The sequence below is a fragment of the Chloroflexus islandicus genome (assembly GCF_001650695.1).
In the GTDB taxonomy this organism is placed as follows: Bacteria; Chloroflexota; Chloroflexia; order Chloroflexales; family Chloroflexaceae; genus Chloroflexus; species Chloroflexus islandicus.
The window spans coordinates 1-51,217 of the sequence record NZ_LWQS01000057.1; the positions used below are offsets into that span (position 1 = coordinate 1).

General features: G+C 59.4%; 43 protein-coding genes. 26 read left to right on the plus strand and 17 right to left on the minus strand.

Annotated features, from left to right (window positions below):
• Positions 1 to 1,371 precede the first annotated feature (1,371 nt).
• Positions 1,372 to 2,592: a phenylacetate--CoA ligase family protein gene (locus A6A03_RS10935; RefSeq protein WP_066787838.1), complete on the plus strand. Its 1,221-nt coding sequence runs from the start codon at positions 1,372 to 1,374 to the stop codon at positions 2,590 to 2,592.
• A 116-nt stretch (positions 2,593 to 2,708) separates the two neighbouring features.
• Positions 2,709 to 5,633, plus strand: a complete 2,925-nt coding sequence (uvrA, locus tag A6A03_RS10940; RefSeq protein ID WP_066787841.1) for an excinuclease ABC subunit UvrA — start codon at positions 2,709 to 2,711, stop codon at positions 5,631 to 5,633.
• Between the two features lie 40 nt (positions 5,634 to 5,673).
• On the opposite strand, the gene A6A03_RS10945 is transcribed toward uvrA, so the two are convergent.
• The 11 genes from A6A03_RS10945 to A6A03_RS10995 form a co-directional block, all read right to left on the minus strand.
• A complete protein-coding gene (locus A6A03_RS10945) occupies positions 5,674 to 6,612 on the minus strand; it encodes a pentapeptide repeat-containing protein (RefSeq protein WP_066787844.1) in 939 nt (312 codons plus the stop codon).
• Positions 6,613 to 6,630: 18 nt separating this feature from the next.
• Positions 6,631 to 7,308: a 4-vinyl reductase gene (locus A6A03_RS10950; RefSeq protein ID WP_066787847.1), complete on the minus strand. Its 678-nt coding sequence runs from the start codon at positions 7,306 to 7,308 to the stop codon at positions 6,631 to 6,633.
• Positions 7,309 to 7,477: 169 nt separating this feature from the next.
• On the minus strand, positions 7,478 to 8,632 hold the full coding sequence (locus A6A03_RS10955; protein ID WP_245668955.1) for a polyamine ABC transporter substrate-binding protein: 1,155 nt from the start codon (positions 8,630 to 8,632) through the stop codon (positions 7,478 to 7,480).
• 26 nt (positions 8,633 to 8,658) lie between these two features.
• Positions 8,659 to 9,525 (minus strand): ABC transporter permease, encoded by an 867-nt coding sequence (locus A6A03_RS10960; RefSeq protein ID WP_066787850.1) that lies wholly within the window; start codon positions 9,523 to 9,525, stop codon positions 8,659 to 8,661.
• Complete coding sequence (locus A6A03_RS10965) at positions 9,522 to 10,391, minus strand: ABC transporter permease (protein ID WP_066787853.1); 870 nt, start codon at positions 10,389 to 10,391, stop codon at positions 9,522 to 9,524. Before A6A03_RS10965 ends, A6A03_RS10960 begins: the two co-directional genes overlap by 4 nt.
• A 9-nt stretch (positions 10,392 to 10,400) precedes the next feature.
• Positions 10,401 to 11,498, minus strand: a complete 1,098-nt coding sequence (locus A6A03_RS10970; protein WP_066787856.1) for an ABC transporter ATP-binding protein — start codon at positions 11,496 to 11,498, stop codon at positions 10,401 to 10,403.
• A 324-nt stretch (positions 11,499 to 11,822) separates the two neighbouring features.
• Positions 11,823 to 12,473 carry a DUF4276 family protein gene (locus tag A6A03_RS10975; RefSeq protein WP_066787859.1) on the minus strand — a complete coding sequence of 217 codons (651 nt, stop codon included), beginning with the start codon at positions 12,471 to 12,473 and terminating at the stop codon, positions 11,823 to 11,825.
• Positions 12,470 to 13,591, minus strand: a complete 1,122-nt coding sequence (locus A6A03_RS10980) for an AAA family ATPase (protein WP_245668956.1) — start codon at positions 13,589 to 13,591, stop codon at positions 12,470 to 12,472. Before A6A03_RS10980 ends, A6A03_RS10975 begins: the two co-directional genes overlap by 4 nt.
• A 64-nt stretch (positions 13,592 to 13,655) precedes the next feature.
• Positions 13,656 to 14,837 (minus strand): M24 family metallopeptidase, encoded by a 1,182-nt coding sequence (locus tag A6A03_RS10985; RefSeq protein ID WP_066787862.1) that lies wholly within the window; start codon positions 14,835 to 14,837, stop codon positions 13,656 to 13,658.
• 1,257 nt (positions 14,838 to 16,094) lie between these two features.
• A complete protein-coding gene (locus A6A03_RS10990) occupies positions 16,095 to 16,364 on the minus strand; it encodes a hypothetical protein (protein WP_066787866.1) in 270 nt (89 codons plus the stop codon).
• Positions 16,365 to 16,449: 85 nt separating this feature from the next.
• A complete protein-coding gene (locus A6A03_RS10995) occupies positions 16,450 to 18,795 on the minus strand; it encodes a DNA translocase FtsK (RefSeq protein WP_066787869.1) in 2,346 nt (781 codons plus the stop codon).
• Between the two features lie 244 nt (positions 18,796 to 19,039).
• Here A6A03_RS10995 and greA point away from each other — a divergent pair, with 244 nt between their 5' ends.
• The 6 genes from greA to A6A03_RS11025 all read left to right on the plus strand — a co-directional run bounded on the left by greA (position 19,040) and on the right by A6A03_RS11025 (position 24,171).
• Positions 19,040 to 19,513 (plus strand): transcription elongation factor GreA, encoded by a 474-nt coding sequence (gene greA / locus A6A03_RS11000; protein WP_066787872.1) that lies wholly within the window; start codon positions 19,040 to 19,042, stop codon positions 19,511 to 19,513.
• Positions 19,514 to 19,638: 125 nt separating this feature from the next.
• Positions 19,639 to 21,111: a lysine--tRNA ligase gene (lysS, locus tag A6A03_RS11005; RefSeq protein WP_066787876.1), complete on the plus strand. Its 1,473-nt coding sequence runs from the start codon at positions 19,639 to 19,641 to the stop codon at positions 21,109 to 21,111.
• Between the two features lie 42 nt (positions 21,112 to 21,153).
• On the plus strand, positions 21,154 to 21,369 hold the full coding sequence (locus A6A03_RS11010) for a hypothetical protein (protein ID WP_066787879.1): 216 nt from the start codon (positions 21,154 to 21,156) through the stop codon (positions 21,367 to 21,369).
• A gap of 90 nt (positions 21,370 to 21,459) precedes the next feature.
• Positions 21,460 to 21,900: a type II toxin-antitoxin system death-on-curing family toxin gene (locus A6A03_RS11015; protein ID WP_245668957.1), complete on the plus strand. Its 441-nt coding sequence runs from the start codon at positions 21,460 to 21,462 to the stop codon at positions 21,898 to 21,900.
• Positions 21,881 to 22,849, plus strand: a complete 969-nt coding sequence (locus A6A03_RS11020; RefSeq protein WP_066787885.1) for an NAD-dependent epimerase/dehydratase family protein — start codon at positions 21,881 to 21,883, stop codon at positions 22,847 to 22,849. The genes A6A03_RS11015 and A6A03_RS11020 overlap by 20 nt, the downstream gene beginning before the upstream one ends.
• Positions 22,846 to 24,171, plus strand: a complete 1,326-nt coding sequence (locus tag A6A03_RS11025; protein WP_066787893.1) for a lysophospholipid acyltransferase family protein — start codon at positions 22,846 to 22,848, stop codon at positions 24,169 to 24,171. The genes A6A03_RS11020 and A6A03_RS11025 overlap by 4 nt, the downstream gene beginning before the upstream one ends.
• Before the next feature lie 56 nt (positions 24,172 to 24,227).
• Here A6A03_RS11025 and A6A03_RS11030 read toward each other — a convergent pair whose 3' ends face one another.
• Together A6A03_RS11030 and A6A03_RS11035 are read right to left on the minus strand one after the other, a co-directional pair.
• The gene (locus A6A03_RS11030) at positions 24,228 to 24,965 is read right to left on the minus strand and encodes a response regulator (RefSeq protein WP_066787896.1); all 738 of its coding nucleotides are present in this window, start codon (positions 24,963 to 24,965) and stop codon (positions 24,228 to 24,230) included.
• Positions 24,947 to 25,681, minus strand: coding sequence for a Maf family protein (locus A6A03_RS11035; RefSeq protein ID WP_066787899.1), 735 nt, complete (start codon positions 25,679 to 25,681; stop codon positions 24,947 to 24,949). Before A6A03_RS11035 ends, A6A03_RS11030 begins: the two co-directional genes overlap by 19 nt.
• A 442-nt stretch (positions 25,682 to 26,123) precedes the next feature.
• Between A6A03_RS11035 and A6A03_RS11040 the strand changes: the two genes are divergently transcribed.
• The 18 genes from A6A03_RS11040 (at position 26,124) to A6A03_RS11125 (ending at position 46,037) form a co-directional block, all read left to right on the plus strand.
• Positions 26,124 to 28,055, plus strand: coding sequence for an ABC transporter substrate-binding protein (locus tag A6A03_RS11040; protein WP_066787901.1), 1,932 nt, complete (start codon positions 26,124 to 26,126; stop codon positions 28,053 to 28,055).
• A 172-nt stretch (positions 28,056 to 28,227) separates the two neighbouring features.
• A complete protein-coding gene (locus A6A03_RS11045) occupies positions 28,228 to 29,421 on the plus strand; it encodes an ABC transporter permease (protein WP_066787903.1) in 1,194 nt (397 codons plus the stop codon).
• Between the two features lie 56 nt (positions 29,422 to 29,477).
• Entirely contained in the window at positions 29,478 to 30,470 is a 993-nt protein-coding gene (locus tag A6A03_RS11050) for an ABC transporter permease (RefSeq protein WP_066787906.1), read from the plus strand.
• A 37-nt stretch (positions 30,471 to 30,507) separates the two neighbouring features.
• Positions 30,508 to 31,524: an ABC transporter ATP-binding protein gene (locus tag A6A03_RS11055; protein WP_066787909.1), complete on the plus strand. Its 1,017-nt coding sequence runs from the start codon at positions 30,508 to 30,510 to the stop codon at positions 31,522 to 31,524.
• A 60-nt stretch (positions 31,525 to 31,584) separates the two neighbouring features.
• Positions 31,585 to 32,583 carry an ABC transporter ATP-binding protein gene (locus A6A03_RS11060; RefSeq protein WP_066787911.1) on the plus strand — a complete coding sequence of 333 codons (999 nt, stop codon included), beginning with the start codon at positions 31,585 to 31,587 and terminating at the stop codon, positions 32,581 to 32,583.
• 83 nt (positions 32,584 to 32,666) lie between these two features.
• Entirely contained in the window at positions 32,667 to 33,902 is a 1,236-nt protein-coding gene (locus tag A6A03_RS11065; RefSeq protein ID WP_066787913.1) for a metallophosphoesterase family protein, read from the plus strand.
• A gap of 581 nt (positions 33,903 to 34,483) precedes the next feature.
• Complete coding sequence (locus tag A6A03_RS11070; protein ID WP_066787917.1) at positions 34,484 to 35,494, plus strand: Gfo/Idh/MocA family protein; 1,011 nt, start codon at positions 34,484 to 34,486, stop codon at positions 35,492 to 35,494.
• A gap of 59 nt (positions 35,495 to 35,553) precedes the next feature.
• Positions 35,554 to 36,672 carry a DegT/DnrJ/EryC1/StrS family aminotransferase gene (locus A6A03_RS11075; RefSeq protein ID WP_066787920.1) on the plus strand — a complete coding sequence of 373 codons (1,119 nt, stop codon included), beginning with the start codon at positions 35,554 to 35,556 and terminating at the stop codon, positions 36,670 to 36,672.
• Positions 36,673 to 36,730: 58 nt separating this feature from the next.
• A complete protein-coding gene (locus A6A03_RS11080; RefSeq protein ID WP_066787924.1) occupies positions 36,731 to 37,744 on the plus strand; it encodes an SDR family NAD(P)-dependent oxidoreductase in 1,014 nt (337 codons plus the stop codon).
• Complete coding sequence (locus A6A03_RS11085; protein WP_066787926.1) at positions 37,741 to 38,898, plus strand: DegT/DnrJ/EryC1/StrS family aminotransferase; 1,158 nt, start codon at positions 37,741 to 37,743, stop codon at positions 38,896 to 38,898. Before A6A03_RS11080 ends, A6A03_RS11085 begins: the two co-directional genes overlap by 4 nt.
• 14 nt (positions 38,899 to 38,912) lie before the next feature.
• Complete coding sequence (locus tag A6A03_RS11090) at positions 38,913 to 39,914, plus strand: glycosyltransferase family 2 protein (protein WP_066787929.1); 1,002 nt, start codon at positions 38,913 to 38,915, stop codon at positions 39,912 to 39,914.
• A gap of 12 nt (positions 39,915 to 39,926) precedes the next feature.
• A complete protein-coding gene (locus A6A03_RS11095) occupies positions 39,927 to 40,640 on the plus strand; it encodes a polysaccharide deacetylase family protein (RefSeq protein WP_066787933.1) in 714 nt (237 codons plus the stop codon).
• 44 nt (positions 40,641 to 40,684) lie between these two features.
• The gene (locus A6A03_RS11100; protein WP_066787936.1) at positions 40,685 to 41,626 is read left to right on the plus strand and encodes a glycosyltransferase family 2 protein; all 942 of its coding nucleotides are present in this window, start codon (positions 40,685 to 40,687) and stop codon (positions 41,624 to 41,626) included.
• Between the two features lie 18 nt (positions 41,627 to 41,644).
• Positions 41,645 to 42,607: a glycosyltransferase family 2 protein gene (locus A6A03_RS11105; RefSeq protein WP_082908961.1), complete on the plus strand. Its 963-nt coding sequence runs from the start codon at positions 41,645 to 41,647 to the stop codon at positions 42,605 to 42,607.
• A gap of 150 nt (positions 42,608 to 42,757) precedes the next feature.
• A complete protein-coding gene (locus A6A03_RS11110; RefSeq protein WP_066787963.1) occupies positions 42,758 to 43,300 on the plus strand; it encodes an acyltransferase in 543 nt (180 codons plus the stop codon).
• Between the two features lie 4 nt (positions 43,301 to 43,304).
• Positions 43,305 to 44,306, plus strand: coding sequence for an exopolysaccharide biosynthesis glycosyltransferase EpsD (gene epsD / locus A6A03_RS11115; RefSeq protein WP_066787939.1), 1,002 nt, complete (start codon positions 43,305 to 43,307; stop codon positions 44,304 to 44,306).
• Between the two features lie 18 nt (positions 44,307 to 44,324).
• Entirely contained in the window at positions 44,325 to 44,879 is a 555-nt protein-coding gene (locus A6A03_RS11120; RefSeq protein WP_066787943.1) for a serine O-acetyltransferase, read from the plus strand.
• Between the two features lie 36 nt (positions 44,880 to 44,915).
• Positions 44,916 to 46,037: a glycosyltransferase family 4 protein gene (locus A6A03_RS11125; protein WP_082908962.1), complete on the plus strand. Its 1,122-nt coding sequence runs from the start codon at positions 44,916 to 44,918 to the stop codon at positions 46,035 to 46,037.
• Here the strand turns inward: A6A03_RS11125 and A6A03_RS11130 are convergent.
• The 4 genes from A6A03_RS11130 to accD all read right to left on the minus strand — a co-directional run bounded on the left by A6A03_RS11130 (position 46,029) and on the right by accD (position 50,715).
• Positions 46,029 to 47,246, minus strand: a complete 1,218-nt coding sequence (locus A6A03_RS11130) for a hypothetical protein (RefSeq protein WP_066787946.1) — start codon at positions 47,244 to 47,246, stop codon at positions 46,029 to 46,031. The genes A6A03_RS11125 and A6A03_RS11130 overlap by 9 nt on opposite strands.
• A 236-nt stretch (positions 47,247 to 47,482) precedes the next feature.
• Entirely contained in the window at positions 47,483 to 48,724 is a 1,242-nt protein-coding gene (locus tag A6A03_RS11135) for a cellulase family glycosylhydrolase (protein WP_066787949.1), read from the minus strand.
• 203 nt (positions 48,725 to 48,927) lie between these two features.
• Positions 48,928 to 49,776, minus strand: coding sequence for an acetyl-CoA carboxylase carboxyltransferase subunit alpha (locus A6A03_RS21045; RefSeq protein WP_066787952.1), 849 nt, complete (start codon positions 49,774 to 49,776; stop codon positions 48,928 to 48,930).
• Between the two features lie 18 nt (positions 49,777 to 49,794).
• On the minus strand, positions 49,795 to 50,715 hold the full coding sequence (accD, locus tag A6A03_RS21050; RefSeq protein ID WP_066787955.1) for an acetyl-CoA carboxylase, carboxyltransferase subunit beta: 921 nt from the start codon (positions 50,713 to 50,715) through the stop codon (positions 49,795 to 49,797).
• Positions 50,716 to 51,217: the final 502 nt, after the last annotated feature.

The window sequence follows — 51,217 nt, forward strand, 5'->3', positions numbered from 1 at the left end:
CAGCACGGGGCTATATGGCATCGCACAGCGTTCGACAGTTGTACTCGATCAAACGTTCTGTCCGCTCCTCAACCACTTGGAGGGAGAGGGGTCTGTTGTGCGCTGGCGAGTCCTGTCTGTCATTGCGAGGGAGTGGCGGCACCCAGCGTAGCAGGGTGCCGCCCGACCGAAGCAATCTCCCGCTTGAGCGGGACGGATGCCTCAGCTCGTGCCCGGCCCTCAAGGGCCGGGCTAGGGTGACGAAGCCCGCTGCGCGGGCTGATGCCCCCACCCCTTGCCCCTCCCCCGCTGGGGGAGGGGTGATGAGGAGCGCAGCACGGGGCTATATGGCATCGCACAGCGTTCGACAGTTGTACTCGATCAAACGTTCTGTCCGCCCCTCAATCCGCTGGGGGAAGAGGCTGACTCCCTCCCCTTCCGGGGGAGGGCTAGGGTAGGGGCATCCAAAAACCCTTTGCGCCCTCTGCGTCCTTTGCGCCTTTGCGTTTATCCCCTCTTCGCCTTTGCGGAGCCGGACAGCCGTCCAGCTCTACGGCGTCTTAGCGTTCACCCTCACCCCCCGGCCCCGCTCCCACCTGACGGCGGGAGCGGGGGAGCTGCCGGGTGAGCGGGAACGGCACGGTTTTGCCCCTCCGGGCTTCCTCCAATGGAGGGAGGAGCCAAACTCCCCTCCCCCAGCGGGGGAGGGGTTGGGGGTGGGGGCCTCCCCAATCCCTTTGCGCCTTTGCGTTTGTCCCTCACCCCCCCAACCCCCTCTCCCACCTGACGGCGGGAGAGGGGGAGCCGCGTGATGGGCGGACGAGGCATTGCTTGAGCGGAACACAGCAGCGCCCCTCTCCCGCGTTGCGGGAGAGGGGTTGGGGGTGAGGGTCTGTTTACCGCCAGCACTCGCAGCACGTTCCTCCTTCGGCGGCAAGGTTCCGCTCGCGTACTCGCGGGGGATTGCTTCGCCGCCTTCGGCGGCTCGCAATGACAAGCGGGGAGCGGCGCTGCCAATCTTTTGTCATTGCGAGGGCGCGGAGCGCCCGCAGCAATCTCCTGCTTTAGCGGAAGAGGCTATCTGAAAGGTGTCGCTTCCCCTCCCCCGCTGGGGGAGGGGAAGGGGGTGGGGGCATCCAAAAACCCTTTGCGCCCGCTGCGTCCTTTGCGTCTTTGCGTTTATCCCCTCTGCGCCTTTGCGGAGCCGGACAGCCGTCCGGCTCTCCTGCGTCTTGACGTTACCGCAGTTGGTTGTTAGGGGCGAATGCGGTACAATGCTGAGTACAACAACCCTTGCGAGTGCGGTTTGCAAACCAGTGACGCCACAACGTTGCGCGAGCGCCGGAAGACCATTGCGCCTGCGCGTCGTTGTCTGAAGCACGAGGTGACGAGATGGACATTCAAGCCTTTTACGCCGGGTTTGACCAGCGCGTGCGCGAGATTGTCGCGTTTGGCTATGAGCATTCGCCAGCGTTTCGCCAACGGATGGAGGCTGCCGGACTGACGCCGGCTGATATTCAGACCACCGCCGACCTGAGCCGGTTGCCGATTTTGCGCAAAGAGCAGTTGGTTGAGCTGCAACGGCAAGGGCCGCAGTTGGGCGGGATGTTGACCGTACCGCTCTCACGATTGCGCCGCATCTTCCAATCTCCCGGCCCGATCTACGATCCCGAATCTGATGAACCCGATCCGTGGCGGTGGGGGCCGGCCTTCCGCGCTGCCGGCTTTGGCCCCAATGACGTGGTGCTTAATTGCTTTGGCTACCATCTGACCCCCGCCGGGGTGATGTTTGAAGAGGGCGCGCGCGCGGTTGGTTGCGCGGTGATTCCGGCTGGAATCGGTAATCAAGCCCAACAGATCGAGGCCATGGCCCATCTTGGCGTCACCGCTTACGCCGGCTTGCCCAGCTACCTCAAGGCGCTGCTCGAAAAGGCGATCGAACAAGGGCACGATCCGCGCTCGTGGCCGCTCAACAAAGCCTTCGTCGCTGCCGAGCCGCTGCCGCCCTCGTTGCGCAAGCTGTTTGAAGAGCAGTACGGGATTCTGGTCTACGACGGCTATGGCACCGCCGAGACCGGCAACCTTGGGTACAACGGCCCCGAACGGCACGGCTGGCATTTGCCGGAAGATGCGCTGGTGCAGATTTGCGATCTCAACACCGGCGAACCGGTGCCTCCCGGCCAAACCGGTGAGGTGGTTGTGACCCTCTTCCGCCGCGACTACATCCTCATTCGCTTTGCCGTCGGCGATCTGTCAGCGCTGATGGTGTCTGATGAGCCAACAGTGATTCAGACGCCGCGCTTGGTGGGTTGGCTAGGCCGCAGCGGCGAAAGCGTCAAAGTGCGCGGGTTGTTCGTCCATCCGCGCCATATCGCCGAAGCGATCCGGCGGCTAGAGGGGGTGCAGGCGTATCAAGCGGTCGTCGTGCGCGAAAATCACCGCGACGAGCTGATCTGCCGGCTCTTGCCCGCTGGCGATGCCGATCACGCTAGCTTGCGCGACGCCGCAGCGCAGGCATTGCACGAAGCGATCAAGCTCCATTGCAAAGTCGAAGTGGTTGCCGAATTGCCGCCTGACGCCAAGCCGTTCGTTGACCAGCGCACGTGGACGTAAGCGCATCGTGCCTAGTTCGTTTGTTCTAGCAAACCGTGGTATACTAAAACACAGAATTGGTAGCGTCGCCAACGGGGCGGCGCTTTCTCTTCGTTCGTACCTCAGCGGAGACGGCGGTGGCCAAGACGACAATCGTAATCAAGGGTGCGCGCGAACATAACCTCAAAGGGATCGATGTCGAGATTCCGCGCGACCGGCTGGTCGTGCTGACCGGCGTGAGCGGATCGGGCAAGAGTTCGCTGGCCTTCGATACGCTCTACGCCGAAGGGCAACGGCGCTACGTCGAGAGCTTGTCGGCGTATGCGCGCCAATTTCTCGGCCAGATGGAGAAGCCGCAAGTCGATCTGATCGAAGGATTATCGCCGGCGATTGCCATCGAGCAGAAGAGCGCCAGCAAAAACCCGCGCTCGACGGTGGGCACCGTCACCGAGATTTACGATTATCTGCGCCTGCTGTTTGCCCGCGTCGGCCACCAATACTGCCACCGCTGCGGCCAGCCTGTCGCCGCCCAATCAGCCCAACAGATGGTTGATCGGGTGTTGGCTTTGCCAGCGGGCACCCGCTTTATGGTGCTGGCGCCGGTCGTTTTCCAACGCAAAGGCGAGTACAAAGATATTTTCGCCGAAGCCAAAGCCGAAGGCTTTGCACGGGTGCGGGTTGACGGCGAGATCCGCTCGCTCGACGAAGAGATTAAGCTCAACAAGAAGGTCAAACACTCGATTGAAGTGGTCATTGACCGGCTGGCGATGCCTCAAGCTGCCGGCAATGGCGACCTCGACAGCTTTACCACGCGCTTGACCGACAGTATCGAGACGGCGTTGCGGGTGGGGGAAGGGAAGGTGATTATTAGTCTCGCCGATGAGCCGGCTGATCCGGCCCAACCCCGCGAATGGCTGATGAGCGAGAGCAATACCTGCCCGTCGTGCGGCATCTCCTTCCCCGAACTCACCCCGCAGATGTTTTCGTTCAACTCGCCGCAAGGCGCCTGCCCGACCTGCACCGGCCTCGGCGCGCGGCTTGAGGTTGACCCGGCGCTGCTGGTGCCCAACGGCGCGCTCTCGATCCACGAGGGGGCAGTGACGTACTGGGGCGAGATGCGCAAAAAACAGGATACGTGGGCTTATAAGGCGCTGCTCGCCATTGCCGCGCACTATCAGATTGACCTCGACAAGCCGTGGGACGAACTCACCGAACGCCAGCGCAACGCGATTATCTACGGCAGCGGCGCCGAGCGCATCCGGTTTGCGTGGGAAAACGAGAGCGGCTCCCGTGGCGAGTATTACCGCACATGGGAAGGGTTGGCCAGCGAAATCCGGCGGCGCTATATGCAGAGCGGCTCGGACGCGATGCGCGAGTACTACACCCAGTATATGAGCGAGCAACCCTGCCCCGATTGCGAGGGGGCGCGCTTGCGGCCCGAAAGTTTGGCGGTGCGCGTTGCTGGCCGCTCGATCCGCGATGTCACCCGTATGAATGTGGCGCAGGCGCTCGATTGGGCGCGCGAGCTGCCCAACCACCTCAACGAGACCGAGCAGGCGATTGTGGGTGATGTGCTGAAAGAGATTCGCGAACGGCTCGGTTTCTTGCACAATGTCGGCCTGCACTACCTCACCCTCGACCGCGCCGCGCCGACGCTGTCCGGTGGTGAAGCGCAGCGCATTCGCCTCGCTTCGCAGATCGGGTCAGGGTTGGTCGGCGTGATGTACATCCTCGATGAGCCGAGCATCGGCTTGCACCAGCGCGACAACCGCAAATTGCTCGATTCGCTGTTGCGGCTGCGCGATCTCGGCAACACGCTAATCGTCGTCGAGCACGACCTCGAAACGATGCAAGCCGCCGACTGGATCATCGACTTCGGCCCCGGCGCCGGCGTCAAAGGCGGGCAGGTCGTGACCGCCGGCACGCCGGAACAGGTGGCCCAACACCCGACCTCGCTCACCGGCCAGTACCTATCGGGCCGGCTGACCATCCCGATCCCGGCCACCCGCCGCCAACCCAAGCACGGCTGGCTGACGCTGGAAGGGGCGACGCTCAACAACTTGCGTGATGTCACCGTTAACTTCCCGCTCGGCTGTTTCATCGCCGTCACTGGCGTGTCTGGGTCGGGCAAATCCTCGCTGATCACCGAAACGCTCTACCCGGCGCTGGCCAACCGGCTCAACCGGGCCCAGCTCAAACCCGGCCCCTTCCGCGCATTGCATGGCCTCGACCGGCTCGATAAGGTGATCAACATTGACCAGCAACCGATCGGGCGCACGCCGCGCTCAAACCCAGCCACGTACGTCAAGCTCTTCGATCTGCTGCGCGAGCTGTTCGCCGAGACGCCGGAAGCCAAGTTGCGCGGTTACGGCCCCGGCCGGTTTAGCTTTAACATTCGCGGCGGGCGCTGCGAAGCCTGCGAGGGCAACGGCGAAATCAAAATTGACATGCAGTTTCTGGCCGATGTTTGGGTGCGCTGCGCCGAATGCAAGGGCAAACGCTACAACCGCGAGACGTTGCAGGTCAAGTACAAGGGCAAGACGATTGCCGATGTGTTAGAGATGGACGTGCAGACGGCGCTGGAGTTTTTTGCCAATGTGCCACGGGTGCGACGCATCTTGCAGACCCTGCACGATGTCGGTCTCGACTACATCAAGCTGGGCCAACCGGCTACCACCCTCTCTGGCGGTGAGGCGCAGCGGGTGAAACTAGCCAAGGAGTTGGCCCGCGTCGCTACCGGACGCACAATCTACATCCTCGACGAACCAACGACCGGCCTGCATTTCGCCGATATTCAGCATCTGTTGCAGGTCTTGCACCGGCTGGTTGACGCCGGCAACACGGTGGTAGTGATCGAGCACAACCTCGACGTGATCAAGACGGCGGATTACGTGATCGATATGGGGCCGGAAGGCGGCGACGGCGGCGGTGAAGTGGTGGCGCTGGGGACGCCGGAAGAGGTTGCCCGCCATCCGACGTCGCATACTGGCAGATTTTTGCGCGAAATCCTCGAACCGGTGGCAGCAGCCGGCGGGTCAGAAACACGGGTGTACGCCGATTAGGAATTGACGAAGACGGCCCGCTGAGCCGTCTTCGTCACATTTACATTGCCAACCCCTTCACGCCGGTCAGATCGCAATCGCGCAGGTCAGCTTCCGTCAAATCGGCATCGGTCAGATCGGCCTCGGCCAAGCTCGCCTCGCGCAGGTTGGCCCCGCGCAGATTCGCGCCGCGCAGGTTGGCCCCGCTCAGATTGGCACGCGACAGGTTAGCGCGGGTCAAGATCGCATTGCGCAGATTCGCACCGCTCAGGTAAATACCGCTGAGGTTGGCCTCGCTAAAATCGGCGTTACACAGACTCGCCTCGCCCAAATTGGCTTCACTAAGATTGGCGCCGATAAAGTTAGCCTCATCGAGCGTCGCCTCGCGCAGATTCGCGTGCATCAGATTCGCGCTCGCCAAATTCGCGCCATTGAGATTCGCGCCATTGAGGCTCACCCGGATCAAGATCGCCCCGCTCAAATTCGCCCCGCTCAGGTTCACCAATTGCGCTTCGCGGAGTTGCGCTTCGCTGAGGTTGGCCCCGATCATCACCGTATCGCGCAAATCAGCTCCGCTCAGATTACACAGGCTCAGGTTCGCGCCGTACAAATTCGCGCCGCTAAAATCGGCGGCGCTGAGGTTCGCGCCGCGCAGATTCGCGCCAACTAAGGAAGCAAATTCAAGGTTAGCCCAGCTCAAATCGGCTTTGCGCAGATCGGCATCGCTCAGATCGGCCCGCACCAATTGCGCCCAATTCAGCTTTGCTTCACGGAGATTAGCCCAACTCAGGTTCGCGCCGCCCAACTCACAAACGCTCAGATCGGCCCGAAACAGATTAGCATCGGTAAGCCGGGCCCGGCTCAATTGGGCCTCGCTCAAATTAGCGTGGCTGAGGTTCGCCGCACTCAGGTTAGCGCCATTCAGATTCGCGCCGACTAACCAGAGCGGGCCGGGCCGGTTGAGTAAATCGTAGATCTGATCGGGGGTTAGGTCGGCCATACGGCCCTCCTTTATCCATCAACTGACAGGCAACAATGGCGTCTTCGACACGAGCCAAATCGACGCCGGCGCACCCATTGAACGGCAAGCGACTTGCTCGACGGCAAATTCACGACCGGTCTGCCAATGCAATGCCTCTTGCAGCACACCACATTGGATATAGCCGATCGGTTCATCAGCCTGCTTACCGGCTGACATCGAACACGTATAATCAATATAGGCCCACGCCTCGCCACGATCCTCGATCGCCAGCCGGCGATCTTGGTTCACCGTTTGGCTGAGCCGGCGCAACCCGGCTTGCATCGCTGCTAACCCTAACTTCACTTGGGTAGCGAACGGCAACACCTTTGAGGCGATCAAAGCCGCGGTACCGAACAACGCGCTCTGCTGCTCAATCGCCAGCCGCGCCGTCCGGCGACCGATCCGCAGCGCCATGCTCCGCGCCGAGCGGCCAAAAAAGTTCAGCAACCCGGCATTGAGCGAAGCGTAATGGTAGAAGGTTAAACCACTGGTCGCCTTCAGTTGTTCAGGCGGATAGTTGCCGATCAATTGGCTCAACCCAGCCTGTCGCAGCACAACCGCCAACCCGTTCCGCCCGATGACCTCCTCTGCCGCCAGCAACGCCCACCGCATATACGCATCAACCAACAGCATCTCGGCGACCGGATCATGGTCGGGGCGATCACGGATCTCCATGCCATCCTCCTCTGCGCATCCATAACTGGCGGATGAGCCTAGGATACCATAATAAACGCAAAACGGACACAAATTGTAAGGGCGAGGCATGCCTCGCCCTACACATACGTCGCCCTGACGGGTGGGGGGTGACGTGGAGCGACGCATCCGTCGCCCCACCATCCTCTCGCTACTGGCCTTTAATCTCAGTCCACAAGTCATCGAAAGCGGTTGTGCCTTCGTTCCGCACCGCCCACTCAAGCCGCTTATACATCTCTTCGTCGGGGGCGAAGCCTTGGGCGTACAGCTCGCGGATCTCAGGCGACAGCAGCTCTAGGGCATCTTTATTCGGCGTCAGATAGCCGATATACTCGACATTCTGCGCCGCCACCTCTGGCCGCATCAGGAAATTCATAAAGACGTGGGCCGTATATGCGTGCGGCGAATCTTTCAGGATCATCATATTATCCATCCAGATCATCCCGCCCTCTTTCGGGATCACGAACGCGATGTTAGGATTACCGCTGAACTCATCGCCCAACCCGTTGCGGGCCTGCATCGCCGAACCGCTCCACGAATGCGCCAGCACGTACTCTTCGCTAGCCAGCTTGCGGTTCACATCCGAGCTGTTGTACGCGGCCAGATACGGTTTCTGCGCCAGCAGAATCTCCTTCACCCGCGCCAGCGCCGCCGGATCGGTCGAATTGAGCGACTGGCCGATATAGCGCAGCGCAGCTCCCGGCGTCTCACGCGCGTCGTCGAGCATGCTAAACTTGCCGGCGAATGGCGCCACTTGGCTTGGTTCGAGAATCGCCGCCCAGCTATCAATGCCGTTGGGGAAGAATTTGGTGTTATAGGCGATGCCGGTAATGCCATACATATACGGGATTGAATAGGCATTGCCTTTGTCGAAATACTGATCGAGCAAGTTGGGATCGAGATGGACAAGGTTAGGCAGCAAGGTCTTATCGACCGGCGCAGCCAGACCTTCGGCAATCATGATTTGCACGGCGTAGTCCGACGGCACCACAATGTCGTAGCCCGAATTGCCGGCCCGCACCTTGGCCAGCATATCTTCGTTGCTGTCGTAGGTATCAACAATCACCTTGACCCCGTATTCCGCCTCAAACTGATCGAGCACAGCGGGATCGATATAATCTGACCAGTTGTAGAAATAGAGTTCCTTCGCCAACTTGCTCCGATCCACCCCATCGCTTGGTGCAGTTGAGTCACCGCCACTAGCGCCGTACTCATTCCCCGGACTTGTCGCCGAGCTGCCGCCGCACGCTGCCAACGATACCGCCAGCAGCAACGCAACCAAAAGCACCCGCAGCATCTGCATCATTGGTCTCCCTTCCTTTTGCTATGCTCTCACCGCCGCCGCTGCAACAATTGCGAGAGCGCCACCAGCGCCATCGACAGGATCAGCATTAGCGTTGAGATCGCGTTAATTTCCGGCGTGACAGCGCGCCGCACCCGGTTATACACCTCCACCGGCAAGAGTGAAGTGCCCGGCCCGGAGAGAAAGAGCGAAATGATGAAATCATCGAGCGAGAGCGTGAAGGCAAGCAATGCGCCGCCGATGATGCCGGGCAAGATGAGCGGAAACGTGATGCGCCAGAACGTTTGCCAGCTATCGGCGCCCAAATCAGCGGCAGCTTCCTCAAGCCGGCGATCGAAATTCTTCAAACTTGTGCGCACCACGACCACCACAAACGAAATGCTAAAGGCAATATGGCCAATGGTGACAGTGGTTAAGTTACGGCGCAGCGTCTCGCCAGTGACCATTTTGATCACATCGAAGACAATCGCCGAGAAGGCTAGTAGCGCTACCGCCATCACAATTTCGGGCACCACGATCGGCAAATAGATCAAACCTTCCATCGCGTTGCGCCCGCGAAAGCGGTACCGCTCCATCGCCATCGCCAGCAGGGTGCCGATAATGGTCGAGACGATCGTCGAGACGGTCGCTACCACTAGTGTGTTCCACGCCGCACCCATCATGCGCGGGTTGTTGAACAAGCGAATGTACCAATCAAACGTGAAACCGGTCCACCGCACCCCGAACTCGTCGCGGGTAAACGAGAAGAGCACGAGAATGACAATCGGCGCATACAGAAACAGGTAGACAAGGATCGAAAACCCGGTGAGCGCCAGACCGCTCCACGTCAGCCGGCCCTCGCTAAAAGCGCCGCGAATGCGCGCCGAGGCGGTGGTAGCAGGCGCCGTTTTGATCATCGCTCTTCCTCCGAGGTGACGCGGAAGTACATCATAATCAGCACCAAGAGCACCAACATCATCAACACCGCCATCGCCGAGCCAAGCGGCCAGTTGATCGGGTTGGCGCGCAAGAAGAGGCGCTGGATCAGGTTGCCGAGGTAGTCAACCTTCGCCCCGCCCAATAGCTCTGACACCACAAATTGGCCGAGGGTGGGAATGAAGACCAGCACCGACCCGGCCACAATGCCGGGCATGGTCATCGGCAACATAATGCGCAAAAACGCTTGCACCTTATTCGCCCCCAGATCGGCGGCGGCTTCCATGAGGGTGAAATCAAACCGGTCAATGGCGGCATAGAGCGGCAACACCATAAACGGCAACTCGCCGTAGATCAAGCCAACCAAGGTCGCGCCTTCGGTATTGAGCAGGGTCAGCCGGCCCACGCCGATCATCTCAAGAAAGCCGTTAATGATGCCGTTGTTGGCGAGAATAATTTGCCACGCATAAATCCGCACCAAGAAATTGGTCCAAAATGGGATCAGGATCAGCATCAGCAACGGCATCCGCCATTGCTGCGGACTGCGGGCAATAAAGACCGCCAGTGGATAGCCGATCAGCAGACAGATCACCGTCGTCAACACACTCGTCCAGATCGAGCGCCAATACGCATTGACGTACAGGCTCTGGGTAAAGATGGTGATGTAGTTATTCAGCGTCGGCTCGTAGACCACCCGGCCCAGCGCGTCGTTGGTCATGAAGCTGTAGACAAAGATGATGACCAGCGGCAGGGCAAAAAAGAGCAGCAGCCAGAGCAGGCCGGGAGTGAGTAACAGCGCCAGCCGGATGCGGTCGCGGCGCTGTTGCTGTTGCTGGATCGTCGCCATCACCCCTCCTTACTCACTCAGCACGAGTGCATTGTCGGGCGGGCAGACGATCACCGCCGCTTCACCCGGTTGCCAGTATTCGTCCCGGTCGAGCGTCGAGCGGGTATTTTGTTCCCAGATATCGATCGTGCGCCGGTCGTTAATCCGCACGGTAATGCGGGTATCGCTGCCGATATAGTTCACCGTCATCACCGTGCCGGCTAAGCCATTGGGAGGCAATTCGCCATTAGGGGCCAGCAACCGCACCTTTTCCGGCCGGATCGAATACGTCACCTGCGTGCCATCGCTGAGCGGGCGCGTCGCCAAACCGCGGAAACGCAACCCTTCCGGCGTTTCGAGCACGGTGTAGTTGCCATCACGCCCGATTACAACACCATCGATGAAGTTGGTCTCGCCGATAAAATCGGCCACAAAGCGGCAATTGGGTCGTTCGTAGATCTCGGTCGGCGTGCCGACTTGCAGCAGCTTGCCCTTATTCATGACCGCAATCCGATCAGACATCGTCAGCGCCTCTTCCTGATCGTGGGTCACGAAGACAAAGGTAATGCCGACGCGGGCCTGCAAACTCTTCAGTTCGAGCTGCATCTCTTTGCGCAGCTTTTGGTCAAGCGCACCAAGCGGCTCATCCAGCAACAGCACTTCGGGATGGTTGACCAGCGCACGGGCCAGCGCTACCCGCTGCTGCTGCCCGCCGGAGAGCTGGCGCGGACGCCGCTCTTCCAACCCGCTCAAGCGCACCAATTCAAGCGCCTCTTTCACTTGACGGGCAATCTCGGCTTTCGGCACCTTGCGCATCTCAAGGCCGAAGGCCACGTTTTGGGCCACCGTCATGTGGGGAAAGAGGGCATACGATTGAAAAACCGTATTCACCGGGCGCAGGTGAGGCGGGGTTAGCCCCATCTCACGGCCATGGATGAGAATGCTGCCCGCGGTGGGCAGCTCGAAACCGGCGATCATGCGCAGCGTTGAGGTCTTGCCGCAACCGCTCGGCCCCAACATCGAAAAAAACTCGCCGTCACGGATCTGGAGATTAACGTGATCGACCGCAACCACGTCGCCAAACCGCTTGACGACATCGCGGAGTTCAATCGCGATCGAGTCGCTCACCTGAACACTCCTCCCAACTGGTTGGCTCACCAGTGATGAGTAGCGACCAACGAGGAGCTGGTTACGCCAGCCGTCTCGCGTCGCAACGCTTCACCCAAACAAGGTCAAGAGAAGTCATTGGCATCGTGGCCTGCAGGCATCACACTGTGCGTTAGTTTAGCAGTAGTATACCATAATCTATTGGCGGAATCTTGTGGCGCAATGCACAGAAAACCAGTAATGCAGCATCGCACGGATAAGTAGAGCCGCACGGCTGTGCGGCTCCAACCACATCAATCACCGCAACCGATAAAGATTGCGCCACAGCCGTGCGGCTTCATCACATTAGCACGTTTCAAGATACCCAACCCATTGATCAAAATGGGGGCAGCGTTCCCGCATCGTTGCCAAGCCAATGGCCTTCGCAATCAGGATTCCATCAATTCGTTTGCTGTAGTCCGGTTTGCTGCGTGTGATGCGGGCAGCCGGATGAGTGTCAGGGCCATCGTTAATCTCTTCTGGCGTCGCAAATTGGGCAATCGAGCCAAACAAGCGTTGCGGATTTGATGGTCGTAGGTGTTCCTTTAAGATGTCGGGAGCCGAAAACAGCAACGCTTCAAACTCGTGTAACATCAGAAAGGGGTAAAATCGCCTATCACTGATATCATCAGCCAATGCGCGTTCGAGAGCAGCGACCCGTTCGTGCGGCGATTGGCCCTGCACAATGGCTTTACCGGGAAAATCAGCAGGTAAACCATAATAGTCAATCATTGTCGTCACACAACGCGCATCGCTGTCGCGCAGCAACTTGATAATATCATGCCGCATTTTGTCATACGACACAATGCCGCCACGATGCGATCCGGTAGCCGTGCGCTTGGTCACAGCCAATATTGGCACAGCCCAACGCTGATATGTGACCAAATGCGGATTCAAGATATCGTTGACAAACGACTCTTCCGTTTGCCCCTCGCACAGGATCAAGATCCGCTTCATGGCTGTGGCCTGCCTCCCAGCACATTCTTCTCCCACAGCTCACCAAGCGCGTAATCGGCCAGCCAATGCTCAAGGGTGGCGCTGTCTAGCCGGCGCACGGTGGAAATGCCTTCACGCCGGTCAACCACGAGCACCTCTTCCGGCGCGAATTGGTTGACCAGCGCTACCGACTGGGTAGCAAGGATCACTTGCCGTTTGGCGGCCACTTTGCGCACCAGCTCGGCGAGCAAGGTAATGGCATACGGATGCAAGCCCAATTCCGGCTCGTCGATCACAATCGTTGCCGGCAGATACCGCGAGGGTTGCAGGAAGAGCGTTGCCAGACAGATAAACCGCAGCGTGCCATCAGATAGGGCATCAGGGCCAAAAATAAAGTCGGAACCGCGCTCGCGCCACTCAAGCGTTATCAGATCAGAATTGCGCGGTTGCGGCCTGAGCACGAAGTCACCGAAGAAGGGAGCCGCCAACCGGATGGTTTCGATAATGGCGCGGTATTCAGCCGGGTGATGCTCAGCCAACTGAAAGAGAAACGCAGCTAGATTGGCTGCATCGGCGTGGAGAAAGTGCCGGTCGCGCAACGAGCATGGTTGCTTGACTCGCGCCGTGGGGCCGGTATCGTGAAAGTGGTAGCGCCGCCATGAGTTCATATCCCGATAAACAAATCGATCGACGCCGCCATCGCTAACTGCCCACTGCGGCAAGAGCGATTCGCTATGTAGTTTGTTGGACTCACTGCGCTGGAGCGGTTGCGAGTACTGGAAATCATGAAAATAGGTCGACTCATGCGCCAACCACAGCTCACCACGCACCGGCACGAATTCACAACGATAGCCATTAGCAACCGATTGCTGGTCGTCAGTGAACCACAACTCCAACTCCATCCGCTCGGTGGTCTTGCTGCCGTAGTGCAAGATCCGGTCGGCGCCGCCAGCTCGCGCGACGTAGAGCTGCAAGGATTCGTTCATCATCTGATTGAGCATCGTAAAGAGCGCAATCAGATTCGATTTGCCGGCGCCGTTCGCCCCGATCAACACATTAATCGGGGTTAACTCCAAATCGAGTTCGCGAAAGGTGGTGTACCCTCGCAGCTTGATGTTTGTCAGCATCCGGCCAGCCATAAGCGACCTGTTCTCTTGCAGTGAAGTGGCGTGGTGTTATTGTACCACGCCACTCCAACCTGTCTCACCGGATCAGCCACAACTCCTCTTGCGGCGGCCCAATCCACTCGCAGCCGTCAGGCGTCACCAGTACCTCTTCCTCAAGCGAGATGTAGCCGTAGCGCGTGCGCACGCCGAGTTCGAGGGTCAACACCATGCCGGCATCGATCGTGCCGTAGGGTTTGTCGCCGTAGCGTTCCCAGCGCGGGTAGAACCCCACGCCGCCATCGTGTACCGCGCGCCCCACCTGATGGCCGAGCGCGTGCGGGTATTCGGGGTAGCCGGCAGCGGTAATGGTCTGGCGCGCGATCGCGTCGATTTCCCACCCTACCACGCCGGGCCGGATGGCCGCCGCGGCAGCGCGTATCGCCGCCTTGACCGCGTTAAAGGCGTGCTGCGCTTCCGCTGGCGGCTCGTGCTCGCCGGGCCGCAGGCAATACCAGACCCGCTGGTGATCCGAGCAGTAGCCGTCGAGCTGGACGCCAAAATCCATGTGGAAGATTTCGCCGGGCCGCACGACTTCATCCGATGGGCCGGTGTGGCCCCACGGCGAGTTGGGGCCAGCGTTAAGGCCGGGACAGTGGACGGGATCCCACGCTGTGGTTGCGCCAGCCGCGTGGGTTTGGGCATGGACAAAGGCCGCCACCTCGCGCTCGCTGACACCGGGACGCAGAAAGTCGCCGGTGGCGGTAAAGATGCGCATACTCAGATCAGCGGCAGCGCGCATGCGCGCCACTTCTTGCGGCGTCTTGCGGCTGCGCAGCGCGGCGACGAAATGCTCCGCCGAGACCAGCCGCTCGCGGTAGGGAGTGCCGGCAAGGTAATCGCCCAAGTTGAGATACATCCCGTAGGTCAAGCCATCGGCGCTGACATCGCTCCGGCTGATGTTAATCCCGATCCGCTGCGGGTCATAGCTCTGCAACAGTCTCACCAATTCCGGGCCGATGCTCTGGGTATACGGGCGCACCTCATCAAACAGGCCGGTGCGGCGCAGCGCTTCATCATCACCCAAGCCGGCCAGCGCCACTGCTCGCCCGCTGCGGGTGACCATGATCGCCGTCGTCCACGTCAGTGAAAAGTGGCCGAGCAGTTTCAAGGCTGGGTCGGTGTGTTCCGACGTCTCTCGCACCAAGATCAGCCAGAGGTCAAGATCGTGCGCATCGAGCAATTCCCCGGCTTGGTGCAATTTTTCGTGGTACAGATCCATCGTGGCGCTCCATCATCAAGGTTGGCGAATCAACTATATAGTAGCAGTGTACCAGTTGCGCCAGCGGATCGGCGGCGCGCCTTTCAATTGTCGTCAACATGGAGTGCGGCAGTCAAACTGCCGCACTCCATACAAGGCGCTTCTCCGCCGCATGAGGGGCGCGGGCCGCTGGCCCGCATCGCATCTCGCAGCCATTCCCACGGGCGAGCCACCCGCGCTCCGTCGCACTGGGATGCACCTTTCACCCTCCCCCCTACCGTATCGTCAACATGGAGTGCGGCAGTCAAACTGCCGCACTCCATACAAGGCGCTTCTCCGCCGCATGAGGGGCGCGGGCCGCTGGCCCGCATCGCATCTCGCAGCCATTCCCACGGGCGAGCCACCCGCGCTCCGTCGCACTGGGATGCACCTTTCACCCTCCCCCCTACCGTATCGTCAACATGGAGTGCGGCAGTCAAACTGCCGCACTCCATACGAGGCTTCTCCGCCGCATGAGGGGCGCGGGCCGCTGGCCCGCATCGCATCTCACAGCCATTCCCGCGGGCGAGCCGCCCGCGCTCCGTCGCACGGAGATGCATCGGTTCACTCTAGCCCGGCCCTTCAGGGCCGGGTGCTATGGCGCAGCGAGAGCCTACGTTGCCCCCACCCCCAACCCCTCCCCCGCTGGGGGAGGGGCAACCCTCACCCCCTACCCCTCTCCCACTAGCGCGGGAGAGGGGCGCTGCGGGGTTCCGCCTGAGCAGTGCCTCTCCCGCTAACCACACGGCTCCCCCTCTCCCGCCGTCAGGTGGGAGAGGGGGCCGGGGGGTGAGGGCCAACTCCAAAGCCGCCAAGCAAGCCAAGACGCAGAGGGGTCAACCGCCAAGGCGCGAAGAATGCAAAGGGCGCAGAGATATTCCTCATCATCCTTTGCGCCCTCGGCGTCCTCGGCGGTAAACAACCTACTCCCTCCCCCAGCGGGGGAGGGCTGGGGTGGGGGCCACTACCCAAGCCGCCAAGCAAGCCAAGACGCAGAGGGGTCAACCGCCAAGGCGCGAAGAACGCAAAGGCACAGGGGGGTTTTGGGGGAAGCAACCCTAAAAGTTACAAGAGTAGAACATCATACGTTTGTGCCTTTTGCGAGTTTTTGTGGCTATTTCCCTCCTCCGCGTCCTCAGCGGTAACAACTTCCACAAGCGGGACCGGAGGGTGATGGCCAACAGCCCGCGCAGCGGGCTTCGTAAGCCAAGCCCGGCCCTTCAGGGCCGGGTACTTGCCCTACCGCCAGAGGCTATTCCACAGGTCTTGCAGCGTCGTCTGCACACCGGCAATTGTCTGCCGGATCGGATCGGGCGAGAGGCGGGCATCGAGCCGGGTGCGCGCATCTTCGATCACCTCGTTCAGCATCCGGTGCGCTTCTTCGGCATGCAAGCGGGTGAGCAATTCCGCGTAGGCGTCGAGCAGTTGCTCGCGATCGGCCTTCGGCGTCTCTTCGAGCATATTCGCCAAAATCCGGCGCGCGCCGGTATAAAAATCTTCGATCGCCATCGCAGCTTCCTCCTGAGCGAGGTGGGTGATTAGTTTCCGGTTAGACGCACGAGCAGGCTGGATCGTTGCGGCTATCGCCCAACCATCACGGCGGCGTGCCATCGCGGCGCAGCACCTCACGCGAGCGTCCGCCATCAGGCGGGCCGACATAGCCCTGCTGTTCGAGCAGATCGATCAATTGCTGCGCTTTGGAATAGCCGATCCGCAACCGGCGCTGCAAGAGCGAGGCTGAGGCGCGCTGATGTTGGGAGACGAGCGCAATCGCTTGTGGCAGCAATTCGTCTTGCTCGGCGGGCGAGAGGAACTCGGCGGGGGGTTGGAAGCCCTCGCCGCTGGCAGCGGGTTGGGTCTCGCTCCCGCTCGCCTTCGCCTCCTCCGGCTTCGCCTCATCGGGTGGCGCCGCCTTGCGCCAAAAATCAACGATCCGCTCGACCTCACGATCGGCGACGTAGGTGCCCTGAATCCGCACCAGCTTCGCCGAGTCAGCCGCCATATAAAGCATATCGCCGCGGCCAAGCAGATGTTCAGCGCCGGGCACGTCGAGAATGACCCGGCTATCGACTTGCGAGGTGACGGCAAAAGCGATGCGCGAGGGGAAGTTCGCCTTGATCAAGCCGGTAATCACATCAACCGACGGGCGTTGCGTGGCGATAATCAGGTGAATGCCGGTCGCGCGGGCCATCTGCGCCAACCGGCAGACATACGTCTCAACTTCATCGGGGGCCATCATCATCAAGTCGGCCAACTCATCGATCACAATCACGATGTAGGGCATCGGCTCTAGATCGGCCCGTTTGCGCGCCAGTTGGCGATAGCTGTCAATATTGCGGCAAGCGTGTTTCGCAAACACCTTATAGCGCCGCTCCATCTCGCGGGTCGCCCACTTGAGCGTCGGCACCACCCGCTCGACCTCGGTCACGACCGGCGACAGCAGGTGTGGAATGCGATTGTAGACGATCATCTCGACCATCTTCGGGTCGATCAGAATCAGCTTCAGTTCATCGGGCGTATGCTTGAGCAGCAAACCGCACAAGAACGCATTAATCGCCACCGACTTGCCCGAACCGGTGGCGCCAGCCACCAACAGGTGCGGCATCTTGGTCAGATCGGCAATCACCGGCGTACCGCTGACATCCTTGCCCAACGGCAGCTTCAGCCGTCCGCGGTGCAGTTCATACTCTTCGCTATCGAGCACCTCACGCAGCGAGACCATCGCGATCGCGCTGTTGGGAATCTCGATGCCAACCACATTCTTGCCGGGGATAGGGGCCTCGATCCGGATCGATTGGGCGGCGAGCGCCAACGCCAGATCGCGTTCGAGCGTCGTAATCTTGGCCACCTTCACCCCAACCGCCGGCTGCAACTCAAACTGGGTCACGGCGGGGCCGGTATTAACCCCCACCACCCGCGCTTCAACCTTAAAGCTGGCCAAGGTCTCTTCGATCACGCGCGCTTTGAGGCGGCGCTCTTCGTCAGTAATGCCGCCGTCAGGCGCGCGTTCCAAGAGCAGATCGAGCGATGGTAACGGCCACGCCCGCCGCACCGGCGAAATCTCGAACCCATCAAGCGCCTCTTGCACCACCTCTTGCACCGGTTCCGGCTTGGCCGGCGACGTGCTCACCAAAGGCGCGCTGGCCGGCTTGGCCGGTTCGGCAGGCGGAGGCAATTCAGGCGTAGGGAGCTTAAACAGGCTCGCCCGCGTCGGACGGGCGGCAATCGGCGTCGGCACAATATCATCGGCCTCGCCTTGGGGCGGCGGCGTAAAGAGTAAATCGGCCAGCGCACGGCGCGGCGGGTTGGCAGGCGCAGCCGGACGGCGCGGCGCGCTCCAGAGCATCTGCCAGAAGGCGGCGGTGCGCTCGGCCATCCCCACCACCAGCTCGCGCACGGTCAGATTAAAGGTCAGCAGCAACCCGGCCAACCCCAGCGCCAGAATCACCGCCACCGCTGCAATCCGGCCAATGGCAAACTGCAACGCTTCGAGCAGCCAATACCCAATTAAGCCGCCGCCCTCATTGAAGCGATCGGCGAATAGAATATCATGCACCGGCACTTCGAGCAGGCCCAGCATCGCTAAGAGCACCAGCACGGTGCCCAGCACATTGGCCCCGCTTAGGCTAGCGTCGCTCATCCGCTCTTGCCAGAGAATCGCGATCCCGATCAAAAAGAGGGTGAGCGGCACAAAGAAGACCCCAGCGCCGAACAACGAGCGCACGCCGTTGAGGTACAGGCTGCCCAACCCGCCGGCTTCGCCGGTGAACACAAAAATAATCGTAACGGCAGCGATCAGGATCAGGCCCAGTGCAAACAGCTCACGCTGATGTTCAGGGCGCAACGAGATGGCCCAACTCGCCTTCGCGCCGCTCTTGCGGCTGCGGCTGCCAGTGGCGCGCCGCTTGCCGGTTGATTTGTTGCCGCTGCGTGAAGCCATTGCTCCTCAGTTCCCTAACGCCTGTGATCTGCAATTCGATTATAGCATATCTGTGCGAGTATTCCATGATATGCAAACCGTCTTTACAAATTGCGCACAACCACATATAATTGTGGCAAGGTATGGGGTAGGCTGCGAAAGCGCTCCCGGCCACGACTGAGAGATGTGCTCTCAGTTCTTCTTTTTATACTGAGGTTTCCCGTCCGCCCGGCTGTGCGGAATGGGCAGCGTAGAGGCAGTAGTGATGACAGACAAGCCGACGTACCTGACTCGCGAAGGTCGCGCCCGCCTTGAAGCGGAGCTTGAGTACCTGATGACCGTGGAACGCAAGCAGATCGCTGAGCGGATCGCCGCGGCCAAAGAATTGGGCGACATCTCCGAGAGCGGTGAATACGAAGACGCGAAGAAAGCGCAAGCCTTGCTTGAAGGCCGGATTCGCGAATTGAAGCACCTTCTCTCACGCGCTGAATTGATTGATGAAGATCAGGCGAGCAATGGCGAGGTACGAGTCGGTTCGTCCGTAACCGTCCGGTTTGAAGACGACGGCTCGGAAGAGACGTGGACGATCGTCGGCAGCGCCGAAGCTAACCCGCGCCAAGGCCGCATCTCGAACGAGTCGCCGCTCGGCGCTGCGCTGCTTGGCAAGCGCGCCCGCAATAAGGTGACGGTGCATACGCCCTCTGGTGTGATGAAATTGACGATTCTCAAGGTACGCTAACAGCCATTGTACGCTGGCTGAGCACGGGCGAGGCATGCCTCGCCCGTGCTGTTTTCCGGTATAATGGGGAGAGAAGCGCCGGCGCTGGCGGAATGCGCCGTCGAAATGGCATCGATTCTTTCAGTATGGAATTGAACGACTTACAAGCCCAACGCGCCGCCAAGCTCGAGCAGTTGCGCGCCGCCGGAATTGATCCCTTTCCGCCCCGCTGCTCCCGCAGCCATACCATCGACGCGGCATTGGCTGCGTTTGATGAGTTGGCCGCTGCCGAGACGGTAATTACCCTCGCCGGACGGATCGTCGGTGCGCGCCGAATCATGGGCAAGATCGCGTTTGCCCACATTGAAGATGGCAGTGGCGAGATCCAACTCTGGCTCAGCCGGGCCGATATCGGCGATGAGTGGTTCGAGCGGTTTCGCGATCAGCTCGACACGTTTGATATTGTCCAAGCGACCGGCACCCTCCGCCGCACAAAAACCGGTGAACGATCGCTGTTCGTGCGCGAGTTGGCGGTGCTGGCCAAGACGATTAACCCGCCACCGGAAAAGTGGGCCGGTCTGCAAGATGTCGAAGAGCGCCATCGCCAACGCTACCTTGACCTGATTGTGAATCGCGAGCGGCGCGATATCTTCCGCGCTCGGGCCCGCATTATCAGCACCATGCGGCGCGTGCTCGATGAACGCGGCTTTCTGGAAGTGGAGACGCCGGTCTTGCAGCCGCTCTATGGCGGCGCTGCCGCGCGCCCGTTCGTCACCTATCACAATGCGCTCGGCCAGAATCTCTATCTGCGCATCGCGACCGAGCTCTACCTCAAGCGGTTGATCGTCGGCGGCTTCCCCGGCGTCTACGAGATCGGCAAAAACTTCCGCAACGAGGGGGTTGACCGCTCGCACAACCCAGAGTTTACAATGATGGAGTGCTATCAGGCGTATGCCGATTATCACGCCATGATGGCGCTGGTCGAAGAGATGCTGGGTGAGATTTGCTATGCGGTGCATGGCACGACGACGATCACTTATCAGGGTCGCGAGCTTGAGTTTCGCCCGCCGTGGCCGCGCCTTGCGATGGCTGATGCCATCGCCGAACGCACCGGGATTGATATTACCCAGCATACTGATCTGGCCTCGCTGCACGCGGCAATCGCCGATCGCGGCTTGCGCGTCGATCGCAAAGCGTCGTGGGCCAAGCAGGTCGATGAACTCTTCTCGGAATTCGTCCAACCTCATCTCTTCCAGCCGACCTTTATCATCGACTATCCGGTGGCGATGTCGCCGCTGGCCAAGCGCATTCCTGACCGGCCCGACTTCACCGAACGGTTTGAAGCCTTTATCGCCGGGATGGAGATCGGCAACGCCTTTACCGAGCTGAACGATCCGTTTGATCAGGAAGAACGCTTCCGCGAGCAATTGCGCGCTTTCGCCGCCGGCGATGAAGAGGCGCACCAGATGGACGAAGACTTTATCAATGCGCTGCGCTATGGCATGCCCCCCACCGGCGGCCTTGGCATCGGCATTGACCGGCTGGTGATGGTGTTGACCGACCAGCCGACGATCCGTGAAGTGATTCTCTTCCCGCATTTGCGGGAACGATCCGATTGAGTGGAGCGGTGCTGGCAAACCGTAACCGGAAAGGAGGCGTCTATGCCCCGCTCGTTTACGGTCGAGCGTGAGAGTTTGCCGGCGGTAGTGCAACGCTGGATCGAGGCGATTGGCCTCGGTGAAGAGGAAGTGATCGAGTTGGTCTTTACCGAACGCGAGTTGCTGATCCGCCGGCCGATGAGCCCACATTTGCGCGCTTGGGCCGAGGCGATGTGCGATCAGTACGATCGGGCCTTCCGCCAGATTGTTGGTATCTAAGGGTGCGGCGATTGATGCGGCAGCACGCTATCATTGCGCCGGCCCGGTTTGAATCGGCGCTAGCCGCGCCAATCAGCGCAGGACGATGGGATGAGCGCCATGTTGGACGAAGAAGCGACCCCGATCGTCTATCTTTCGCAAGACGACGTGCTCGATCTCCATACCTTTGTGATCGAGCGCTATGGCGGTTTGCTCGGCATCAAGAGCCAAGATCGGTTGCAGATGGTGTTGAACGCGCCACGCCAGATCCTCTTTGGGGCGGAACTCTACCCCGATCTGTGCAGTAAGGCGGCAGTGTTGACCTTTATGCTTGTGAAGCATCATCCGTTCAATGCTGCCAATGAAGCGACGGCTTTTGTCAGTCTGTTACGCTTTCTCGCCCTGAATGGCGCAAGTTTGCGGCCCGAAGTCGGGCCTGATGAGATTGGCTGGGTGTTCCACGCGCTGAGTCACGGTGATATGGATCGGGAAGAGCTTGAGCGCTGGTTGCGCGAGAATGTGGACTGTTGCCATGACGCGGGTGCTGATTAATGGCTCGACCGGAATGTTAAGCGTGCGGGCGGCGCAATTGCTGAGCCAGCAGCATGAGGTGATTGTGCTTGGCCGGCGACCGCCCGCAGGGCCTATCGGGCATGCCGATTGGCTCGTGGCCCGCCTTGATCGCAAGCAGATGCTTGAATTGCTGCGCGTTGAGCAGATCGAGACTGTGATCCATCTGGATCTGCTCGGCTTTGATGGGCCATTGCCCGATCACGAGACGACGGTGCAGCATAATGTGATCGGAACGATGGAGCTGCTCGGCGCGTGCCGGGCGGCGGGGGTGCGCCAGATCATTGTGCGTAGCCACGGCTGGATCTATGGCGCTAGCCCGCTCAATCCGCTCTTGATCACCGAAGATCGCCCGATCAAAACGAACCATAGCCGTGGTCTGTTACGCACTCTCGGCGAGGTCGAGCAAATCGTGGCCGATTTTGCCGCGCGCCATCCCCACATCACGGTGACGGTGTTACGCTATGCACCTCTGCTGAACCAAGATGGCCCGGTAATGACGTATCTCCGTTCGCCATCGCCCCAGATGCTGTTCGGCTTCGATCCGATGATCCAGTTACTGCACGTCGATGATGCCGCTTGCGCTATGGTCGCCGCTGTGAACCAACCGGCCGGAGGGGCGTTTAATCTCGCACCTGAACAGCCAATGCCGCTGAGCCAAGTGATCCGGCGGTTAGGCAAGCAACCCGCACCAGCGATGGGGCCGCTGTTCGACAACCAACCGCCGCCGGGCTGGCCGTTTGAGGTAGACTACTTGCGCTACCGCTGCACCATCGATCCGCAACGCGCCTGCCGTCTGTTGGGATGGACAGCGAAGTATGATATGGCAGCCGCGCTTGACACCCTCAAGCCGCTATCGCCGGAAGACGAATACGCCGCAGGTACGCGCGCGTTGAACGAGTTTCTCAACCGCAGGAGACGGGTAGAATGAACGACGAGCCGGTTACTCCGCCAACCAGCGATCCGGGAGAGCCACGCCGTCCCCGCCGGGGCCGGGCGCGAGCGGTGGCGGTTGAGATGGAAGTCGAGCCGCCGCCCACTGGCGCTCCGAATCATCATGCAGCGCCTACCGATCCGGTCGAGCCGCCGCCCACCGGCGCTCCGAATGATCACACAGCGCCTGCTGATCCGGTTGATCCGCCGCCAGTGGCAACGGCGCTCGAATGGGATGAATCGCCCCCTACGCGCCGTTCGGCTGAGCAGTTATTTGAGGTCGAGATTGATATTCGCCAGCAGAGCGAACAACAACCCGGCCCGCAAGCCGCTCTCGGCAATTTCGCCGCCGGCGTGGTGCGGTTGATCGGCGAGAACCTCCAGCGCATGACCAATGAGCAGGTCGAGCGCGTCAATAGTATGTTGCAGGGGGTTGACCTGCGCGATTATCTTGATCCCGATTTTTGGAAGGGGATCGGGATGGTGCTGCGGTATCAGATTGACGAGCAGATTAACTTTATCCAGCGCCGGCAGCGGGGCGAGTATACGACCGATCCGTTCGGCATGGATCGCGAGATTATCGAGGTCGCCCGCCCGTTTCTTTCGTTTATGTACCATACATGGTGGCGAGTGCAGGCCAGCGGGCTAGAGCATGTGCCGGCTGAAGGGCGGGCGTTGTTGGTGGCTAACCACAGCGGCGTGTTGCCGTGGGATGGGGCCATGATCGCGACCGCCGTGGTCAATGACCATCCGGCCCAAAACGAACGGATCGTGCGCTCACTCCATCTGCACTGGTTCACCACCCTGCCGGTAATTGCGCCCACGCTTGCCGCGTTAGGGCAAGTGCCCGGCATCCCAGAAAATGCGATTCGCCTGCTCGAGCGCGATGAATTGGTGTGTGTCTTTCCCGAAGGGTTAAAGGGGGTAGGCAAGCTCTTCAAAGATCGCTACAAGCTGGCCCGGTTTGGCCGCGGCGGCTTTGTGCAAGCCGCGCTCCGCACCCAAGCGCCGATTGTGCCGGTCGCCGTAGTTGGCGCGGAAGAGATCTATCCGATGTTTGCCAACGCCGAGGGGATCGCCAAACTGCTCGGGTTCCCCTACTTTCCGCTCACCCCATTCTTCCCGTGGTTCGGCCTGCTCGGCGTGATCCCGCTGCCGACGCGCTGGTCGATCACCTTCTGCCCGCCGATCGACACGACGCGCTATGGCCCCGATGCCGCCGATGATCCGATCACCGTACTGGAACTGTCGGAACAGGTGCGCGAGACGATTCAAGAGACGATCAATCAGAAATTGGCCGAACGAACATCGGTATTCTAGAGGGGTCTAGTGAGAAAGCGGCGCCCGGATGGGCGCCGCGCATCTTCGCAGGCCGATCACACTTCCGGTTCACCCGGCTGGATATTTTGCGGCGTCTCGATCCACCCGCGGCGCAGGGCGAAGATCACCGCCTGCGTGCGGTCATTGAGCGACAATTTGCGCAAAATCGACGAAATATGATTCTTGACCGTCTGGGTGCTAATGCCTAATTCATCGGCAATCTCTTTATTGCTGCTGCCGGCAGCAATGCGCTCAAGCACCTCGATCTCGCGTTCGCTCAGTGGCGTAAAAATTTGCAAACCGAGATCGTCGGCGACCATCTGCACTTCCGGCAGACTGCGAAACTGCGAGAGGATCCGGCTCGCGACGCGCGGCTCTTCGGTCAAGACATCATTAATCACATACTCGCCGCGCGCCACCCGCCGCAGAATATCGGCTAAGGCAGCGGGTTTGATATCTTTCGAGCGGTAGGCAGCGGCGCCGGCGCGCAAAGCGTTAAACGCCGCTTCATCGCTCTCGTGCATGCTCAGCATCACGACGGCAATACTGGCATACTGCCGGCGCACCTGCCGGGTCAACTCTAAGCCGCTCATGCCCGGCAGATTGAGATCAACCAGCATCACATTCGGTTCGAGGTTGGGATCGACTTGGGCTAACCACTGCAACGCCTCTTCACCATTCCCCGCCTCGCCCACAATCTGGATGCCCGGTTCGTGAGATAACGCCCAGCGCACCCCTTGCCGGAACAGCGGATGGTCATCAACAATCAACAATTTTACGGTTGGGTTGGCCATGGCGCCGGTTCCTTTCCCTGACTGCGCAGCCATCTGAGATATGCTTCAACCGGCTCAACGGGCACTTCTATACCGGCAGCGCGGAGCAGGCGCGCCACTGCCGGCAACGGCAATCCTACCACATTAGTGTAGCTGCCTTCGATCGAATCAATCAACGCCGCGCCACCGCTTTGCAAACCGTAGCCGCCCGCTTTATCCAGCGATTCGCCGAGCGCAACGTATGCAGCGATCTCGTCATCACTCAGGGCGCGGAAATGCACCCGGCTCGCCACAAGGTCAACCAAGATTCGCCGCCCATCATACAACACCCCGCTGTGCTCGACGGCTTGGGGCAACAAGAGGCACAAACCGGTCAGCACCGTGTGCGCGCGCCCAGCCAAGCGCCGGATCATCGCACAGGCATGGTCTTCGTCGCGCGGCTTGCCCAACACCATACCATCGAGCACCACTTCGGTATCGGCAGCCAGCACGATCGCATCAGGATGGTGCCGGCCAATATCAGCCGCTTTGCGCCATGCAACGAGGGTGGGATGCGCATCGATCGGCAAGGGTTCCGGCAACGGCGGCAAGGCTGCCGCCAAATCAACCGGCGCTGGCGCGGGATGATCTTCAGCCGGGCTGGCCAGACACGTATACTCCACGCCAAGATAGGCGAGCAACTCGCGCCGGCGGGGAGAGGCAGAAGCCAGAATGAGCGGATGAGACGAGGCGGGCATACCAATTCCTGATATCGCAATCCTTAGCGCCATTAGCGCATCGATCATAACATGGCCGGCTATGCCGCGCAAGATTGCTCGAATGATGGGCAGGCAATAGAACCATTCGTTGATCTGTTGCCAATTCGTTGATAAAGTTGACAGTCGCTAACAGAACCGTTATAATCCCGCCTAACGATGTACAGTCTCTTACCAACGCCAGTCGATCGTCGCCGCACCTCGCCTCATGCTATTCTGGTCCACGTATACCGGCTTGTAAAGCCTCCGCTCGTTTATCGGCCACAGGCTGATACTGTGATAGGACAAATGGCGTGCAGGTTCTAGAAAGGGGGTGATGCGGCGAAGAGAGAACGCAATGGCGCGGCCGATCGAAATGCGGCATGGCAAGAGATTGGAACTCGTTCGTTTCGCTGCCCTCAGATGTTAAGGAGGACACAGACAGATGGCAAGCTTTACCAAGCGAATCATTGCCGTCGCAATGGTGATGGCAATGGTGATTCCCATGCTGGCGGCTTGTGGTGGCACCGCCCAGCCGCAAGTTGTCCGCGAGACCGTTGTGGTCGTGCAGACGGCCGAGCCGGTGCGCGAGACGGTGCGTGAGACGGTCGTTGTCACCGAAGAGGTGAAGGCCGAGCAATACACTACTCCGCACCCGATCCTGAGCGATGTGCGGGTCCGGCAGGCAATCGCCTACTGCACCAATCGCCCCGAGCTGATCCAGTCGGTTTACCCCTACCTGACCCCCGAGCAACAGCAAGAGCTGTTGATGGATACCTTCCTGCCGAAGGCCCACTGGGCAGCAGCGAAGGAGAACATCACCACCTATCCGTTTGACCCCGACAAGGGTAAGGCGCTGCTCGAGGAAGCCGGCTGGACGGGCAGCCCAATCCGCACCAATGCCAACGGCGATGCGCTGGCATTGAGCTTCACCACCAATGCCCAGTTCCGCCAGACGTGGTCGGCGGTCTTCATCCGCCAGATGGAGGCTTGTGGCATTCAGGTCATCCCGACCTACGCCCCGGCCTCGTGGTGGTTCGGCAGCAGCACCGGTCTGCGCCGCCGCGACTTCGAGCTGGGCGCCTTCGCGTGGGTTGGCCAAGCCGATCCGGGCGGCCAGACGCTCTACGCCTGCAATCAGATTCCGCTGCCTTCCAACAACTGGGAAGGCCAGAACTACATGGGCTGGTGCAACGAGCGGGCGAGCCGCGCGATCATTGCCGCGAACAACACCCTCGACCGCGCCGAGCGCATCCGCCAGTATGCGATCGTGCAGGAAGAGTTCACCAAGGATATGGTGAGCTTGCCGCTCTTCAACCGGCTTGAGGCGTATGCCGCCAGCAACCGGCTGGTCAACTTCAAGCCGAATCCGACCGAGTACTACACGGCCAACGCCGATGAGTGGGAGCTGACCGATAATGGCGACACGATCGTGCTCGGCTTCACCCAAGAGCCGCAGACGATGTGGAGCTTGATCGAGAGCGCGGCGGTGCAGCGGGTGGCAGTGAACCTGCTTGGCGTGCCGTCGACCACGACCTACGACTACGACTACCAGCCGGTTGGCCTCGATGGTCTCTCGACGATCGAGAATGGCCGTGCTCAGAACGTCGATGTCGAGGTGAAGGAAGGCGACATTGTCTGGACGACCGATGGCGAGGCGAAGCCGTTGGCGCCGGGTGTCGAAATTACGACCGCCGATGGCCAGACCATCACCTATCAGGGCGGCACGGTCAAGATGAAGCAACTGACGGTGACCGACAAGTGGATCTCGGGCATCAAGTGGGAAGACGGCGAGCCGCTGAAGAAGGCCGACTTCGAGCTGGCCTACAAGATCAACTGCGATCCGGCGTCGGGCGCTACCTCGCTGACCTTCTGCAACTCGATCGCCAAGGTTGACTTCACCAGCGACACCGAGTACACCGTCACCTTCCACCCCGGCGTGCAGTGGCCGACCTACTTCACCGGTTCGTTGGGCTACTACCCGTCGCATCAGGTGTTGAGCGATGGCCGCAAGCTGGCCGATGTGCCCGCGGCTGAGTGGCAGACCCTGCCCGAAATCATCGAGCGCCCGCTGAGCACTGGCCCCTACATCCTCAAGGAGTGGGTCAAGGGCCAGAGCATGACCTTCGAAGCGAACCCGAACTACTACAAGGGTGAGGTCAAGATCAAGCGGGTGATCATCAAGTTCATCGCCGACACCAATCAGGCGGTGGCCCAGTTGCTGACCGGCGAAGTTGACGTGCTGGGCAGCGAGACGTTGGGCGCCGGCGCTGAGGTGCAGACCGTGATCGAGGCCGGCAAAGAGGGCAAGATCCAAGCCTTCGTGGTGCCCAGCCCGACGTGGGAGCACATCGACATGAACCTCTTCACCAAGTAAGCGATTGAGTCGGCCGGTAACCGGCACGGCGATGGGCAGATCGTTGCCCATCGCCGCGCCTGCTCTATGGGTGAACACACCAGCACAACGCTGCTAACGAAAGCTGCTTGACAATCGTGACCTCGCGCAGCCGGCCACGATCGGTCGTTCCCCAACGTTTAGGAGTATTACTATGGCAGGTTATCTTGCCCGCCGCTTCGTGCAAATGTTTTTGGTAGCACTGGTAGCGGCAATCTGCGCCTATGGCATGTTGTATTTGGTGCCCGGCGGGCCGATTGATCAATTGCTGGCCGAGCGCCAGAATGCCGGGCAAAATCGAATTACAGAAGCAGATATTCGCCGCGTGCGCGAGCGTTTTGAATTGGATATTTATTTGCCCTTCCGTTTTACCCGCTGGCTGATTGGCTGGCCGGCCGGGCCCCTTCCCGGTGGGATTGGCGCCGATTGGCAGATTGGCTGCGCCGTGCCGGGGCAAGTGCGTCTGCGCTACCCTGATGGCCGGGTCGAGGTGGTTGAAGAGGGTTGCGAAGTGCCAGTCACGATGGCCGATCTGGAAGGCCGCAAAGTGAGCCGTGGCATCGTGTTTGGCGATTTTGGCATCTCACAGGTGATGTTGCGCGGCCGGCCGGTGACCGATTTGATTATGACGCGCTTGCCCTATACCCTCTATCTGATGGGTACGTCAATTTTGCTGTCAATTTTGATCGCGGTGCCAATTGGTGTGTACTCGGCAGTGCGCCAGTATTCGCGCTTCGACTATATTATGACCACGATCGCCTTTATCGGCGCATCGCTGCCAAGCTTCGTCTTTGGCATTTTCGCGATCTTGCTCTTCTCGGTACTAGCCAAGAATGCCGGGTTGCCGTACCTGCCGCCGGGTGATGCGGTCGGGGTGCGCGATTATACCATCCCGTTAATCGGCACCGTGCAGGCCGGCTCATTCCTTGACCGCTTCTTGCGCTTTTTGATGCCGTGTGGTGTGTTGACCTTTATCAACATCGCTGGCTGGAGCCGCTTCGTGCGCGGGAGCATGCTTGAGGTGCTGAGCCTCGATTATGTGCGTACGGCACGGGCAAAAGGCGTTGCCGAGCGGGTGGTGATCCTCAAGCACGCCCTGCGCAACTCACTCATCCCGTTTGTCACCTTGTTGGCCGGTATTCTGGTTGCGCTCTTCAGCGGTGCGTTGATCACCGAGACTGTGTTTAACTGGCCGGGGATCGGGCGCCTGTTTATCGATGCCCTTGGCCGCAATGATTATAATGTGGTGATGGCGTTGTTGATCATCAACGTCGTTCTGTTGCTGATTGGCATTTTGATCACCGACATTCTGTATACGGTGGTTGATCCGCGCATTCGCTTGACCTAATGATGCTTTTGCCGGCGCGATCGCCGGTGATCAACACGTTCACGAGGAGAAGTTGCATGGCCACTAGCACGACTGCCGTGCCGCTCGAAGAGGCTGCTCCCCGACGATCGGAAGGGCAGTGGGCAATTGTCTTCCGGCGTTTTCGCCGCCACCGGCTGGCGATGTTCTGCGTCGGGTTGCTGACCGCGTTGCTGTTGCTCTCGGCGGCGGCGCCGTTGATTGCACCCTACGAGCGCGATGCACCCAACCTGACCGGTCGCTTCCTCACCCCCATGGGGCGCGATGCCGATGGCGGTTTGCATATTTTGGGTACCGACCACCTTGGGCGCGATTACGCCACCCGCTTGCTGTACGCTTCGCGCGTATCGTTAGGCACCGCCTTTACCGCCACCTTGATCGCCTCAACGATCGGGATCATCCTTGGCATGCTGGCCGGGTATTTCGGCGGGTGGGTGGATATGGCGATTAGTCGCTTTCTGGAGATTGTCGCCACCTTCCCGACCCTGCTCCTCTTGCTGATTTTGTCGTCAATCTTGGTGCAAAATATTAATGCGGTGCCGCTGCCTGCATGGGGCGCTTCATTCCTCGCCTTTCTCTTTGCCGTCTCAGAACGCGAAGCGCGGATTATTTTCGCCGTGATTTTGGTGCTGGCGTTCTTTGGCTGGACGGGAACGGCCCGCTTGATGCGCGGCATGGTGCTCTCGGTGCGCGAGAATGTCTATATCGAGTCGGCCCGCGCTCTCGGCGCGAGCAATGTGCGCATCCTGTTCCGCCATGTCTTCCCCAATGCACTGCCGCCGATGATCGTCGATTTTACCCTCGGCGTGAACGGCACGCTGGTTGCCGAGTCGGCGCTGAGCTTCCTTGGCTTCGGTATTCAAGATCCGACGCCGACGTGGGGTAACATGCTGGGGTATGCCCAAAGCTATATGTTCCAGTACCCGTGGATGCCGCTGATTCCGGCGATGCCGATTTTGATTGCCTCGATTGCGATTAACTATATTGGCGATGGTCTGCGTGACGCCCTCGATCCGCGCCAGCGCGGCTAGACAGCGGGCACGCTCAAGATAACGATACGGAGTAGCTGTGGCAACCGAGTCTCGTGTTGTAGCGGGCGCGGCGCGCCCAACCGGCCGGCGTGGCGCTGAACTGCTGCGCGTGGAGGGCTTGAAGACCTATTTCTTTACCGAAGAGGGTGTCGTGCAGGCGGTTGACGGGGTGGATTTTATCCTGCGCCGCGGCGAAACGCTCGGGATTGTCGGCGAGTCGGGGTCGGGCAAGAGTGTGACCTCGCTCTCGATTATGCGCTTAGTCAGCCCGCCCGGCCGGATCGTCGAAGGCAAGATTATCTTCGACGGCATTAATCTGCTCGACCTTGACCCCGAAGAGATGCGCAAGATCCGCGGCGACCGGATCGCAATGATTTTCCAGCAGCCGACCACGGCGCTCAATCCGGTCTTCCGGGTGGGTGATCAGATTATCGAGACGCTCGAAATCCATCAGGGTCTCAAGGGCGAAGAGGCGCAGAAGCGGTGTATCGAGTTGCTGTCGATGGTGGGGTTGCCCGACCCGCAGCGGCGTATGCGCCAGTACCCCCACGAATTATCGGGTGGGCAGTGCCAGCGCGTGATGATCGCGATGGCGCTGGCTTGCAACCCCGAATTGCTGATCGCCGACGAGCCGACGACCGCGCTTGATGTGACAATTCAGGCCCAAATCCTTGATCTGATGCGCGAACTGCGCGAGAAGATCGAGACGGCGATTATGCTGATTACCCACGATATGGGTGTGATCGCTGAGATGGCCGATAGCGTGGTGGTGATGTACGCCGGGCAGGTGGTTGAATATGCCGACGTGCAATCGCTGTTTACCGATCCCAAGCACCCCTACACCCGCGGCTTGCTTAACTCGATGCCGGTGCTCGGCGATGAACGCGAGGAGTTGGAGGTCATCCCCGGTACGGTGCCGAGTTTGATCAATCCGCCCAAAGGGTGCCGGTTCGCGTCGCGGTGCAGCAAGCGGTTTGAGAAATGCGACCAGCCGCCGCCGATGATCGAGTTAGGCGCGAACCGGCGCGTGCGGTGCTGGCTGTATGAAGATTGACGCCAAGACGCCGCCGAGCGGCCTAACGTCTTGGTTCTTACGTTACGATGGAGCGAGACCATGACTACTCCGGTGGTGCAACCGGCAGATGATACTCTGCTTGAGGTGCGTAACCTCAAAAAATACTTCCCGATTAAAGGCGGGTTTTTGCGCCGCACCATCGCTGAGGTGCGCGCAGTTGATGATGTGAGCTTTACCGTCAAGCGCGGCGAGACGCTCGGATTGGTGGGTGAGAGCGGCTGCGGCAAGACGACCACCGGGCGCACGGTGTTGCGGCTCGAACGCGCAACGGCGGGTGAGGTCATCTTTGAAGGCCAAGATGTGATGCGGGCCAGTGGCCGGACGATGAAGGCGCTGCGCCGCGATATGCAGATTATCTTCCAAGACCCTTACGCTTCGCTTGACCCGCGCATTACGATTGGCGAGAGCGTGGCCGAAGGGTTGGTCATCCATGGCATCGGCACGCCGGCTGAACGGCGCGAGCGGGTGCGGGAAGTGCTGGCGAAGGTCGGTCTGAGCGCCTCGCACATGACCCGCTTCCCCCACGAGTTTTCGGGTGGCCAGCGCCAGCGCATCGGCATTGCCCGCGCGCTGATTATGGAACCGAAGCTGATCGTCTGTGATGAGCCGGTTTCCGCCCTCGATGTTTCAATCCAATCGCAGGTGCTGAATCTGCTGCGCTCCCTCCAGCGCGAGTTTGGCCTGACCTACCTCTTCATTGCCCACAACCTCGCGGTGGTTGAGCACATCTCGGATCGGGTGGGGGTGATGTATCTGGGGAAAGTGGTCGAATTAACAACCAGCGCTGAGCTGTTCCGCGAGCCGCTGCACCCCTATACCAAGGCGCTCATCTCGGCGATTCCGCATCCCAATCCGATGGCCAAGCGCGAGCGGATCGTGTTGCAGGGAGACGTGCCGAGCCCGATCAATCCTCCCAGCGGCTGCCGCTTCCACCCGCGCTGCTGGATCGCCAAGAGCATCTGCAAAGAGCAGGAGCCGGCGTTTGAAGAGAAACGCAAGGGCCACTGGGTCGCCTGCCATTTCGCCGGCCAGTTTTAGCGGCGAGCGACAGGGAGCAGGCAACGTCAGGGGCGACGCAGTGCGTCGCCCTCACTCATTGTATTCCGCATGGAGTGATTCCTATGATCCGCATGCTCCATCTCGCCGATCTGCACCTCGGGGTTGAAAACTACGGCGCGCTAGATGCGCGCCGCGGTCTGCATTCACGCCTGATCGACTATCTCGACCGGCTTGATGAAGCGATTAGCATTGGCCTCGATCACGAGATCGATCTCTGCCTGATTGCCGGCGATGTCTACAAAAACCGCACCCCCAACCCGACCGTCCAGCGCGAATTCGCCACGCGCATCCGGCGCTTGCGCGAGGCCGGGGTCGCGGTGGTCATTCTCACCGGCAACCATGACATTTCGCCGGCGCAAGGCAAAGCGCACTCGGTTGAGATTTTTGCCACGTTGGCGCTCGAAGGGGTGACGGTAGCCGACCGGCCACGCCAGCACCGGATTGCTACCCGCAATGGCGAGGTGCAACTGATCGCGGTGCCGTGGGTGACGCGCCAAATGCTGCTGGCTCGCGAAGAGCTGGCCGGCGCGTCAATTGCGACGATCGAGTACGAATTGAGTCGCCGGTTGGCCGATTTTATCGAGCAGGCGGTGGCGCGGCGCGACCCCAGCCTGCCGACCATCATTGCTTTCCACGGCACGGTGGAAGGGGCCCAATTGGGGTCAGAACGGGCGATGATCCTTGGCCGCGATCTGAGCCTGCCGCGCTCGGCGTTAACTCTTCCCGGCGTTGATTATGTCGCGTTGGGCCATATTCACCGCCATCAAGCGTTAGGCGAACAGCCGCCGATCGTCTACCCCGGCAGCATCGAACGGATCGATTTTGGCGAGCGCGACGAACCCAAAGGCTGCGTCTTAGTGGAATTAGCGCCGGGCCAAGCGCGCTGGCGCTTTGTGCCATTGAACGCGCGCCCGTTTGTCAGCATTGAACGCGATCTCCGCCGGAGCAGTGATCCGGCGGCGGCGTTGCGGACGGCGATCGAACGGCACGATGTGCGTGATGCCGTGGTGCGGGTCGAAGTACAGCTCACGCGCGAACAAACCCCGCTGCTGCGCGAAGAGCAGGTGCGGACGTGGCTCCACGAAGCCGGTGCAGCAGTGATTGCCGCCATTGTGTTTGATGTGGAACGAACGGCGCGCCAACGCTTTGCCGGGGTGGCGGAAGCGTTGCGAGAGGGACTGACGCCGCGGCAAGCGCTCGAACTATACCTCAAGAGCAAGAATACGCCACCACAGCGCATTGCGCAGTTGTTGGCGGCAGCCGATGAGCTGATTGCCGACGCGGGCCACGGTTCGTAGCATTCATCCGCTCCCCCTTTGTTATATTGTCATTGCGAGCCGCCGCAAGGCGGCGACGCAATCGCCTACAAGCACGAATGGAACCCGCTCAGGGTTTGGGCGGGCAAAAGGGTGCGATTGCTTCAGGCGCTGTGCATCTCCGCAATGATAACCGAACAGCGCGCCGCCTGCTAGCTGTCATTGTGAGCCGAGCAAAGCGAGGCGACGCAAGCCCCTGCTTTAGCGGAATGGGAGCCTATACGCTATGGGTGTGCGCCGGAGCAGGAGATAGCTGCGAGCGCTGCGCACCCGCACAACGAAAACGAATAGCGGGGTGCGCTCCCGCGAATTGCCCTGCAGCGCGTTGGCTTTATTGTACCAATCCCACCGCATCTTCAAGCACAATACCATTCCTACAACAAAGGGAACGATGTTGTGGCATTGAAATTTATTGGATCTGTTTTTGATTTATCAATCAAAATAACAAACCTCTCATACCCTCCTAGCTAGAATTCACCGCTGCATCATCATACGTTCCTACTATATGACACATAAACCGTTCTGGTTGTTTCCTTCTGAAATGTATCAAGGCAGGTGTCACCATGATAGGAATTGGCGTTATCGGGTACGGCTACTGGGGCCCCAATCTCGTGCGCAATTTTGCCCAAGTTCCCGGCGCTCGAGTGGTAGCGGTGTGCGATCAGCGAAGCGAACGGCGCGCATTGGTCGAACAAGTTTACCCCTCGGTGAAGACCTACGCTGATGTCGCTGATATGCTGCGCAATCCTGACCTTGATGCGGTGGCGGTAGCAACGCCGGTATCATCACATTTTGAATTAGCGCTGATGGCGTTGCAGGCTGGCAAGCACGTGCTGGTTGAGAAGCCGTTTACGGCCACTGTCACCCAAGCCGAGCGGCTGGTGGAAGAGGCCGAGCGCCGCGGGTTGACGCTCATGGTTGACCATACGTTTATCTATACCAGCGCCGTGCGCAAGATTAAAGAATTGATCGATAACGGTGCGCTGGGTGCGCTCTACTACTACGACTCGGTGCGGGTCAATCTGGGCCTGTTCCAGAATGATGTCAATGTGCTTTGGGATCTGGCCGTGCATGATCTGTCGATTATGGACTATCTGGTTGGGGCGAGCCCAACGATGATCGCGGCGACTGGCATGGCGCATGTGCCGGGCAAGCCGGAAAACATGGCCTACTTGACCTGCTATTTCCCCAACAACCTGATTGCTCATTTTCATGTCAATTGGATGGCACCGGTGAAGATTCGCCAGACCCTGATTGGTGGATCGGAAAAGATGATTGTCTATGACGATATTGAAATGAGTGAAAAAGTGAAGGTCTACGACAAAGGCATCATTGTAAGCGAGAGCGAAGATGCCGTTTACCAGCGCCATGTCGGCTACCGCACCGGCGATATGTGGGCGCCGCGGCTCGACAACATCGAGGCATTGCGGATCGAGGCCGAGCATTTTGTGGATTGCGTGCGCAATGGTCGCCGGCCACAGTCGGATGGCCATGCCGGCCTGCGCGTCATTCGCATTTTGGAAGCAGCAACGCGCTCGATGACCAATCGTGGCCAACCGATTGCGTTAGAGTAAGTGCATTGGTCATAGTTAGTCAGCTATAACACAGCCGCATATTGTGAAAGGGGAAGTTTATGATCCCATTTGTTGATTTGAAAGCTCAGTACCTCTCGATCAAAGAAGAGGTCGATCGAGCAGTGCTTGATACTCTAGCCAGCACTCAGTTTGTCTTAGGGAAAGAAGTAGCGGCGTTTGAAGAATTATTCGCTGACTACACCCAATGCCGCTATGCCTTGGGAGTTAATTCCGGCACGAGCGCGCTGCATCTGGCCCTGCTAGCTGCTGGCGTCGGGCGCGGCGATGAGGTGATTACGACGCCGCACACCTTTATCGCCACTGTCTCAGCGATTGACTATACCGGCGCACGACCGGTATTTGCGGATATTGATCCAGTCAGCTTTACGATTGATCCGGCTCAGATCGAAGCTATGATTACGCCACGCACCAAGGCGATCATTCCAGTGCATCTGTACGGCCAACCGGCTGAGATGGATGCAATTATGGCGATTGCGCGCAAGCATGGGCTGGTTGTGATTGAAGACGCGGCGCAAGCGCACGGGGCTGAATATAAGGGCCGGCGGGTTGGCAGCATTGGCGATCTAGGTTGCTTTAGCTTCTACCCCGGCAAGAATCTCGGTGCGTATGGTGAAGGCGGCGCTGTGACGACCAACAATCCTGAACTGGCCCGCACGGTGCGTATGTTGCGCGACTGGGGCGCCGAACGGCGTTATCATCACGACCTCAAGGGTTTCAATTACCGGATGGAAGGCATTCAGGGCGCGATTTTGCGCGTGAAGATGGGCTATATCGAACAGTGGACGGAGTTGCGCCGCGCGGCAGCGGCTCGCTATGATGTGTTGCTAGCGCCGATGGGGGTGCGCACTCCCACTGCTCTGCCTGATCGGCGTCATGTCTATCACATTTATGCGATTCGCGATACCCGCCGCGACGAATTGCAAGCGTATTTGCACGAGCATGGCGTGAGCACCGGCATTCACTATCCGATCCCGGTGCATATGCAAAAGGCGTTTGCCGAGTTGGGCTATCAAGCGGGTGATTTTCCGCAGGCCGAAGCGGCGGCGGCAGAAGTGCTTTCACTACCAATGTTCCCTGAATTGACCGCCGAACAACAGCAGGCGGTGGTGAATGCGATGCAGGGTTGGATGCAGCAGATTACGGCTATAGCTTCGTAGGGCATAGGGTACAGCGCTGTTGCCTCCCTACGAAATCGTTATATCGCGAGGGCAACCCATGACCACAAAACGGATTCTCGTCACCGGCGGGGCCGGTTTTATTGGCAGCGAGCTAGTGACGCAACTGGCCGCCGCCGGCCACCGGGTAATCGTGGTTGATACCTTAGTGAATGGCAAGCGGGCCAATCTTGCCCACCTGCACGATGCCGAAGTTGAGTTGGCCGTGGTTGATATTCGTGACCGTGACGCGATGGCGCGCCTGCTGCGCGGGGTGGAGATCGTCTACCATCTGGCTTGTCTCGGTGTGCGCCATAGTCTGCATGATCCGTTCGAGAACCATGATGTCAACGCGACCGGCACGCTCATCTTGCTTGATGTGGCCCGCCGGGCCGAAGTGCCGCGCTTTGTATATGTGTCAAGCTCGGAGGTGTATGGCACGGCGCGCTGGGCGCCGATGACAGAAGAGCACCCGACCTTTCCGATGACGGTCTATGGCGGCGGCAAGCTGGCTGGCGAGTGCTACACTCGCGCTTTCTGGGAAAGCTATCGCTATCCGACCGTGGTAGTGCGCCCGTTTAACAGCTTTGGCCCGCGTAGCCATCACGAAGGCGATAGTGGTGAGGTGATTCCGAAATTCATGCTACGGGCAATGGCTGGCAAGCCGATGATCATCTTTGGCGACGGCACGCAAACCCGTGATTTCACCTACGTCAGCGATACGGCTCGCGGCATTCTGCTGGCTGGCATGGTCGAAAGCGCGGTTGGCGGCACGTTTAATATTGGACAGGGCCGGGAAATTTCGATCAACGAGCTGGCCCGCACCGTTGCCGAAGTGATAGGGCATCCCGACGCGCCGGTCATCCATGACGAACCGCGCCCGGGCGATGTGTTGCGGCTCTATGCCGACAGCTCACGGGCGCAACAGGTGCTCGGCTTTGCGCCAACCGTCTCGTTGCGCGAAGGGTTGCAGCGGCTGCGCGAATGGTATCTATCGCGTGGTGTGGCGATCGAGGCTCTGTTGAGCGAAGAGCGGGTTCACAATTGGAAAAAAGAGGAGATTACCCGGCTATGACAACGACAGCCAAGCGCCAGATTCCACTGGCCAAACCGGTGATGGGCTCTGCCGAAGCCGAAGCGGCTCAGCGCGTCATTTTGTCGGGGTGGATCACGCAAGGACCGGAAGTGGCCGCTTTTGAGCAAGAGTTTGCCGCCTATACCAGCGCCGCGCATGCAGTAGCCGTCTCGAATTGCACCACTGCACTGCATCTTGCCCTGTTGGCGATAGGCGTTGGTCCCGGCGATGAAGTGATCACCGTCAGCCATTCGTATATTGCTACCGCAAACAGCGTGCGTTATTGCGGCGCCGAACCGGTCTTCGTTGACATCGAGCCAGCGACGCACAATATGGATCCGGCGCAAATTGAAGCGGCGATCACATCGCGCACCAAAGCGATTTTGACTGTGCATCAGATGGGGATGCCGGCTGATATGGCGCGCATCTTGGCGGTGGCGGAAGCTCATAGCTTGCCGGTGATCGAAGATGCCGCTTGCGCGATCGGGAGCGAACTCTGGTGGGAGGGGCGTTGGGAGAAGATTGGCAAACCGCACGGTGTGATCGCCTGTTTCTCGTTCCACCCGCGCAAGGTGCTGAGCACCGGCGATGGCGGCATGCTCACGACCAACAATGCCGAGTATGCCAACTTGTGCCGCCTCTTGCGCCAGCATGGGATGAGCGTTAATGACCGGGTGCGCCATCTGGCCAATCAGGTGATTTTTGAAGAATACAACGTGGTAGGCTACAACTACCGTATGACTGACATACAGGCTGCCGTCGGGCGCGAGCAATTGCGGCGCTTGCCAGAGATTGTGGCAATACGACGACAGTTGGCGGCGCGCTACGCCGAACTACTCAGGGCCATTCCGGGGGTTGGGGTACCGGCCGAGCCGGCCTACGCGCGCACCAACTGGCAGAGCTACCCGATCTATCTGCCGGAGTGGTGCAATCAGCGGGAAGTGATGCAGTATATGCTCGACCACGGTATCGCCACCCGGCGCGGCATTATGTGCGCGCATCGCGAACAACCATATTGGCGCGCAGAGGGGTACCATTTGCCACATTCGGAATACGGTCAAGATCGCAGCATCCTGTTGCCGCTCTATCCACAAATGACGACCGAAGATCAAGACTATGTGGTCGAAACATTAGCAGCAGCCTGCGTGCGCTGATAGAGGAGCTGGCTATGCAAGGCAACGCACCGTTGGTGTCAGTCACGGTCTTAAACTACAACTACGCTCGCTTCCTCCCCAATTGTCTCGACTCAATACTCCAGCAAGGTTTTCGTGACTTCGAGGTGATTGTGATCAATGACCGTTCCACCGACAACTCGCTCGAAGTCATAGCGCCATATCTGAGCGATCCGCGAGTGCGACTGATCAACCACGAGCAAAACAAAGGCTTTGTTGCGTCGCTCATTGAGGGTATGCAAGAATCGCGCGGCACATACCTGAGTGTCATCTCAGCCGATGACTGGGTGGTTTCGCCGCATGCCTTTGCCCGCCAAGTCGAGGCGCTGGAACAGAATCCGCGGGTGGTGATGGCATTCAGCGCGTACGGGCTTTACGCTGACGAACAAACGCTGAGTTTTGTCAGCCGGGCAGCAGAACGCAGTTATGTACGCGATGGGAAGGAAGTCTTTGCCGATTTTCTGCTCAAAGGCTACCCACAGCATAGCGGCACAATGATTCGCAAAAGCGCGTACGAGGCGCTTGGCGGCTACGACCCAACCTTACGCTGGTCGCTCGACGCACAAATGTGGTTAGGGTTATGCCACGTTGGCGATATTGCCTACATTGATGAGATGCTCTACGCCTACCGCCGGCACCCATCGAGTATGTCGAAAGACCCCACCGCGTTGCGGAACGCGATCTACGAACTCTTCCGCATCTTTGATTGGACATTTAGCTTAATGCCGGCAGAGGAGCGGCGGCAAAAGCAATGGCTGTACCGCAAAGCGCGACAGCGGGCCTTGATTTCATTTGCGGCTGATGCCGTCTTTAGCGGCAATATGCGGCTCGGTTGGCAGTTCTACCGTGTCGGGTTACAGGTTAGCCCGTGGGAGACCATCCTGCAAAAAGGTTCAGTAGCCATTGCCCTGCGTGCATTGCTCGGCGCAAAGCTCTACGACAAGCTGTTTCGCCGCGCACAACCGGCTGTAGCCGAACAAGCGACGGTCTCGGTCTGAATGAGGTGTAGCATGAATGTGCGGACAACCCTCACCAACGCGATTGATCAGATGGGAAACCTTTTGCTCAGCCCGCCATATGGCGGGTTTGGCTACTATCACAACTATGGACCGCGTACAAGGCGCGCAGTGGCTTTCACGTTCGATGATGGGCCGAGCAAACCCAGCACCGAACTGCTCCTCGATACGCTGGGCGAGCTTGGCGTTAAAGCGACCTTCTTTTGCGTCGGGCTCAGCGTGCAATGGCACCCGGATGTCGTCCAACGCGCCTTTACCGAGGGCCATGTGATCGGCAATCACTCGATGATGCACAGCCGTAAAGCCGGTCTGATGTTGAGCGGCGGCGACCACATCGATGCGGCGACACATGCGATTACGCAAGTCATCGGGCGCCGTCCACGCCTCTACCGCCCACCGTGGGGCTGGTTGACGCCATGGGAAGGGCGGCGGTTGCAGCAACGGGGATATGCCGTGATTGGGTGGGACATCTACCCTGATGATTGGAAAGTGCCGGAAGTGCCGGCAGAACAATTAGTGGCGCAGATCAAGCCGTTGGTAAAACCCGGTTCAATCATCCTGATGCACGACTCGGTCTCGAACCAGATTCGGTGGAACAAAACCGAAACTGCGCGGGCAGTGCGCAGCTTAGTGCCTTGGTTGCGGGACGAAGGGTACGAGATCGTCACTATTCCGGAACTGCTAGGATTGCCAGCGTATGGCGAATGATAGATTCACGGCGACATTGTGAAGCGCAAGGGGGCAAGAAGTGTATGAGGATACCAACGGTGAGCGCCGTCATCTGCACCCGCAATCGAGGTGAGAGCGCGGTAGTTGCGGTTGAAAGCATTCTCGCCAACGATCATCCGGCATTTGAATTGATCGTCATTGATCAAAGCACCGATACGACAACTGCCACAGCACTCCGTCGTTTTCAGCGTGATCGCCGGTTACGGTATATCGCGACGGCTACCAAAGGCTTGGGAATAGCGCGCAACATCGGCTTACAACTGGCACATGGGCCATTGGTCGCCTTTACCGATGACGACTGCCGCGTGCCGGCCAATTGGCTGCGGGTGATTGAAGAAGAATTTCAGCACGAGCCACAGGCAGCAGTACTCTTCTGCAATGTGCTACCGGGGCCGCACGATGCGAGCGCCGGATTTATTCCAGCCTATCAACGCCAACAGCGAACGGTGGTGAAGAGCTTTCTCGGGAAATGCCGGGCGCGTGGTATTGGGGCGGGCATGGCGGTGCGGCGTGATCCCGTACTGGCGATAGGCGGGTTTGATGAAGCGTTAGGAGCCGGCGGCAAGTTTCCTTCCGCCGAAGACGCTGATATTGCCCTGCGAGCCATTGCCCATGGCTGGTATGTCATCGAGACGCCAGCTACCTACGTCATTCACGACGGGTTTCGCACGTGGGCCGAAGCACGTGAATTGGCTGCACGTGACTGGGAAGGGTTAGGCGCAGCGTATATCAAGCCATTGAAGGCGGGGCATTGGCGAGCTGTGGTCGTGTTAGGGTACGAATTGTTGGTGCCGGCTTTGCTCGAACCGTTACTGCCGCTGCTTCGGTTGCGCCGTCCGCGAGGATTAGGGCGACTGGTTGCGCTGATACGGGGGTGCGTGCGAGGTTTAGCTCATTCGGTTGATCGGGAACGGTTGGTGTATCGGTCGATCGCCGCCACATCCACTGTTGAGCGGTTGTTGTAATTTGTGGAGCAGAAATGTATGCTGGTTTCAATTGTCATTCCAACCAAACAACGGCCACAACCGCTACGCGATGCCGTGCAGAGCGTCTTTCGCAGCGTCTATCAGAACTTTGAACTCTTTGTGGTTGATCAAAGCCCTGATGATACCAGCGCGTTAATGCTCGAACCATTCTGGCACGATCCGCGCTTTCACTATTTGCTTAACCGGCGGCCCGGTTTTGGGGCGGCAAGTTCGCGTAATTTGGGCATTGCCGCCAGTCGGGGCGACATTATTGCCTTGATTGACGACGATGTTGAAGTACAACCCGACTGGCTGGCACAGATTGTCGCCGAGTTCAGCGCCGATCCAGAGCTTGATTTCATCGCTGGAAAGCTCACCGCGCCGCCGTACGATCCAGACAGCGGTTACACACCGGCATTCGAGGCTTGGCCATACCTCTCGCGCTGGCATTTTCCACTCCATGCTTCTGGGGCTAATTTCAGCATGCGGCGCCGTCTGTTCGATCGGGTGGGCGGATATGATGAGTTCTGCGGCCCCGGCAGCCGGTTGCGCGCTTCCGACGATACCGACCTATGCTGGCGAGTTGTGCGCAGTGGCGCTCGATACAAGATTTGCCCGCATATTGAGGTCGTGCATACGCATGGCTTCCGCTCGCACGCCGAAGCCGAAACGCTCTTTGCGCGCTATCAGTACGGCAACGGCGGCAACTTTGGCCGCTTCACCCGCCGCGGCGATCTGTTTGCGGGAGCTTGGTTTCTCGCCCGTGAAGTCAAGCGCATCCTGAGCACTCTGCCGGAAACGCTGCGCGGTGATCGGCGCGAGCTGTTCTACGCTGGTCAACGGTTGCGCGGCTTTTGGGATGGCTTTCGTTTGCCGCCACATGAAGGATTCGTCAGCGGCGAGCAGTTGCGCCGTTTGCATGCCGATGCTCGCGCAGCGGAAGTGCCGTTGGCTATCGCGCTACGCAGCAGTAGTGCGTAGCAGGGGTTAAACGTGTAAAGACTCACGCGGAGATAATACAAATGTGTCTAGAAACGAGCGACGATATTGTTAACGCAGGTGATAAGTCTATTTAGCGATTGTTCATCTCGGTTCGATAAGGTGATGATGAGCGTAGAGGACATCGAGACCATGCCATCACGCCCGTTATCCGACATCATAAGTGACATTTTTGCCGTGCTGCGAGCGCGCTGGTATCTACGCAACGCCGAACTAGGGCTACGAGTGCGACTGTGGGGGCGTCCGGTCGTTCACAATTATGGCCAGTTGGTGATCGGGGAACGAGCGCGTTTGGTTTCGACGGTGGTACCTTTGGAATTAGCGGTCGCGCATGGTGCGCGGCTGGAAATTGGTGACGGAACGTTCATCAATTACGGTTGCTCGATTGCCGCCACCGAGCTAGTGCGGATCGGACCACGGTGTAATATCGGCACGTATGCCATGATCATGGACAATGACTTTCACCGGCTCGAACCGGAACGGCGGCAAGAGCGGCCTCCTTCGGCGCCGATTGTGTTAGAAGAGAATGTATGGTTGGGGGGAAGAGTAACGGTCTTAAGCGGAGTAACGATCGGCGCCGGGAGCGTGATCGGCGCTGGGAGTGTAGTCACAAAGAGTATTCCGCCGCGATCGCTCGCTGCCGGGGTGCCGGCGCGCGTGATCCGGCAGTTGTGAGTGTATGAACGAGCAATCGGTAACAATAAGTGTCGTGACTCCAACTTACAACCGGTTAGCGCGCCTGCAACGAGTGCTGGCGGCATTAGCTGTGCAGACATACGCGCCTGATCGGTTTGAGGTTGTGATTGTCTCTGATGGCTCAACCGACGGCACGGCAGCTTATTGCCAGCAGGCGCACATGCCATTCCGCCTGAACTTCATTCAGCAGGCAAATGCAGGACCGGCAGCGGCGCGCAATCGGGGAGTGGCGGCGGCGCGGGGCGAACTGGTGCTCTTTCTCGACGATGATGTTGTGCCAGCCCCCAATCTGATTGCCGAACATTTGCGTCTGCACGAGGAACGAGCCAACCGGGTCGTGCTAGGCCCGATGCTTACCCCTCCTGATGCTTGCTTGTCACCATGGGTAGCATGGGAACAAGCCATGCTCGAAAAGCAATATCGGGCTATGACCAGCGGGGTTTGGCCGGCGACGGCGCGCCAGTTCTACACCGGCAACACCTCATTGGCCCGCCAGCTTGTGATGGCTGCGGGTGGCTTTGACGAGCGATTCCGCCGAGCCGAGGACATCGAATTAGCTTACCGCCTGAGTAAACTAGGAGTTGAGTTCGTATTTGCGCCACAAGCTGCCGGGTACCATTATGCCGAACGCAGTTTCGCGTCGTGGCTGGCGACGCCGTATACATACGGGCGCAATGACATCATCTTTGGACGCGAACAACAAGTCGATCTGCTAGGATTTGTCCGGCGCGAATTCAGCCAGCGCAACTGGTTGACACGCTGGCTAGTGCGGGTGTTGCTTGACCGGCCACGGGCTAGTGCCGTGGCATTGGCGACTATGCCGCGCTTGGCATTACTGGCGCATCGTGTGTTGGGCGAACGGGGCAGCCGGCCTATTTACAGCGCCATCTTCAACCTTCGTTACTATCAGGGCGTCGCCGATGAACTAGGCGGGCGCGATCGCTTTTTCGCCCCAGAAACGACCATCACCGCCGCACAGGTATGACATGAAGGGATGCAGCGTATGTGGGAGCTCTTTCTGCAAGATGCCCGGCGCTGGGTTGTGCCGGGACAAATCAGCACCGCGCCGTTGAGTTGGCGGCAACTATTGGCGCTCCTCTTTCGCCATTTCCCGCTCCGCGCCATGCTCTGGTTCCGCTTCGGATCATGGTGCAAGCAACGCGGCCTCCCATTTCTGCCCGGTTATGTGCAGCGAAGGTTGTACCGGCGCTACGGTCTTGAAATTGTGGTTGGCGCTGACATTGGTGGCGGCTTGTACATTGCCCATCCCATCGGCACGGTCGTTGCGCCGCAGCGCATTGGCCGCAACTGCACAATTGTCGCCGCGGTCACGATTGGGATGCGCAACGAGTGGGAGTTTCCCGTGATCGGCGACGATGTGTTTATCGGCGCCGGAGCGCGAGTCTTAGGCGGGATTACAATTGGTGATCGCGCTCGCATTGGCGCCAACGCCGTGGTGACGCGCGATGTGCCGGTAGGCGCAACCGTAGTTGGGATACCGGCGCGTGTCGTGAAGATCGATGGCAGGCCGGCAGCGCCTGAACGGGTAAACGCATAGCGTATGTGCGTTGGCTCCTAGAAAGCGCAAGCGGAGATGATACAAGCGCTTTTTGTTCTGGAACAACATCTTGGCCATCGCACCTACGCCGAGAATCTACGATTCGGCTTTGCTCACCAGTCGCAGATCACGGCACAGTGGGCCAACATCACCTATTACGACGAGAGTGGATGGATCGAGCGGCTGCCATTGCCTGCGAACGTGCGCGGAATGTGGCGCGGACGGCAACAGGTACGGCAAGCGTTGCGCGCGGCCACGTATGATGTAGCGCTCTTTAACACCCAAGTGCCGGCGGCATTGGCCGGCAAGCTGGTACATCGCCGGCCCTATCTGCTCGCCACCGATATTACGCCGCGCCAGTATGACGCGATGGCGGCATTGTACCAGCATCGCGCCGATCGAGCAGGCCCGCTGGCCGCCGTGAAGCATTGGCTCAATACCCGGCTATTTCAGCGCGCAGCATGGGTCTTGCCATGGTCGCGGTGGGCAGGCGAGGCGCTCATACGCGAGTATGGCGTGTCTCCAGAGCGGGTGTGCGTCATTCCTCCCGGCATTGATCTCTCGCGGTGGCGACCACAGCGTGATCGCGCCACCGACTCGTTGCGCATCCTCTTCGTCGGCGGCGATTTTGAGCGGAAAGGCGGGCCAACCCTCTTGGCAGCGCTGCGCCTAATCAAGACCTCGGCAGAAGTGGAAGTGCATATCGTGACGCGGAGTGCGGTCGAACCGGCGGAGCGGATGTTCATCTATCGCAACCTGCCCCCCAATGCACCGCAATTGATCGAACTCTACCAGCAAGCCGATATTTTTGTCTTCCCGACCCACGCGGAAGCGTTTGGCATCGCTGCCGTCGAAGCGATTGCGTGCGGCGTGCCCGTCATTGCCACACCGATCGGCGGGTTGCCCGATATTGTGCATGATGGCAGCAATGGGTTTCTGGTACCGCCAGACGATCCAGCAGCCCTTGCTGCCCGTCTGCAACTCCTGATCGATCAGCCTGAGACGCGAGCGCGGATGGCGCACGCCGCCCGGCGTCACGCCGAACAGCATTTTGATGTGATCCACAACGCGGCCCGAATCGCTGAACTGATGGCTCACGTCGTTCGCGATGGGCAACGATGTCAAGCGCAGGCAAACCGCGAGCGATCATCAGGGTAAAGCCCAGACACTAATGTCACGGGCGTGCCAATCACCACCCCACCAGCGATCGCCGCGGAACTCGATTCGGGTCACGCCGGCTGGGATCGGCATCCAGAAGCTGCGAAAATGTTCATCTTTGAAGTAGCTCGTATTATGCGCCTGCACCTGCGCGGCTTGCCAAGCGCCGCCATCAAACCGCACTTGTAGATTCGGGCCAATGCCGGCAAAACGCAGCCGCGCATTTGCCGGCGCCGGCGCTGTTAGTGTGACCGTTGGATTAGCTCGATCGACAAACCGGCGATTGGCGGCAATCATGGTAAATGGTTGTGACGGACTTATCGTCACGTTATCCCAGTGCCACGTGCCCGGCCGGCACGTGGCGCAATCTTTCAGCGGATTGTACGAGTGATGGCCAAACTGGACCACGCCTTGGCTCCAGCCAAGATCGGCAATGCGCGTATCAACCCAATAAAAATTGTACGCCGGCATGCCAAACTTTACGCTTGTGCGCGAAAGCTGCAATTCAAATGTGTCGCGGCGCGTTGGACTCGGATCGAGGAAGCGCTCATACGGGATCGGCGCGCCATCAATGACGGTAGGCTGGAAATTGCGATAGACTACCACGTCAAAGTAATTGCCGCTGAGATCCATGCGCACCTGCACCGCATTACGCGGCGGCCCGCTTAAATCAACATCCATATCAAGCGGAAGTTGGAGATGATCATTGTAAGGGCTGATCCAAATATCAATCCAATCACGCAGACTCGTGCGCAGGGTTGACACGTCAAAACGGATTGTAGCAGTCCCGCCGCTAAAATCAACTAAATGATCTGGCGTGAGATAGACCATCCCGTAACCACTGGCTTTTATGGCCGTCATGAGATGATTGCGGCAAAGATAGACTGCCTCCTCATACGCGCTAATCGTGTGCGTCGCCGGCGCTGGCGCGCAATCTGCGCCATGTTCAGCCGCCATCGGCTCAAGCTGATACCACGTATTGACATCACGCGAATGAACGGTGACATCCCAGTTGGCCGGATTCCAGCTTTGTGGTCGCGATGGTTCACCGGTAAAGGTTTCAGTGAAGGTAGCTGGTTTGACAATCAACGGTATAAACTGGCGATTGCCGCCATTAGCTACAACGGCGGGTGATGGCTGCCACATCACCCAGAGCAAAGCGCTGAAGCACATCAGACTAGCAGTGAGCAGCCATAGTCGTCGCTGCATGCAAACCTCCGTTATGTGATAACGCCCTCAGACCGGACGAACCGGATCTGAGGGCGTCATTGCCGCTTGGGGAGCGATCGCGTGCCGGAGGGGGGAGGGTAAATAGCAACGCCAGATCGCTCCTATAAGAAACGTCGCTGTTTATCACTGCAAGTAATGCTAAAACCAAACTGTATCCACCCTAACAGAGCATTATTGGCCGGTTCACGTACAGTTCAACAAGATTGATTGCCCCCTCAGCGCAATGCCAATGGAATGTAGACGCGCGGCGTGAGCGCTGTTTTGACAATCCGCATCTCGGCTGGAAACGCATCGGTCAAGGCTTTGACGGCGGCGGCGGCATCTGACCATTGGCCGGTATTATCGCTGACATTGAAATAGGGCCATACCCACGCACCGGCGTAGCAATTAGCGCGCAACTCGGCCAGCAATTGGGTTGGGGTGCGGTTGGTGCCGCCTGCGTTAGCTGGCGCTTCGCCGATCACCACCGGCTTATCGAATTGGCCTTCATACCAGTCAATAAATAACGGCGAATAGCTCCAATAGCGTTCATCGCCGTTCATCCAGCCATAGTAATGGATCTGGTAGAAATCGAGATAACCCTGCGGATCGTAAGCGGTCAGTGCGGCGTCGCTCCAGAAATTACCGGCAGCGCCGAGAGCGCCGGTGCTGTTCCACTTCATCGATGCGCTGCCGACGGTGGTCAACTGATTGGAATGGCGATGGATTGCGCCAGAAAGCTCGGCGATAAACCGTTGCATTTGAGCCAGCGTCACTGGTTGGGAAATATCGCTCGCTGGAGCAAAATGAGGCGGCTCGTTAATGCCAAATTCCGGCTCGTTGAAGATATCCCATGCCAACACGTGAGGATGGGTGCCGATGGTATAGCCGCTAGCGCCTACCGGGTAGCTCAGCATCGGCAAGAGCGCGTTATTGATAAATGACGCGCGTTTGGCGCTTTCAACAATCAGATCGCGATGGCCGCCAGCATGCTCGCCTCGTCCAGATACCGTCGAGTCTGCCATCAGCATATCGAAGCTCCAGAGGTTCAAAACGAGATACATATCCTCTTCGGCTGCGATCTGAATGGCGTTGGCAAGGCTCGGCAAGAAATTGGCATCGAGCCCGGTGACGGCGCCGCCGCTGTTTGCGTTAAACTCAGGTGCGCCTCGCCCATCAGCAAAAAGCCACCAGCGCACCGTATTAGCTCCTTGTTGACGCAAGGCGCGCAACATCGCCCGGGTAGCGTTAGGGTCGTAGGTGTGTTGACTCCATTCCTCTACCGTGGCAAAATCAGCGCCATAACCACCGTTGAGCCATGGCACATTTGCCCCAACGAGAAACCAACGTCCGCCAAAGCGGGGAATAAGATGCGAGCGATCGGCTGGACATGCCTGTGACAAGGCGGGAGCAGGCAGAGTAGCAACGACGCTCAGCAGAATGAAAGCCACGAGGACAAACCATCGTGTATGAGCCATTGATACGTCTTTTCTTGTGTCGTTATGGCGTCACCCTTGGCTACTCTACCATCTGATGAACAAAATGTCATCATGTGCAGCATAGGCATATAGTACTAAAAACATTGCTCATGTGTGCGATGGCGAGAGCAGATGGAAACAGAGCGGGCGGGTTTGTAACCCGCCCGTTCTAGCCTTATCTCATCTAACCTCGTCATATCGCATCACCGGCGAGCGAAGAAATCCATCTGCTGCTCTTGATACTGGCCCATCGAGCGATACTTTTGGTACCGTTCACGCATCAGCGTCTCGAGATCACGCTGCTGCAAATCGGCCAGATGGAAGCGGAGCCGTTCGCCGACCGCAGTAATCGCGGCGAGACGGTCAGTATGCGCGCCGCCGGGTGGTTCTGGAATCACCTCATCGATAATGCGCAACTCGAAGAGATCGGCGGCGGTCAACTTCAGGGCCTTAGCAGCCTCAGGCGCCTTCGCGGCATCGCGCCAGAGGATCGAAGCGGCTGCTTCGGGCGGGGCAACGGAATAGATCGAATTCTCTTGCATCAGAATGCGATCGGCGACACTGATCGCCAAGGCGCCGCCGCTACCACCCTCGCCGATGACGACAGCAATGCTCGGCACCCGCAAGGTCGTCATCAGCATAATGCTTTCGGCAATCGCATTCGCTTGGCCGCGCTCTTCCGAACTCTTGGTCGGATCGGCGGCGGGGGTATCCACAAAGCAAATCACCGGCAACCCAAACTTCTCAGCGTGGCGCATCAAGCGCTGCGCCTTGCGGTAGCCTTCCGGGTGGGGCATACCGAAATTGCGCCGCATATTCTCGCGGGTATCGTTGCCCTTCTGGTGGCCGATCACCATCACCGTCTGGCCGGCAAACGTCGCCATCCCGCCGACCATCGCCGGATCATCACCAAACCGTCGATCGCCGTGCAACTCGACAAAATCCTCGCAGAGCGCGGCGATATAGTCGAGCGTATGCGGACGCTGCGGATGGCGCGCCAACTGCACGCGATCCCACGGCGTCATCGTTTGTTGGGGAGGAGTTTCTTCCATACCGTGCCTCGCGTGATCTTACATAATCGGCTGTGGGAGAGTGGCGCGGCGCGCCGCGAGCTGATCGGTTCTAGCTGCCGGAGCCGGTCGCTGCTGGTAGAGCTTGAGGAGGCGCGCCAGCACATCACGCATCTCACTGCGCGGCACCACCATATCGATCATCCCGTGCTCGAGCATAAACTCAGCCGTCTGGAAACCAGCAGGCAACTTCTGGCGCATAATCTGCTCGATCAGGCGCTTGCCGGCAAAGCCGATGTTAGCACCCGGTTCGGCGATAATCACATCGGCCACCGACGGGTACGAGGCAGTCACACCACCGTAGCATGGGTCAACCAACAGGGCGATATGGGGTTGGCCGGCATCCGCCAAGCGGGTCAGCGCCATCGTCACCTTGGCCATCTGCATCAAGCCGATCACACCCTCTTGCTGGCGCGCGCCGCCTGAGGTATTAATCGTCAGCAACGGCACCCCCAGCTCAGCGGCGCGCTCGGCGGCGCGGGCCATCTTCTCGCCATAGACGCTACCCATTGACGCACCCATAAACGAGAAATCACCGACGGCGACACACAGTTTCATACCGCTAATCGCGCCGACACCGGAAATCACGGCATCAGCCATACCGGTGCGCTGCTGGGCCTTGGCCAATTTGGCGGCATAGCTCTCATCAGCAGCGACAAAACCGAGCGGGTCGGTCGGCAACAGATTAGCGTCCATCTCGCGGAACGATCCGACATCGAGCAGACCGATCCACTCGTGGGCGCTAAGGCGCATGTGATGACCGCACTTCGGGCAGACTTTGAGATTGTCGTTGAGCTGTTTCTTGTAAATCAACTCGCGACACTCGCTGCACTTCACCCACAGATCGTCCGGGATTTGGGCATTGTCCTGATCATCAGGCCCGGTAAACCCTTTTCGGCTGAGGCGGAAGAACTCTTTCACTGTTCCCTACGCTTTCACTTGGCGCACATGCGCGCGTCTGCTGGTGATTTTATTCACAGTGGCGTTATTGCCATGTATTATAGCATGAGCCGTAAAGAGGGTGTATCTGTGAGATCTGATTGACATTGCGCGATCGAACTAAACTGCAACGCGAGCGGGATAAAAGCGTTTTAGCTGACTAGAAAGCCAAAAAAGAACCATGTATTGCCGGCAGCTTGCGCCGCTTGACAAATCGGGCAAGAGTTGCTATACTCCCCATCGTCAATCGCACCGCGGTTGACACGGAGGACGGCCCGCGTGGCACGCTCCGCACCAAATGGCCCGTCGTCATCCGGCGCAGCGCAGTTTGCCTGCTCCGCTTTTTTTCGCCGTCGGGCCGGTCGTACCTTGACAACTCACGCGATTGCAAGCGAGAACGATGTTTGGTCTCACCATCGGGCTGCCGTCCACCGCAGCCGATGGCTCCGTCGGGCCGCCTTGGCCACGACGGAGGGAAGACATG

Excerpts from the sequence above, each read along its gene's own strand:
- A6A03_RS10935 (WP_066787838.1), top strand. The coding sequence starts at position 1,372 with ATGGACATTCAAGCCTTTTACGCCGGGTTTGACCAGCGCGTGCGCGAG.
- A6A03_RS10945 (WP_066787844.1), bottom strand. The coding sequence starts at position 6,612 with ATGGCCGACCTAACCCCCGATCAGATCTACGATTTACTCAACCGGCCC.
- A6A03_RS10950 (WP_066787847.1), bottom strand. The coding sequence starts at position 7,308 with ATGGAGATCCGTGATCGCCCCGACCATGATCCGGTCGCCGAGATGCTG.
- A6A03_RS10955 (WP_245668955.1), bottom strand. The coding sequence starts at position 8,632 with ATGATGCAGATGCTGCGGGTGCTTTTGGTTGCGTTGCTGCTGGCGGTA.
- A6A03_RS10960 (WP_066787850.1), bottom strand. The coding sequence starts at position 9,525 with ATGATCAAAACGGCGCCTGCTACCACCGCCTCGGCGCGCATTCGCGGC.
- A6A03_RS10965 (WP_066787853.1), bottom strand. The coding sequence starts at position 10,391 with ATGGCGACGATCCAGCAACAGCAACAGCGCCGCGACCGCATCCGGCTG.
- A6A03_RS10975 (WP_066787859.1), bottom strand. The coding sequence starts at position 12,473 with ATGAAGCGGATCTTGATCCTGTGCGAGGGGCAAACGGAAGAGTCGTTT.
- A6A03_RS10980 (WP_245668956.1), bottom strand. The coding sequence starts at position 13,591 with ATGGCTGGCCGGATGCTGACAAACATCAAGCTGCGAGGGTACACCACC.
- A6A03_RS10985 (WP_066787862.1), bottom strand. The coding sequence starts at position 14,837 with ATGGATCTGTACCACGAAAAATTGCACCAAGCCGGGGAATTGCTCGAT.
- A6A03_RS10990 (WP_066787866.1), bottom strand. The coding sequence starts at position 16,364 with ATGGCGATCGAAGATTTTTATACCGGCGCGCGCCGGATTTTGGCGAAT.
- A6A03_RS10995 (WP_066787869.1), bottom strand. The coding sequence starts at position 18,795 with ATGGCTTCACGCAGCGGCAACAAATCAACCGGCAAGCGGCGCGCCACT.
- greA (WP_066787872.1), top strand. The coding sequence starts at position 19,040 with ATGACAGACAAGCCGACGTACCTGACTCGCGAAGGTCGCGCCCGCCTT.
- lysS (WP_066787876.1), top strand. The coding sequence starts at position 19,639 with ATGGAATTGAACGACTTACAAGCCCAACGCGCCGCCAAGCTCGAGCAG.
- A6A03_RS11010 (WP_066787879.1), top strand. The coding sequence starts at position 21,154 with ATGCCCCGCTCGTTTACGGTCGAGCGTGAGAGTTTGCCGGCGGTAGTG.
- A6A03_RS11015 (WP_245668957.1), top strand. The coding sequence starts at position 21,460 with ATGAGCGCCATGTTGGACGAAGAAGCGACCCCGATCGTCTATCTTTCG.
- A6A03_RS11020 (WP_066787885.1), top strand. The coding sequence starts at position 21,881 with ATGACGCGGGTGCTGATTAATGGCTCGACCGGAATGTTAAGCGTGCGG.
- A6A03_RS11025 (WP_066787893.1), top strand. The coding sequence starts at position 22,846 with ATGAACGACGAGCCGGTTACTCCGCCAACCAGCGATCCGGGAGAGCCA.
- A6A03_RS11030 (WP_066787896.1), bottom strand. The coding sequence starts at position 24,965 with ATGGCCAACCCAACCGTAAAATTGTTGATTGTTGATGACCATCCGCTG.
- A6A03_RS11035 (WP_066787899.1), bottom strand. The coding sequence starts at position 25,681 with ATGCCCGCCTCGTCTCATCCGCTCATTCTGGCTTCTGCCTCTCCCCGC.
- A6A03_RS11040 (WP_066787901.1), top strand. The coding sequence starts at position 26,124 with ATGGCAAGCTTTACCAAGCGAATCATTGCCGTCGCAATGGTGATGGCA.
- A6A03_RS11045 (WP_066787903.1), top strand. The coding sequence starts at position 28,228 with ATGGCAGGTTATCTTGCCCGCCGCTTCGTGCAAATGTTTTTGGTAGCA.
- A6A03_RS11050 (WP_066787906.1), top strand. The coding sequence starts at position 29,478 with ATGGCCACTAGCACGACTGCCGTGCCGCTCGAAGAGGCTGCTCCCCGA.
- A6A03_RS11060 (WP_066787911.1), top strand. The coding sequence starts at position 31,585 with ATGACTACTCCGGTGGTGCAACCGGCAGATGATACTCTGCTTGAGGTG.
- A6A03_RS11065 (WP_066787913.1), top strand. The coding sequence starts at position 32,667 with ATGATCCGCATGCTCCATCTCGCCGATCTGCACCTCGGGGTTGAAAAC.
- A6A03_RS11070 (WP_066787917.1), top strand. The coding sequence starts at position 34,484 with ATGATAGGAATTGGCGTTATCGGGTACGGCTACTGGGGCCCCAATCTC.
- A6A03_RS11075 (WP_066787920.1), top strand. The coding sequence starts at position 35,554 with ATGATCCCATTTGTTGATTTGAAAGCTCAGTACCTCTCGATCAAAGAA.
- A6A03_RS11080 (WP_066787924.1), top strand. The coding sequence starts at position 36,731 with ATGACCACAAAACGGATTCTCGTCACCGGCGGGGCCGGTTTTATTGGC.
- A6A03_RS11085 (WP_066787926.1), top strand. The coding sequence starts at position 37,741 with ATGACAACGACAGCCAAGCGCCAGATTCCACTGGCCAAACCGGTGATG.
- A6A03_RS11090 (WP_066787929.1), top strand. The coding sequence starts at position 38,913 with ATGCAAGGCAACGCACCGTTGGTGTCAGTCACGGTCTTAAACTACAAC.
- A6A03_RS11095 (WP_066787933.1), top strand. The coding sequence starts at position 39,927 with ATGAATGTGCGGACAACCCTCACCAACGCGATTGATCAGATGGGAAAC.
- A6A03_RS11100 (WP_066787936.1), top strand. The coding sequence starts at position 40,685 with ATGAGGATACCAACGGTGAGCGCCGTCATCTGCACCCGCAATCGAGGT.
- A6A03_RS11105 (WP_082908961.1), top strand. The coding sequence starts at position 41,645 with ATGCTGGTTTCAATTGTCATTCCAACCAAACAACGGCCACAACCGCTA.
- A6A03_RS11110 (WP_066787963.1), top strand. The coding sequence starts at position 42,758 with ATGCCATCACGCCCGTTATCCGACATCATAAGTGACATTTTTGCCGTG.
- epsD (WP_066787939.1), top strand. The coding sequence starts at position 43,305 with ATGAACGAGCAATCGGTAACAATAAGTGTCGTGACTCCAACTTACAAC.
- A6A03_RS11120 (WP_066787943.1), top strand. The coding sequence starts at position 44,325 with ATGTGGGAGCTCTTTCTGCAAGATGCCCGGCGCTGGGTTGTGCCGGGA.
- A6A03_RS11125 (WP_082908962.1), top strand. The coding sequence starts at position 44,916 with ATGATACAAGCGCTTTTTGTTCTGGAACAACATCTTGGCCATCGCACC.
- A6A03_RS11130 (WP_066787946.1), bottom strand. The coding sequence starts at position 47,246 with ATGCAGCGACGACTATGGCTGCTCACTGCTAGTCTGATGTGCTTCAGC.
- A6A03_RS11135 (WP_066787949.1), bottom strand. The coding sequence starts at position 48,724 with ATGGCTCATACACGATGGTTTGTCCTCGTGGCTTTCATTCTGCTGAGC.
- A6A03_RS21045 (WP_066787952.1), bottom strand. The coding sequence starts at position 49,776 with ATGGAAGAAACTCCTCCCCAACAAACGATGACGCCGTGGGATCGCGTG.